Annotated in this window: 50 protein-coding genes; 11 read left to right on the top strand and 39 right to left on the bottom strand. The window is 71.2% G+C overall.

Annotated elements, in window-relative coordinates:
- Positions 1-20: 20 nt before the first annotated feature.
- The 6 genes from ABZU74_RS27985 to ABZU74_RS27960 all read right to left on the bottom strand — a co-directional run bounded on the left by ABZU74_RS27985 (position 21) and on the right by ABZU74_RS27960 (position 5,462).
- Positions 21-344 carry a hypothetical protein gene (locus ABZU74_RS27985; RefSeq protein ID WP_307871640.1) on the bottom strand — a complete coding sequence of 108 codons (324 nt, stop codon included), beginning with the start codon at positions 342-344 and terminating at the stop codon, positions 21-23.
- A gap of 64 nt (positions 345-408) precedes the next feature.
- Positions 409-1,497: a hypothetical protein gene (locus tag ABZU74_RS27980; RefSeq protein WP_355429814.1), complete on the bottom strand. Its 1,089-nt coding sequence runs from the start codon at positions 1,495-1,497 to the stop codon at positions 409-411.
- A complete protein-coding gene (locus ABZU74_RS27975; protein ID WP_355429811.1) occupies positions 1,494-1,988 on the bottom strand; it encodes a SigE family RNA polymerase sigma factor in 495 nt (164 codons plus the stop codon). Before ABZU74_RS27975 ends, ABZU74_RS27980 begins: the two co-directional genes overlap by 4 nt.
- Before the next feature lie 40 nt (positions 1,989-2,028).
- Entirely contained in the window at positions 2,029-3,819 is a 1,791-nt protein-coding gene (locus ABZU74_RS27970) for a 3-hydroxybutyryl-CoA dehydrogenase (protein ID WP_355429808.1), read from the bottom strand.
- Positions 3,820-3,945: 126 nt separating this feature from the next.
- The gene (locus ABZU74_RS27965; protein WP_355429805.1) at positions 3,946-5,016 is read right to left on the bottom strand and encodes an alpha/beta hydrolase; all 1,071 of its coding nucleotides are present in this window, start codon (positions 5,014-5,016) and stop codon (positions 3,946-3,948) included.
- A gap of 80 nt (positions 5,017-5,096) precedes the next feature.
- Positions 5,097-5,462: an FHA domain-containing protein gene (locus ABZU74_RS27960; protein ID WP_355429802.1), complete on the bottom strand. Its 366-nt coding sequence runs from the start codon at positions 5,460-5,462 to the stop codon at positions 5,097-5,099.
- 308 nt (positions 5,463-5,770) lie between these two features.
- On the opposite strand from ABZU74_RS27960, the gene ABZU74_RS27955 reads away from it, so the two are divergent.
- Positions 5,771-7,273 (top strand): aldehyde dehydrogenase family protein, encoded by a 1,503-nt coding sequence (locus ABZU74_RS27955; protein ID WP_355429800.1) that lies wholly within the window; start codon positions 5,771-5,773, stop codon positions 7,271-7,273.
- 8 nt (positions 7,274-7,281) lie between these two features.
- Here ABZU74_RS27955 and nucS read toward each other — a convergent pair whose 3' ends face one another.
- Complete coding sequence (gene nucS, locus ABZU74_RS27950) at positions 7,282-7,941, bottom strand: endonuclease NucS (RefSeq protein WP_124773555.1); 660 nt, start codon at positions 7,939-7,941, stop codon at positions 7,282-7,284.
- 71 nt (positions 7,942-8,012) lie between these two features.
- Here nucS and ABZU74_RS27945 point away from each other — a divergent pair, with 71 nt between their 5' ends.
- Positions 8,013-8,630 carry a DUF4126 domain-containing protein gene (locus ABZU74_RS27945; RefSeq protein WP_355429797.1) on the top strand — a complete coding sequence of 206 codons (618 nt, stop codon included), beginning with the start codon at positions 8,013-8,015 and terminating at the stop codon, positions 8,628-8,630.
- A 170-nt stretch (positions 8,631-8,800) separates the two neighbouring features.
- Complete coding sequence (locus ABZU74_RS27940; protein WP_355429794.1) at positions 8,801-9,097, top strand: DUF1540 domain-containing protein; 297 nt, start codon at positions 8,801-8,803, stop codon at positions 9,095-9,097.
- A 53-nt stretch (positions 9,098-9,150) separates the two neighbouring features.
- Here the strand turns inward: ABZU74_RS27940 and ABZU74_RS27935 are convergent, their stop codons facing one another.
- The gene (locus ABZU74_RS27935; protein ID WP_355429791.1) at positions 9,151-11,157 is read right to left on the bottom strand and encodes a protein meaA; all 2,007 of its coding nucleotides are present in this window, start codon (positions 11,155-11,157) and stop codon (positions 9,151-9,153) included.
- A 151-nt stretch (positions 11,158-11,308) separates the two neighbouring features.
- Here ABZU74_RS27935 and ABZU74_RS27930 point away from each other — a divergent pair, with 151 nt between their 5' ends.
- Complete coding sequence (locus ABZU74_RS27930) at positions 11,309-12,160, top strand: ABC transporter ATP-binding protein (RefSeq protein ID WP_355429788.1); 852 nt, start codon at positions 11,309-11,311, stop codon at positions 12,158-12,160.
- Positions 12,157-13,002 (top strand): ABC transporter permease, encoded by an 846-nt coding sequence (locus ABZU74_RS27925; protein WP_355429785.1) that lies wholly within the window; start codon positions 12,157-12,159, stop codon positions 13,000-13,002. Before ABZU74_RS27930 ends, ABZU74_RS27925 begins: the two co-directional genes overlap by 4 nt.
- A gap of 40 nt (positions 13,003-13,042) precedes the next feature.
- On the opposite strand, the gene ABZU74_RS27920 is transcribed toward ABZU74_RS27925, so the two are convergent.
- Positions 13,043-13,891 (bottom strand): 3-hydroxyacyl-CoA dehydrogenase family protein, encoded by an 849-nt coding sequence (locus tag ABZU74_RS27920; RefSeq protein WP_355429782.1) that lies wholly within the window; start codon positions 13,889-13,891, stop codon positions 13,043-13,045.
- Between the two features lie 128 nt (positions 13,892-14,019).
- Positions 14,020-15,462: a UDP-N-acetylglucosamine 1-carboxyvinyltransferase gene (gene murA, locus ABZU74_RS27915; RefSeq protein WP_355429779.1), complete on the bottom strand. Its 1,443-nt coding sequence runs from the start codon at positions 15,460-15,462 to the stop codon at positions 14,020-14,022.
- Between murA and ABZU74_RS27910 the strand changes: the two genes are divergently transcribed.
- Positions 15,461-16,033 (top strand): cob(I)yrinic acid a,c-diamide adenosyltransferase, encoded by a 573-nt coding sequence (locus tag ABZU74_RS27910; RefSeq protein ID WP_355429777.1) that lies wholly within the window; start codon positions 15,461-15,463, stop codon positions 16,031-16,033. The two genes, murA and ABZU74_RS27910, sit on opposite strands and share 2 nt — an antisense overlap.
- 382 nt (positions 16,034-16,415) lie before the next feature.
- Here the strand turns inward: ABZU74_RS27910 and ABZU74_RS27905 are convergent, their stop codons facing one another.
- From ABZU74_RS27905 to glyA, 13 genes are all read right to left on the bottom strand, one after another.
- Positions 16,416-16,871, bottom strand: a complete 456-nt coding sequence (locus tag ABZU74_RS27905) for a DUF2550 domain-containing protein (protein ID WP_355429774.1) — start codon at positions 16,869-16,871, stop codon at positions 16,416-16,418.
- 12 nt (positions 16,872-16,883) lie between these two features.
- Positions 16,884-17,165, bottom strand: coding sequence for a F0F1 ATP synthase subunit epsilon (locus ABZU74_RS27900; protein ID WP_030333186.1), 282 nt, complete (start codon positions 17,163-17,165; stop codon positions 16,884-16,886).
- Between the two features lie 88 nt (positions 17,166-17,253).
- Positions 17,254-18,396: an LCP family protein gene (locus ABZU74_RS27895; protein WP_355429771.1), complete on the bottom strand. Its 1,143-nt coding sequence runs from the start codon at positions 18,394-18,396 to the stop codon at positions 17,254-17,256.
- A gap of 223 nt (positions 18,397-18,619) precedes the next feature.
- A complete protein-coding gene (atpD, locus tag ABZU74_RS27890) occupies positions 18,620-20,056 on the bottom strand; it encodes a F0F1 ATP synthase subunit beta (RefSeq protein WP_355429768.1) in 1,437 nt (478 codons plus the stop codon).
- Entirely contained in the window at positions 20,056-20,985 is a 930-nt protein-coding gene (locus tag ABZU74_RS27885) for a F0F1 ATP synthase subunit gamma (RefSeq protein WP_355429765.1), read from the bottom strand. Before ABZU74_RS27885 ends, atpD begins: the two co-directional genes overlap by 1 nt.
- A 4-nt stretch (positions 20,986-20,989) precedes the next feature.
- Complete coding sequence (gene atpA / locus ABZU74_RS27880) at positions 20,990-22,642, bottom strand: F0F1 ATP synthase subunit alpha (RefSeq protein ID WP_355429762.1); 1,653 nt, start codon at positions 22,640-22,642, stop codon at positions 20,990-20,992.
- Positions 22,643-22,782: 140 nt separating this feature from the next.
- Positions 22,783-23,604: a F0F1 ATP synthase subunit delta gene (locus tag ABZU74_RS27875; protein ID WP_355429759.1), complete on the bottom strand. Its 822-nt coding sequence runs from the start codon at positions 23,602-23,604 to the stop codon at positions 22,783-22,785.
- A complete protein-coding gene (locus tag ABZU74_RS27870; RefSeq protein WP_139582689.1) occupies positions 23,604-24,143 on the bottom strand; it encodes a F0F1 ATP synthase subunit B in 540 nt (179 codons plus the stop codon). Before ABZU74_RS27870 ends, ABZU74_RS27875 begins: the two co-directional genes overlap by 1 nt.
- Positions 24,144-24,168: 25 nt before the next feature.
- On the bottom strand, positions 24,169-24,411 hold the full coding sequence (locus ABZU74_RS27865; protein ID WP_130404096.1) for a F0F1 ATP synthase subunit C: 243 nt from the start codon (positions 24,409-24,411) through the stop codon (positions 24,169-24,171).
- Between the two features lie 67 nt (positions 24,412-24,478).
- Positions 24,479-25,276 (bottom strand): F0F1 ATP synthase subunit A, encoded by a 798-nt coding sequence (gene atpB / locus ABZU74_RS27860; protein ID WP_355429756.1) that lies wholly within the window; start codon positions 25,274-25,276, stop codon positions 24,479-24,481.
- A gap of 11 nt (positions 25,277-25,287) precedes the next feature.
- Positions 25,288-25,524, bottom strand: coding sequence for an AtpZ/AtpI family protein (locus ABZU74_RS27855; protein WP_355429753.1), 237 nt, complete (start codon positions 25,522-25,524; stop codon positions 25,288-25,290).
- A gap of 181 nt (positions 25,525-25,705) precedes the next feature.
- Positions 25,706-26,131 (bottom strand): hypothetical protein, encoded by a 426-nt coding sequence (locus tag ABZU74_RS27850; protein ID WP_355429750.1) that lies wholly within the window; start codon positions 26,129-26,131, stop codon positions 25,706-25,708.
- Positions 26,124-27,413 (bottom strand): serine hydroxymethyltransferase, encoded by a 1,290-nt coding sequence (gene glyA / locus ABZU74_RS27845; RefSeq protein WP_355429747.1) that lies wholly within the window; start codon positions 27,411-27,413, stop codon positions 26,124-26,126. The genes ABZU74_RS27850 and glyA overlap by 8 nt, the downstream gene beginning before the upstream one ends.
- 35 nt (positions 27,414-27,448) lie before the next feature.
- On the opposite strand from glyA, the gene ABZU74_RS27840 reads away from it, so the two are divergent.
- Positions 27,449-28,912: an SDR family oxidoreductase gene (locus ABZU74_RS27840; RefSeq protein WP_355429745.1), complete on the top strand. Its 1,464-nt coding sequence runs from the start codon at positions 27,449-27,451 to the stop codon at positions 28,910-28,912.
- A gap of 9 nt (positions 28,913-28,921) precedes the next feature.
- Here ABZU74_RS27840 and ABZU74_RS27835 read toward each other — a convergent pair whose 3' ends face one another.
- The 4 genes from ABZU74_RS27835 to prmC form a co-directional block, all read right to left on the bottom strand.
- Positions 28,922-31,033: a transglycosylase domain-containing protein gene (locus ABZU74_RS27835; RefSeq protein WP_355429742.1), complete on the bottom strand. Its 2,112-nt coding sequence runs from the start codon at positions 31,031-31,033 to the stop codon at positions 28,922-28,924.
- 106 nt (positions 31,034-31,139) lie between these two features.
- Entirely contained in the window at positions 31,140-31,751 is a 612-nt protein-coding gene (locus tag ABZU74_RS27830) for a phosphotyrosine protein phosphatase (RefSeq protein ID WP_355429740.1), read from the bottom strand.
- Positions 31,752-32,399: an L-threonylcarbamoyladenylate synthase gene (locus tag ABZU74_RS27825; protein WP_091406475.1), complete on the bottom strand. Its 648-nt coding sequence runs from the start codon at positions 32,397-32,399 to the stop codon at positions 31,752-31,754.
- Positions 32,399-33,346, bottom strand: coding sequence for a peptide chain release factor N(5)-glutamine methyltransferase (gene prmC / locus ABZU74_RS27820; RefSeq protein ID WP_355429737.1), 948 nt, complete (start codon positions 33,344-33,346; stop codon positions 32,399-32,401). The genes ABZU74_RS27825 and prmC overlap by 1 nt, the downstream gene beginning before the upstream one ends.
- Positions 33,347-33,419: 73 nt before the next feature.
- Between prmC and ABZU74_RS27815 the strand changes: the two genes are divergently transcribed.
- Positions 33,420-34,964, top strand: coding sequence for a GGDEF domain-containing protein (locus ABZU74_RS27815; protein ID WP_355429734.1), 1,545 nt, complete (start codon positions 33,420-33,422; stop codon positions 34,962-34,964).
- A 26-nt stretch (positions 34,965-34,990) separates the two neighbouring features.
- On the opposite strand, the gene prfA is transcribed toward ABZU74_RS27815, so the two are convergent.
- Positions 34,991-36,079 carry a peptide chain release factor 1 gene (gene prfA, locus ABZU74_RS27810; protein WP_355429731.1) on the bottom strand — a complete coding sequence of 363 codons (1,089 nt, stop codon included), beginning with the start codon at positions 36,077-36,079 and terminating at the stop codon, positions 34,991-34,993.
- 132 nt (positions 36,080-36,211) lie between these two features.
- The gene (gene rpmE / locus ABZU74_RS27805; protein WP_030333150.1) at positions 36,212-36,436 is read right to left on the bottom strand and encodes a 50S ribosomal protein L31; all 225 of its coding nucleotides are present in this window, start codon (positions 36,434-36,436) and stop codon (positions 36,212-36,214) included.
- A gap of 275 nt (positions 36,437-36,711) precedes the next feature.
- Here rpmE and ABZU74_RS27800 point away from each other — a divergent pair, with 275 nt between their 5' ends.
- On the top strand, positions 36,712-37,608 hold the full coding sequence (locus ABZU74_RS27800; RefSeq protein WP_355429727.1) for an AAA family ATPase: 897 nt from the start codon (positions 36,712-36,714) through the stop codon (positions 37,606-37,608).
- Positions 37,609-37,650: 42 nt separating this feature from the next.
- On the opposite strand, the gene ABZU74_RS27795 is transcribed toward ABZU74_RS27800, so the two are convergent.
- The 10 genes from ABZU74_RS27795 to argS form a co-directional block, all read right to left on the bottom strand.
- A complete protein-coding gene (locus ABZU74_RS27795) occupies positions 37,651-41,124 on the bottom strand; it encodes a phosphodiester glycosidase family protein (protein WP_355429724.1) in 3,474 nt (1,157 codons plus the stop codon).
- Positions 41,125-41,282: 158 nt separating this feature from the next.
- Complete coding sequence (gene rho / locus ABZU74_RS27790; RefSeq protein WP_355429722.1) at positions 41,283-43,448, bottom strand: transcription termination factor Rho; 2,166 nt, start codon at positions 43,446-43,448, stop codon at positions 41,283-41,285.
- A gap of 297 nt (positions 43,449-43,745) precedes the next feature.
- Positions 43,746-44,690: a homoserine kinase gene (gene thrB / locus ABZU74_RS27785; protein ID WP_355429720.1), complete on the bottom strand. Its 945-nt coding sequence runs from the start codon at positions 44,688-44,690 to the stop codon at positions 43,746-43,748.
- 64 nt (positions 44,691-44,754) lie between these two features.
- Positions 44,755-45,999, bottom strand: a complete 1,245-nt coding sequence (locus tag ABZU74_RS27780; RefSeq protein ID WP_355429717.1) for an MFS transporter — start codon at positions 45,997-45,999, stop codon at positions 44,755-44,757.
- An 11-nt stretch (positions 46,000-46,010) separates the two neighbouring features.
- Complete coding sequence (locus tag ABZU74_RS27775) at positions 46,011-46,853, bottom strand: polysaccharide deacetylase family protein (protein WP_355429714.1); 843 nt, start codon at positions 46,851-46,853, stop codon at positions 46,011-46,013.
- 137 nt (positions 46,854-46,990) lie between these two features.
- On the bottom strand, positions 46,991-50,269 hold the full coding sequence (locus ABZU74_RS27770; protein ID WP_355429711.1) for an efflux RND transporter permease subunit: 3,279 nt from the start codon (positions 50,267-50,269) through the stop codon (positions 46,991-46,993).
- 141 nt (positions 50,270-50,410) lie between these two features.
- Entirely contained in the window at positions 50,411-51,460 is a 1,050-nt protein-coding gene (gene thrC / locus ABZU74_RS27765) for a threonine synthase (RefSeq protein ID WP_355429709.1), read from the bottom strand.
- Positions 51,461-51,599: 139 nt separating this feature from the next.
- A complete protein-coding gene (locus ABZU74_RS27760; RefSeq protein WP_355429826.1) occupies positions 51,600-52,910 on the bottom strand; it encodes a homoserine dehydrogenase in 1,311 nt (436 codons plus the stop codon).
- Between the two features lie 8 nt (positions 52,911-52,918).
- Positions 52,919-54,304 (bottom strand): diaminopimelate decarboxylase, encoded by a 1,386-nt coding sequence (gene lysA / locus ABZU74_RS27755; RefSeq protein ID WP_355429707.1) that lies wholly within the window; start codon positions 54,302-54,304, stop codon positions 52,919-52,921.
- Between the two features lies 1 nt (position 54,305).
- Positions 54,306-55,973 carry an arginine--tRNA ligase gene (gene argS / locus ABZU74_RS27750; RefSeq protein WP_355429704.1) on the bottom strand — a complete coding sequence of 556 codons (1,668 nt, stop codon included), beginning with the start codon at positions 55,971-55,973 and terminating at the stop codon, positions 54,306-54,308.
- Between the two features lie 97 nt (positions 55,974-56,070).
- Here argS and ABZU74_RS27745 point away from each other — a divergent pair, with 97 nt between their 5' ends.
- On the top strand, positions 56,071-56,874 hold the full coding sequence (locus ABZU74_RS27745; RefSeq protein ID WP_355429701.1) for a DUF3105 domain-containing protein: 804 nt from the start codon (positions 56,071-56,073) through the stop codon (positions 56,872-56,874).
- Between the two features lie 8 nt (positions 56,875-56,882).
- Positions 56,883-57,551, top strand: coding sequence for a DUF305 domain-containing protein (locus ABZU74_RS27740; protein ID WP_355429698.1), 669 nt, complete (start codon positions 56,883-56,885; stop codon positions 57,549-57,551).
- Positions 57,552-57,671: the final 120 nt, after the last annotated feature.

The raw sequence follows: 57,671 nt of genomic DNA, 5'->3' as shown, positions 1-57,671 counted from the left end.
AACAGGGTGATCCAGGTCGCTCAGTAGCGCGGGGTGCCCCGGCCGCGCTGCACCGCCGGGCCGCGCCGGTCCCGGGCCCGCCAGCAGCCGCTGTGCCAGTGCCGCCGGTCGGTCAGGTCACCCAGGCCGTCCGCCGGCCAGGCCACCAGGTGCGCCACCCCGGGCCGGATCTCCTGGTCACAGCCAGGGCAGCGGTACGTCTTGATCGACGCGCCCGCGCCGATGCCGCGTACCTGCCAGGCGCCGTCGGTCCACTGCTGCACCGAGGCGACACCCTGCCGGACCCGGTCGGCGTCCAGGTTGGCGTTCTCGTCCCGGCGAGGGCGATTGCGACGGGGGCTCACAGTCACCAAGCGTACGTTCCGTCGGACGGGACGACCTCGCGGCCAGCCCGCCCGACGGCTGAGATCACTCCCAGCTCTCCGGCAGCGTCGGGTCTTCGACGACCCGCGCCCCCGCCAGGACGGTCGTCGCGTCCGCCTCGGTGAAGCCGCTCGTCGCGCCCGGCTCGACGCCGACCGATCGCCCGTCCTCCCACTGCCAGCCGAAGTTGGCACTCACCACCGTCTTGGGGATGCCGAGCAGATCCAGGGTCGTCCCGTCCGGAGAGAGATACGCCGGGCGGCCCGCGACAGTCCGATTCCCCGCGGTTTGGGTGAGAGCCCCGCTCGCGTAGCGGTATTTCACGAACATGACCTGGGTCGCCGCCCGCCCAAGGGTGAACTCCGAGGAGACCAGTCTCGGGTAGGAGCCGACCTCCACCGAGCAGGCAGTGATCGGCGCGCCTTCGGGCAGGGCGTCGAGCCGCAACGGCACGGCGCACGAGTGGGCCTCGTTCCAGCGCAGTGCCTTGACCGCCTGCTCCAGCCCGGCACGGTCCCCCCGCAGGATGACGGCACGGGCGTACAGACCTGGCGCGGGGTGCCACAACTTGACCATTGCTTTTACGCCGCCGCTCGCCGGGTGGATCGTGCCGTCGAAGGTCTGGGGCCCTGGTGCGGCCGCCTCAACCTCGACGCCGCCGAATGAGACGCTAATCGACAACTCCGGCGTACTGCTCACCTCGACATGCACCGGTTGGTCGTCCCGGACGCTGAGCCGTACCGATTCGGTGCGGCCCCGGATAACCTCCCAGCCCAGATAGCGGGCCCGGGTCGGGTCGAGGCCGAAGTGCAGCACGTTCGGATCGCTGCCGACCAGCGCCGGGTCGGCGGCGGCCCCGGGCACCCCGTCGACGCGGGGCGGCACCGGCGTGGCCCCGGTCGACGTCGTGGCGGTCCAGGGCAGGCGGCCGGTCAACCCGTCGAGGCCCGTCCCGGTCACTCCCACCACGCCGAGCGCCCCGATCAGGGACAACGCGGTCCCTGCGGCGACCCGGCGGCGGAGTTGGCGGCGGCGGCCCCGAGCGCGGGAAGCCTGCAGCAGCCGGGCGGGGTCCACGGCGCCCTCGGCACGGTCCCGCAGGGTTCGGACGATCCGCTCGTCGAGGTCCGTCACGGTCGGCTCCCGTTCGTGGCCGGGGCGCCACAGCGCTTCCGGAGGTTGGCGAGCGCCCGCATCGCGTGGGAACGGACGGTGACCGGCGAGCAGTCCAGGATCTGCGCGATTGTCGCGTCGTCGAGGTCCTCGTAGTAGCGCAGCACCAGCACCGCCCGCTGGCGGTCGGGCAGGCCGAGGATCAGTCGCCACATCTCGTCCCGCTCGGCCGCCTCACGGCCGAGGTCGCCGCGGTGCGGCCGGTCCACGAACGTGTCGATGGCCAGTTCGCGGTTGGACCGGCGACGCCACCAGGAGTTGTTGGCGTTGACCAACATCCGGCGCACGTACACGTCGGGCCGGTCCGCCCGAGAGATCTTGCGCCAGTGCACGTACGCCCGGGACAGCACGTCCTGGGTGAGGTCCTCGGCCCGGTGCTGGTCACCGGTGAGCAGCCGCGCCAGCCGGATCAGGGCTGGCCCCCGGCTGCTGACGTACTCCTCGAAGGTCACACCATGCAGACGCCGCCGGAGCCCGCCAGCGTTGACCCGGTCAGCGGTGCGAGTGGTCGCGGAAGCCGCGGCGGGTCTTGCGGCCCAGGTAGCCGGCGGTGACCAGGTGCTCCAGCAGCGGCGCGGGCGCGAAGCCCGGCTCGCGCAGTTCCAGGTACAGCTCCCGCTGGATGGCCAGCGAGACGTCCAGCCCGACCACGTCGAGCAGCTCGAACGGGCCCATCGGGTAGCCGCAGCCCAGCTTCATGGCGTGGTCGATGTCGTCGGCCGTCGAGTAACTGGCCTCCAGCATCTTCACCGCGTCGTTCAGGTAGGGGAAGAGCAGCGCGTTGACGATGAAGCCGGACCGGTCGCCGCAGACCACACCGGTCTTGCCGAGCGCGGCGCAGACGGCGCGGGCGGTGGCGGTGGCCTCCGGGGAGGTGCGGATGGTGCGGACGACCTCGACCAGCGGCATGACCGGCGCCGGGTTGAAGAAGTGCAGCCCCACCACGTCGGCCGGGCGCTGGGTGGCCATCGCCACGTCGATCACCGGCAGCGACGAGGTGGTGGTGGCCAGCACCACGCCCGGCTTGCAGATCTCGTCGAGGCTCGCGAAGAGGGCCTTCTTGACGCTCAGCTCCTCGATGACCGCCTCGACCACCAGGTCGACGTCGGCAAGATGGTCGAGCGTGGCGGACCAGCTGATCCGGCCCAGGGCGGCGTCCCGGTCGGCCTCGGCGAGCTTGCCGCGCACCACGCCCTTGTTCAGTGAGGTCTTCACCGCCTCGCAGACCGTCGCGGACTTCTCCGCGCCGCGGGTCACCGAGACGACCTCGTAACCGGCCTTCGCGAAGACCTCGATGATCCCGGTGGCCATCGTCCCGGAGCCGACCACGCCGACCTTCGCGATGGCACGCGCACCGTCGGCGAGCGCCGACTCCGTGGCCAGCGGCGTCGCCTCATCCGGTACGACCACCGGGGAGCCGGGCCGTTCGTAGGTGTAGAAGCCCCGGCCGGACTTCCGGCCGAGCAGCCCCGCCGTCACCATCTGCTTGAGCAGTGGCACCGGGGCGTGCCGGCGGTCCCGCCCGCCGCGCCGGTACATGGTGTCCAGGATCTCGTACGCGGTGTCCAGACCGATCAGGTCCATCAACGCCAGCGGGCCCATCGGCAGACCACAGCCGAGCTTCATCGCGGCGTCGATGTCCTCCCGGGTCGCGTAGTGCGACTCGACCATGCTGACCGCGTGGTTGAGGTAGCCGAAGAGCAGCGCGTTGGCGATGAAGCCGGCCCGGTCGTTGATGGTGACGTCGACCTTGCCGAGCCGGGCGCAGAGCGCCTCGACGTCGGCGACCACCTCGGGTGCGGTGACGACGGTGCGGACCACCTCGACCAGCTTCATCACCGGGGCCGGGTTGAAGAAGTGGATGCCGATCACCTGGTTGGGCCGGGTGGTGGCGACCGAGATCTCGGTGACGCTCAACGACGAGGTGTTGGTGGCGAGGATGGTCTCCGGTCGGCAGACCCGGTCCAGTTCGGCGAAGATCCGCTGCTTGAGGTCGAGGTGCTCGGGCACCGCCTCGATGACCAGGTCGACGGAGTGCAGCGCGTCCAGCCCGACCGCGAAGTGCACCCGCTCGTGCAGGGCGTCGCGGTCCGCCTCGGCGAGCTTGCCCTTGGCGACCGCCCGGTCGGTGGAACCCTTCAGGGTGGCCCGGCCGCGCTCCAGCGCCGGCTCGGAGATCTCCACGGCCACCACGTCGATGCCGTTGCGGGCGAAGACCTCGACGATGCCGGCACCCATGGTGCCCAGCCCCACCACGCCAACGGTGCTGAACTCGCGCGCCACGACCGGCCTCCCCAGAGACTCCGCACGACCACTGAACGGCCGCTAAGGTTATGCGCGCGAGTCTGCCACGTGACGGTGAGTTGTCGAGACGCCGTGGCATATTTCACCCACGGCGCAGCAGCGCCGCTATGCGGCCGCCACGCTGGTCAGGGCCAACAACTCGGCGACGAACTCCGCCGGGCGCTCCAGGTGCGGGCTGTGACCGCAGCCGGGCAGCACCACCTCGTGGTACGCGCCGCCGGCCGCCGCGTACCTGTCGAGCACCGCCCGGGTCTGGCCGACCATCGGCTGCGGTGGGCACACGTCCGCGCCGGGCCAGCCGGGCACGAGATCCAGCGAACCCAGGTACGCCAGGTCGAAGAGCGAGGTGTCCGAGACGATGACGTCGACGTCGCCGCGTACCCAGGTGACAGGTGGCTTCTCGGCGACGGCCACCAGCTCGTCGGCGAGCCGGAACCAGGTCGGCGCGAGCGCGTTGAGCACCCCGCGCTCCCCCGGCGCGGTGCCCGGCCAGTTCTCCGACGGCACCGCCGTGCCCGGGTAGTTGTCGTCCCCGGTGGCGGTGGAGAGCACGGTGTCCAGCAGCAGTTCCTCGTCCTCGCCCAACGAGGCGGGATCGGCCACATAGGTGGCTCGCAGCACGGCCCGCGGGCTGGCCGGCGCGTCAGCGCTCCGGTCGCCGGCCGCGAGGCGGGCGACGAAGTCCGGGTTCGCCGTGCCGGCGCCGGTGCCGGCGAAGTCGGGTGTGGTCGGCGTGCCGGTCAGGTCGCGGGTGCCGCCGAAGCCGTACGGGGAGACCGGCGCGGCGAGCAGCAACGCACCCACCCGGTGCGGATGGTCGACCAGCAGGCGCATCGCCACCCCGCCGCCGAGGGAGTGCCCGACCACCACCGGGCGCGCGCCGGTGGCGAAGAGCGTCGGGTCGTCAAGCAGGGCGGTCACGTCGTCGGCGAAGTCCCGCAGACCCCGGGTGGCGTCCACCGGGGCCGTCGCGGAGTCGCCGTACCCCCGTAGGTCGGGGGCGACCACCCGCAGCGTCGGTGGCAACCGCCGGACCAGCGGCTCCCAGAACAGCGCCGACGAACAGTTGCCGTGGATCAGCAGCACCGGTGTGCCGTCCGACGGGCCGGCCACACGTACCGCCTGGGTGATGCCGTTCGCCGTCACGGTCCGCAGCTCGGTCTCCATCCGCGGCATGCTGCCACGGGTGTCCCCGCCGGTCCAGGTGTTGGATCTCCACCCGAGAGAGCTGCCCGGTGTGGCCGACCGCCAGGCGATCAGCGACGCGTGCCCGGTGGGGTGGCCAGCGGTAGCGGCAGTGTCGGTCGGACGTCGCGCCGGGACGGGCCGAAGCTGAGCCCCACCGGATCGGTGAGCGCCACCCCAGGGTCGAACAGGCGCAGTTCGGTACGGCCCAGCCGGATCACGTCACCGTCGGAGAGTCGTTCCACCTCGGTGACCCGCCGGTCGTTGAGCCAGGTGCCGTTGGTGGAGCCCAGGTCCCGCAGGGACGGGCCCTCCGGCGCCAGCCACACCTCGGCGTGGCGACGACTCAGGTGCGGATCGTTGATGACCACCTGACAGGTCGGCGCTCGGCCGATCATCTGCACTTCGGCTCGCATGCGAAAGCTCGCTCCGCGCATCGGTCCACCCGCGACCGTCAACAGCGGCATCAGTTCCGGATGTTCCTCCATGGACAGCCAGCCCTCCACCCCACACCGTCACCCCGCGCGTCAGCTTGCCATCAGACGGTAGTTGTCAGTACCGACCGGCCGGTCAGCCTCTCGTCACCTCCCGGCCACCTGCCGTTCGACGATTCGGGCGGGCCGCATCCGTCACCAACGCTCTGACTTGCACTGATCAACGATCGGCCGGGTTGGTGCGACGCCGGTGCCCCGGCCCCGAATCGGGGACCCTACCGGCGAGTAATCCTCGGGTCTAGACTTCCGCCATGACGGCAGTGCATATCCCGGGCGTTCCGGTCATCGACGCGGGCCAGTTGGTTTCCACCAGCCCGGCGACCGGCGCTGAGGCCGGTCGCCTCCCGGTCGCCACCGATGCCGACGTGCGGGAAGCCGTCGACCGGGCCCGCGCCGCCGGCGAGTGGTGGGCCGGTCTCGGCTTCACCGGCCGCCGGAAGCGGCTGCTGCGCTGGCGTGCCCTGCTCGCCGAGCGGATCGAGCAGTTGGCCGAGTTGGTGCACGTCGAGGGCGGGAAGTCGGTCGCCGACGCCATCGTCGAGATCGTCACCGCGATCGAGCACATCGACTGGGCCGCCCGCAACGCCGGTCGCGTGCTCGGTCCGCGCCGGGCGCGCTCCCGGCTCATCCTCGCCGAGTTCTCCGCGCACCTCGAATACCAGCCGTACGGGGTGGTCGGCGTGATCGGGCCGTGGAACTATCCGGTCTTCACACCGATCGGCTCCGCCGCGTACGCCCTCGCCGCCGGAAATGCCGTGGTGCTCAAGCCGAGCGAATACACGCCCGCCGTCGGCCAGTGGCTGGTGGACAGCTTCGCCGAGGTGGTGCCCGAGCAGCAGGTGTTCACCGCCGTGCACGGGCTGGGCGACGTGGGCGCGGCGCTGTGCCGCTCCGGTGTCGACAAGCTGGCCTTCACCGGCTCCACCGCCACCGCCCGGAAGGTGATGGCCGCCTGCGCCGAGACGCTGACCCCGGTGCTCATCGAGGGCGGCGGCAAGGACGCCATGATCGTCGACAGCGACGCCGACCTGGACGCCGCCGCCGAGGCGTGCGTCTGGGGCGGCATGACCAACGCGGGCCAGACCTGCATCGGCATCGAGCGGGTGTACGCCGTCGACGCCGTCTTCGACGCCTTCGTCGACAAGGTGGTGGCCCGCGCCGGTCGGCTGACGGTCGGGCCGGAGGGCACCGACATCGGCCCGATCACCATGCCCACGCAGATCGACGTGATCCGCCGGCACATCGACGCCGCGATCACGTCCGGCGGGCGCGCCGTGCTCGGTGGCCCGAGCGCCGTACAGCCGCCGTACGTCCACCCCACCGTGCTGGTGGACGTTCCGGAGGAGTCGGCCGCCGTCCGCGAGGAGACCTTCGGCCCCACGCTGACCATCAGCCGGGTCCGCGACGCCGACGAGGCCGTCAGCCGCGCCAACGCCCTGTCGTACGGCCTCGGGGGTTCGGTCTTCGGCCGGCGGCGCGCGGTGGCCATCGCGCGGCGGCTGCGCTCCGGGATGGCCTCGATCAACTCGACGCTGACCTTCGCCGGCATGTCCACGCTGCCGTTCGGCGGTGTCGGCGACTCCGGCTTCGGTCGGATCCACGGCGAGGACGGCCTGCGTGAGTTCGGCCGGTCCAAGGCGATCACCCGACGTCGCGCCAGGTCGCTGCTGCCGTCGATGACGTTCGACCGCACCCCCACCGACGTGGCCCGGCTCGTCAAGGTGATCAAGACGATGTACGGAAGGAACGGCTAGGGCGCCGGTCAGAAGAGGGTCAGCTCGTCCTTCACGATGCCACGCAGCTTGTCGTAGTCCACGACCACACACCGGATGCCCCGGTCGGTGGCGAGCACCCGCGCCTGCGGCTTGATCTCCTGAGCGGCGAAGACCCCGACGACCGGGCTGAGCAGCGGGTCACGGTTCATCAACTCGAGATAGCGGGTCAACTGCTCCACCCCGTCGATGTCGCCGCGCCGTTTGACCTCGACGGCGACCGAGCCCGAGTTGGCGTCCCGGCACAGCAGGTCGACCGGGCCGATCGCCGTCATGTACTCACGGCGGACCAGCGTGAACCCCTCACCCAGGACACCCGGGTTGGCGGCCAGCAACTCCTGCAGGTGCGCCTCCACCCCGTCCTTGCGCAGGCCCGGGTCCACACCCAACTCGTACGAGGTGTCCTGGAAGATCTCCTCCAGGGTGATCCGCAGCTCCTCGCCAGCCTTGTTGACGACCCGCCACACCCCGGGGGCCTCCTCCAACCGACACGGCGGGCTCATCCAGTTCAACGGCTTGTACGCACGGTCGTCGGCATGGATGGACACCGACCCGTCCGCCTTCACCATCAGCAACCGGGTGGCCAGCGGCAGGTGAGCCGAGAGGCGTCCGACGTAGTCCACCGAGCACTTCGCAATGACCAACCGCACCCGACGAGGGTAGCCGAGCACCCACCTGTCGCCAGCGAGCGGCACTGGCGCGTCGATGCGATGCTGAGACCGTGTTCGAAGTCCTCACCGGCACCGGTCTCGCCGCCTCGGCGGGGCTGAACGCCTACATACCCCTGCTCATCCTCGGCCTACTCGGCCGCTACACCGACCTGATCGACCTGCCCAGCGGCTGGACCTGGCTCGGCAACGGCTGGGTCATCGCCATCATGGCCGTGCTGCTCGCCGTGGAGATGGTGGCGGACAAGGTGCCGGTGGTCGACCACCTCAACGACGTGGTGCAGACAGTGGTCCGGCCCACCGCCGGTGGGCTGGCCTTCGGCGCCGGCTCCTCGTCGGAGACGGTGACGGTCAGCGACCCGGGGAGCTTCTTCTCGTCCCACCAGTGGGTGCCGGTGGTCACCGGCGTGCTGCTGGCGTTGGGTGTGCACCTGCTCAAGTCCGCGGCGCGTCCCATCGTCAACGCGACCACCGCCGGGTTCGGTGCCCCGGTCGCCAGCACCGCCGAGGACGCCACAAGCGTTGTGGTCTCCCTGGTGGCGATCATCCTGCCGGTGCTGGTGCTCGTCTTCCTGGTCGGCCTGGTGTTCTTCACCTTCTGGTTCGTCCGCCGTCGGTCCGAACGACGCCGCGAACGAGAGGCGGCCCGCGCCGCCGGCTTCCGCGTCTGACGCTTGATCGACTCGGATTTTTGGAAACCGGGCCATCGCCCGCAGCGGGACACCCCGCGTTCCTGAAATCCGAGTCGATCATGCTGGGCGGCGGATCGGCGCTCGCGATACCAGGGTTCCGGGGGCCGGCAAAAGCCTAGTATCGGGGCAAGAGCCTAGAGGAGGTCGGCATGACCGCAGCGTTGGAGATGCCCCGAGTCCAGGAATGTGTGGTCGCCGCGTGCGCGTACAACCAATCGGGTGACTGCCACGCCTTCGCGATCACCATCGGCAGCATGGATCACGCCCACTGCCACACCTTCGTCGAGTCGCCCGTCCGGGGCGGCGTGGAGAGCCTCATCGCCCAGGTGGGCGCCTGCCAGCGCGCCGACTGCCGGCACAACGAGCAGCTGGAGTGCCACGCCTCGTCGATCAAGGTCGGCCCGGACAACGACATGGCCGACTGCATGACCTACGCCGGCCGCTGACCAGCCGACGGCCCGCTCACCAGCCGGGCCGTCGCGCGGCGAGGCGTTCCCGATCAGGGCAGGTCGTTGGCGCGACGGATGACCGTCACCAGGTCGTCGATGATGCCGGTGAGGGCGAAGTCCTTCGGGGTGAACACCCGGGCGACCCCGGCCGCCCGGAGGGTGTCCGCGTCGCTGGCCGGGATGATGCCGCCCACCACCACCGGCAGGTCCGCCCGGCCGGCGGCGCGTAACCCGTCCAGAACCGCGGGCACGGCGGCCAGGTGCGACCCGGAGAGCACGGAGAGCCCGACCAGGTCGACGTCCTCCTCCACGGCGGCGGCTACGATCTGCCCCGCGGTCAACCGGATGCCCTGGTAGACGACCTCGAAGCCGGCGTCGCGGGCGCGTACCGCGATCTGCTCCGCGCCGTTGGAGTGCCCGTCCAGGCCGGGTTTGCCGACCAGCAACCGCAGCCGGCCGCTGCCCAACTCCCGCGCCGTGGCGGTGACCCGCTCGCGGACCGCCGCGAGGCCCGGCTCGCCGCCGCCGCCGGTGGCGCCGGCCAGGCCGGTCGGCGCCCGGTACTCGCCGAAGACCTGGCGCAGCGCGCCGGCCCACTCGCCGGTGGTCACCCCGGCACGCACGCACTCCAGAGTGGCCGGCATCAGGTTGGTGCTGGTCGCGGCGTCCGCGCGGAGCCGCGCCAACGCCGCGTCGACGACGGCCGCGTCCCGGTCGGCCCGCCACCGGCGTACGCCGTCCGCCGCGGCCGCCTCGACCGCGGGATCGACCTGCTCGACCGCTCCGGCGCCGGCGGCGGTCAGCGGGGAGGATTCGGTCTCGGTGTACCTGTTGACCCCGACCACCACGTCGGCACCGGACTCCATCCGACGGCGGCGTTCGGCCAGCGAGGCGACGAGCGCGCTCTTGAGGTAGCCGGTCTCCACGGCGGCGACCACGCCGCCCAGCTCCAGCACCTTGTCCAGCTCGACCCGCGCCCCGGTGACGACCTCGTCGACCAGCGCGGTCATCACGTGCGAGCCGGCGAAGAGGTCGGGATATTCGAGCAGATCCGACTCGTACGCCAGGACCTGCTGCATCCGCAACGACCACTGCTGGTCCCACGGGCGGGGCAGGCCGAGCGCCTCGTTCCAGGCGGGCAGTTGGACCGCGCGGGCCCGGGCGTCGCGGGACATCGTCACGCCGAGCATCTCCAGCACGATGCGCTGGATGTTGTTCTCCGGCTGCGCCTCGGTGAGGCCGAGCGAGTTGACCTGCACGCCGTAGCGGAACCGCCGTTGCCTGGCGTCGGTGACCCCGTACCGGTCCCGGGTGATCTCGTCCCAGAGCACGCCGAACGCGCGCATCTTGGCGATCTCCTCGACGAAACGCACCCCGGCGTTGACGAAGAACGAGATCCGCTGGACCACGTCGCCCATCCGCTCGGCCGGCACCTGACCGGAGTCACGGACCGCGTCGAGCACGGCGACCGCGGTGGCCAGCGCGAAGCCGACCTCCTGCACGGGCGTGGCGCCGGCCTCCTGGAGGTGGTACGAGCAGATGTTTACCGGGTTCCACCGGGGCATCTCGCGCAGCGTGTACGCCACCACGTCGGCGGTCAGCCGCAGCGACGCCGCCGGCGGAAAGATGTAGGTGCCCCGGGACAGGTACTCCTTGATGATGTCGTTCTGGGTGGTGCCGGCGCAGCGGGTCAGGTCGGCGCCCTGCTCCAGCCCGACGGTGCCGTAGAGGGCGAGCAGCCACATCGCCGGGGCGTTGATGGTCATCGAGGTGTTCGTGTCGGCGAGCGGGAGACCGTCGAAGAGCGCCCGCATGTCGCCGAGGTGGGCCACCGGCACGCCGACCCGTCCGACCTCACCGGCGGCGAGTTCGTGGTCCGGGTCGTACCCGGTCTGGGTGGGCAGGTCGAAGGCGACCGAGAGACCGGTCTGCCCCTTCGCCAGGTTGCGGCGGAAGAGGGCGTTGGTCGCCGAGGCCGACGAGTGGCCGGCGTAGGTGCGCATCACCCACGGGCGGTCCCGCTCGGGCAACCGGCTCGCAGATGGCGTCTCATCCATGGCCGGAGTCTAAGTTACCGTTCAGTAAAACGGGTTGTGGAAAACCACACAGGTCCATGTCGCGGACGACCGGGTCCGAAGCGCTCGCGGTGGCGCTGACCACCACACCCCGGGCAGCAGGTCGGACGGGTCAGGACGCACACTGGACGTCATGGATGACGAGCTGGCCATCTCCGTCCGAGGGCTGCGCAAGGCGTACGGCGACAACGTGGCGGTGGCGGGCGTGGATCTCGACGTCCGCCGCGGTGAGGTGTTCGCGTTGCTCGGCCCGAACGGCGCCGGTAAGACCACCACTGTCGAGATCCTGGAGGGCTACCGGCACCGCGACGCGGGCGACGTCGCCGTGCTGGGCGCGGATCCCGCCCGTCCCGACGCCGACTGGCGGTCCCGGGTCGGCATCGTGCTTCAGGGCACCGGCGAGTTCGACGAGCTGACCGTCGCCGAGGTGATTCGGCACTTCTCCGGCTTCTACCCCGACGCGGACGACCCGGACAAGGTGATCGAGCGGGTCGGGTTGGCCGGCAAGGCGAAGGCGCGGACGCACACCCTCTCCGGCGGGCAGAAGCGCCGCCTGGACGTGGCGCTGGGCATCATCGGCCGCCCCGAGTTGCTGTTCCTCGACGAGCCGACGACCGGTTTCGACCCGGAGGCCCGCCGCGAGTTCTGGGAGCTGATCCGCGACCTGGCCGCGGCCGGCACCACAATCGTGCTCACCACCCACTACCTGGACGAGGCGGAGGCGCTCGCCGACCGGGTCGGCGTGATCGCCGGCGGCCGGCTGGTCGAGGTGGCCGCACCCAACCGGCTGGGCAACCGCCAGGAGGCCCTGGCGACGGTCTCCTGGCGTACCCCGGAAGGGGCGTTGGAAAGCGCGCAGAGCGCGACGCCGACGGCCCTCGTGGCCGACCTCGCCGCGCGTTACGGCGGCGAGGTCCCCGGGCTCACCGTGACCCGGCCGACCCTGGAGGACGTCTACCTCACCATGATCGGACACGCGCGATGACGACCACGACGAAGCCGGCGACGCCGGTCACCGCGACCCGCGGCCGGCGGCCGGGTGCCGGCGCGCTCGCCCTGCGCCAGGGCCGACTGGAGATCACCCAGTTCCTGCGCAGCCGGGAGTCGGTCGTCTTCACGATGGGCTTCCCCATCATCATGATCCTGATCTTCGCGTCGATCTTCCACGGGACGATCGGCGGCGGGGTCAAGTTCACCCAGTACTTCATCACCGGCATGATCGCGACCGGCCTGATGACTGTGAGCTTCCAGAACCTCGGCATCTGGATCCCGATCGAACGGGATCGGGGTGTGCTCAAGCGTTACCGGGGCACCCCGATGCCGAAGTGGGTCTGGTTCGCCGGCAAAGTGATCATGGTGGTGGCGATCGGCATCGCCGAGACGGCGCTGCTGCTGGCCGTCGCGGTCGCGCTGTTCGACCTCGACCTGCCCGGCACCGCGGCGAAGTGGCTCACCTTCGGCTGGGTCGCGATGCTCGGGGTGACCGCGTGCACCCTCTGCGGCATCGCCATCTCGTCGCTGGCCCGCACCGCCCGCAGCGGGTCGGCCGTGGTCACCCCGGTCTCGCTGGTGCTCCAGTTCATCTCCGGGGTGTTCTTCGTCTTCACCGACCTGCCCACCTGGATGCAGCAGGTGGCGTCGCTGTTCCCGCTCAAGTGGATGTGCCAGGGGCTTCGGTCGGTGTTCCTGCCGGAGAGCTTCGGCGGCCAGGAGCCGGGCGGGTCGTTCGAGCTGGGCCGGGTGGCGCTGGTGCTCGCCCTGTGGTGCGTGATCGGCCTGGTGCTCTGCCTGACCACCTTCCGCTGGACCACCAAGCGGGACGGTTGATCGGTCGACCGGGGCGGGCAGCCGCCCCGGTCGTCACGACTCAGTACGTGTAGAAGCCCTTGCCGGTCTTGCGGCCCAGGTCGCCGGCGGTGACCATCCGCTGGAGCAGCTCCGGCGGGAAGAACTTCTCGTCCGCGGTGTCGGTGTAGATGTTCTTCGAGGCGTGCAGCAGGACGTCCACGCCGGTCAGGTCGGTGGTGGCCAACGGGCCCATCGCGTGCCCGAAGCCCAGCCGGCAGGCGGTGTCCAGGTCCTCCGCGGACACCACCCCGGACTCGACCAGCTTGACCGCCTCCATCACCAGGGCGGAGATCAACCGGGTCGTCACGAAGCCGGCGATGTCCCGGTTGACCACGACGACCGTCTTGCCGATCTCCTCGGCGAAGGCCCGCGCGGTGTCCAGGGTGGCGTCGCTGGTCTTGTAGCCGCGCACCAGCTCGCAGAGCTGCATCATCGGCACCGGGGAGAAGAAGTGGGTGCCGACGACCGCCTCGGGTCGCTCGGTCACCGCGGCGATCTGGGTGACCGGGATGGCCGAGGTGTTGGTGGCGAGCACGGCGTCCGACTTGCAGATCTTGTCCAGGGCGCGGAACACCTCGTGCTTGATCTCCAGCCGCTCGAAGACCGCCTCGACCACGATGTCCGCGTCCGCCGCCGCCTCCAGGTCGGTGGTCGGGGTGATCCGCGCCAGCGTCGCCTCGACCTCGGACGCCTCGATCTTGCCCTTTTCGGCGAACTTCTCCAGTGACTTCCGAATGCCGCCCAGACCCCGGGTGGTGGCCGCGTCGTCCAGGTCGCGCAGCGTCACCTGCCAGCCCGCCTGCGCCGCCACCTGGGCGATGCCGGAACCCATCAACCCGGCCCCGACGACCGCCAGTCGACCCGTCATCTGCTTCTCCCTCGCTGCGATTGAGTGCCTGCCTGCACCCTAGTCGGCGAGCCTGAACGATGGCTAAGTGGCGGTCGGGGTCCGGGCCGGGTCGCTGGGTCGCTGTGGCCGGGTTGCTGGGACCGGCCTCAGATCTCCAGGGCCGGTTCCTCCGGCGTGGTGCCCCGCTCGACCGCCACCCCGAGCGCACGCAGGTCGGCCACGAAGTCCGGGTAGCCCCGGTCGACGTGGTGCACGTGGGAGACCTCGGTGACCCCCTCCGCGCAGAGCCCGGCGATGATCAACCCTGCTCCGGCCCGGATGTCGGTGGCCCGTACCGGGGCACCGGAGAGTCGGTCCCGTCCCCGGACCACCGCGTGATGCCCGTCGGTCTTGATGTCCGCGCCGAGCCGCATCATCTCGTTGGCGAACATGAACCGGCCGTCGAAGATGTTCTCGGTGATCAGAGAGGCGCCGTCGCTGACGGCCGCCAGCCCGATCGCCATCGGCAGCAGGTCGGTGGCGAAGCCGGGGTACGGCAGCGTCACCACGTCCACCGCCCGGGGTCGCTCGTCCATCCCTACCCGGAAGCCGTCCCCCCGGGTCTCCACCAGCCCGCCGGCGGCCACCACCTTGTCCAGGGCGACCTCCAGGAAGGCCGGGTCCAGCCCGGTCACCGTCACGTCGCCCCGGGTCATCGCCGCGCCGAACGCCCAGGTGCCGGCGACGATCCGGTCCCCCACCGTGGCGTGCCGCACCGGACGCAGGCCGGGCACACCGGTGATCCGCAACGTGGAGGTGCCCGCGCCGGCGATGCGGGCGCCCATCTGGTTGAGCATCGTGCAGATGTCGACGATCTCCGGCTCCCGGGCCGCGTTGTCGATCATCGTGGTGCCCTGGGCCAGCACCGCCGCCATCACCAGGTTCTCGGTCGCTCCGACGCTGGGGAAATCCAGCACGATGTCCGCGCCCCGCAGCCCGTGCGGGGCGGAGGCGATCACGAACCCGTGCTCACCGGAGATCTCCGCACCCATCCGGGTCAGCCCGGAGATGTGCATGTCCAACCCCCGCGACCCGATCGCGTCGCCGCCGGGATGGGCGACCCGCACGTACCCCCGACGGGCCAGCAGTGGGCCGAGCACGCAGATCGACGCGCGCAACCGTCGGACCAGGTCGTAGTCGGCCTCCGCGCCCGGCTGCTCGGGTACGTCGATAGTCACCGACCGGGACCGGGCCACACCGCCGCGGGCGACCATCGGGTCGACCGGGTCGTCCGCGTCGAACTGGACGTCGCAGCCCAGCCGGCGCAGCACCTCCCCCATGATCGCGATGTCGGTGATCCGGGGGACGTTGGTGATCACGCTGCGGCCCGGTGCGAGCAACGCGGCGGCCATCAACTTCAACGCCGAGTTCTTGGCACCGACCACGTGCACGGTGCCGGCCAGCCGGGCGTCACCGCGAACCCGGATGACGTCGACATCGTTGACCGCCGAATCGCCGGCGTCGCCGGGGCCCACCACCACCGGCCAGCCGGCGGTGCTGTCCGGCCGCGCCGGGATCGTCAGGTCGGGAATCCGTAGGCTGTGCGTCATGGCCGTCCACCTCACGCGCATCTACACCAAGGCCGGCGACGCCGGCATGACCAGGCTGAGCAACAACGAGCAGGTGCCGAAGACCGATCCACGGATCGCCGCGTACGCGGATGTCGACGAGTGCAACGCGGCGCTCGGCGTCGCGCTCGCGCTGGGAAACCTCGACGAGGAGCTTCGCGGCGTGCTGGCGTCGGTGCAGAACGACCTGTTCGACGTCGGTGCCGACCTGTCCACCCCGGTCGAGCCGGAGCCGAAGTACCCGCCGCTGCGCGTGACCGAGGAGTACGTCGAGCGCCTGGAGGGGTGGTGCGACGAGTACAACGCACGCCTGAGCAAGCTCGACTCCTTCATCCTCCCCGGCGGCACCGCAGGCGCGGCGCTGCTGCACGTGGCGCGGACCGTCGCCCGGCGTGCCGAACGGGCAGCGTGGGCGCTGGTCAGCCACGATCCGGAACGAACCAGCACGCTCCCGGCAAAGTATCTCAACCGGCTCTCCGATCTGCTCTTTATCCTGTCAAGAACGGCAAATCCGGCAGGAGATGTGCTATGGGTGCCGGGCGGCAAGCGCTGAACGTAGCCGCTGTGCAGGCGTGGGTTCCCAGTCTGACCGCGCCCACGCGTCGCCGCAGCTCACTCCTCGGTCGGGGCTGCCCTCCCGGGCGGGGCTGACTCCTCGGGCCCCGGCCTTGATCAACTGCGGTTTCTTGATGTCGGGGTGTCCTGGTGGCTGGAATGCCCCGACATCGAGGAAACCGAGTCGATCAACCCGCCCCCGACCACCCGCGCCAGGCAGGACGCGGCTGCATCGGTAGCGGCAGGCGACGGAAGACCGAGCCGGGACGACGCACGCCGCCGCCGACGGTCTCCGGGGCAGCCCGACCGACACAGGGATCACTCCTGACCGCCCGGAGCCGGGCGGGCCGCCCCGGAAACCCCAGGGGCGACAGACAAACTCAGGCGGCCGGCCAGTCCTGGGAGGCCATACGCGGCGAGACCGCCCCCGGAGGGGCGGCCTCAAGCCAAGACAGGAAACCGGTCACGGTCGATCGCGCCATGGCGATCTCCACCGGTGCGTGGTTACTGGTACAGCGGAGGATCACCCAGTCGGCCGGCATGGAGAACCGTTCCTGACCTTCCGGCAACCGGCGGCGCTCCACGGCCAACCCCTTGCGGGAGAGCACCCGCTTGGGCCGGATCGCGAAGCTGAACATCCGGTACCAGCGCAGCTCGTCACCGGCGAACCGGCCGAAGCCGGGCGACCAGCCGCGGCCGTCGAGCATGGTGGAGACCCGGACGCTGAGCCGGATGATGCCACCGCTGCGGGTGACCAGAGCTCGCCGGCCGAAGAGGATCAGAAGCGCGCCGAGGATGACGACGACGCCGATTCCGAATCCTTCGACGATCTGCATCCCCGGTGTGGCTCAGCGGCTCTGCGCGGAGACCGGGGTTGCGCTCTCGGCCAGCACGGTGACACCGTCGGCGCTCACCGAGAGGAAGCCGCCGGCCACCTCGTAGGCGACCTGCTCGCCGCCGGCGAGCTTGATGCGTACCTGGCCGGGCTCGGCGAGCTGGCCGAGCAGCGGCGCGTGCCCCGGCAGGACACCGAGCTCGCCTTCGGTCGTCCGGGCGACGACCATCTCGGCGTCACCGGACCAGACCTTCTCCTCGACGGCGACGAGCTCGACGTGAAGCTGCTGTGCCACGCTGTCTCCTTGCTGCGGCTACGGATTGCCGAAAGTCTAGCCTGACGACGCGGCCCGCCCAACGCGGGTGGGGACAACGGCGCCCTGACTACTTTGTCTTGTTCACGAATTCCGGGTGCTCGAGCAGGAACGGGTCGAGTTGCTCGTTGTGCAGTGCGGTGAAGAAGTCCGGGACCCCCTCCTGGAACTGCTCACCCAGGTATCTCTTACCGTCGAAGACTCCGCCACCGGGGAGCTTGATCATCTCGATGGTGTTCGGCCGGATGTCCTTCAGGGCGAGCCCGAAGTCGACCACGCTGTTGCCCCGGCCGTTGAAGATCAGTGACTGGCCGGCGGCGCGGAGCACCTTGTCCAGCTTGATCGGGTTGGACACCACGTCGGCACTGAACGCCTGGCCGACCATGGCCTTGACGAACTGCTGCTGGTGGCGCTGCCGGCCGTAGTCCGAATCCGGGACACCGTTCTTCGGGTAGCGCTGCCGGACGTAGTCCAACGCCTGCCACCCACTCAGGTGCCGGTTGCCCTTCTTGTAGAGCGCCTGCGGACCGACGTAGCCCTCGCCACGGGTGTTGCCCGGCCGCGGCTTGCCGTCCGGCTGCTTGTGCTCGGACCTCACGTCGCGCTCGATGTACATGTCGACACCGCCCATGGCGTCGACGATCTTCTGGAAGCCGGTGAAGTTGATGATCGCGCCAGCGTCGAAGCGCTTGATGCCGGTCACCTTCTGCACTGTGGTGGCGAGCAGCTCGAAGCCCCGGGCCGCGTCCGGGTTGGCCCCCGGCACCTTGCTGCCGAAGGACATCGCGGCGTTGATCTTCGTGGTCTCGCCCGGGAACTCGGCCTTCTTGAACGGCGGGATCTGCACGTAGAGATCCCGGGGCAGCGAGAACAGGTAGGCCCGGTCCATCGAGGCCGGCACGTGCAACACCATGATCGAGTCGGCAAGGGGCGCAGCCGTCGGCGTACGCGGGTCGATGCCGACCAGCAGGATGTTGAGCGGACCCTTGATGTCGCTCTTCTTCGCCTGGGCGCCCGCCGCCTGGTCGCCGAAGAGGTCGGCCTTGCCGACGGATCCCTCGTAGCGGGCCATCAGCACCTCGGTGCCGACCAGCACCGCGCCGCTGAGCACGGCCAGCACGGTGCCGAACACCGTGCAGATCCTGGCCCACCGCGGCACACCTCGCCAGATGGACGGCTTGCGGCCACTCTTGCCGGCCTTACCCACGAGCATCTCCGTTCGTTACGCCCACGACGAGGAAGACGGGCGCACGTCGCCGAAAGGTTGCAAAGATCAACGCTCGTTCAGGTGAGCGCGGGACGAACCGTAGCTCGGTAGCCTCCGGAGTGACGACCACGAGTAACGGACCGCGACGATGCTAAGACGCGAAGATGAACAAAAGACTGCCCCGGCATTGCCGGGGCAGTCTTTTTGCTATGGATCAGAAGGGGCTGGGTCAGCCCTTCATCAGCTCCTCAGCCTTGCGCTCCAGGTCCTCGAGACCGCCGCACATGAAGAACGCCTGCTCGGGGAAGTGATCGTACTCACCCTCGCTGATCTTACGGAACGCCTCGATGGTCTCCTTGATCGGGACCGTCGAGCCCGGCACGCCGGTGAACTGCTCCGCCGCGTAGGTGTTCTGCGACAGGAAACGCTCGATCCGCCGCGCGCGCTGCACGGTGATCTTGTCTTCCTCGGAGAGCTCCTCGATACCGAGGATGGCGATGATGTCCTGCAGGTCCTTGTAGCGCTGCAGGATCCGCTTCACCTCGGTGGCGACCTGGAAGTGCTCCTGGCCGACGAACTCCGGGGCCAGGATCCGGGACGAGGACGCCAGCGGGTCCACGGCCGGGTAGATGCCCTTGTCGGAGATCGACCGCTCCAGGTTGGTGGTCGCGTCCAGGTGGGCGAACGTGGTGGCCGGGGCGGGGTCGGTGTAGTCGTCCGCCGGCACGTAGATCGCCTGCATCGAGGTGATGGCCTGGCCCCGGACGGAGGTGATCCGCTCCTGGAGCTCGCCCATCTCGTCGGCCAGGGTCGGCTGGTAACCCACGGCGCTCGGCATACGGCCGAGCAGCGTGGAGACCTCGGAACCGGCCTGCGTGAAGCGGAAGATGTTGTCGATGAAGAGCAGCACCTCCTGCTTCTTCACGTCCCGGAAGTACTCCGCCATGGTCAGCGCGGAGAGCGCCACCCGCAGCCGGGTGCCCGGCGGCTCGTCCATCTGGCCGTAGACCAGCGCGGTCTTGTCGATGACGCCGGACTCGGTCATCTCGGCGATGAGGTCGTTGCCCTCACGGGTGCGCTCACCCACGCCGGCGAACACCGAGGTACCACCGAAGTTGCGGGCGACCCGGGTGATCATCTCCTGGATGAGCACCGTCTTGCCCACACCCGCGCCGCCGAACAGGCCGATCTTGCCGCCCTTGACGTAAGGGGCGAGCAGGTCGATGACCTTGATGCCGGTCTCCAGCATCTCGGTCTTCGGCTCGAGGTCGGCGAAGGCCGGCGCCTTGCGGTGGATGCCCCACCGGTCGTCCGCCTGGAACGTCTCGCCCTCTTTGAGATTGAGCACCTCGCCGATCGCGTTGAACACATGGCCCTTGACCGCGTCGCCCACCGGCACACTGATCGGCTCGCCGCGGTCACGCACCTCCGCGCCGCGAACCAGGCCGTCCGTCGGCTGCATCGAGATGGCACGGACCAGGTTGTCACCCAGGTGCTGGGCGACCTCCAGGGTCAGCGTCTTCTCACCGCCGGACAGGTTCACGTTGACGTTGAGCGCGTTGAACAGGGCCGGCATGGCGTCGCGCGGGAACTCGGCGTCGACGACCGGGCCGATGACCCGGACCACGCGACCCGTGGCCGTCTTGGTCTCTACTGGTGCAGTCATCACACTTCACTTCCCGACGCGGCCAGCGCGTTCGCGCCGCCGACGATCTCGCTGATCTCCTGGGTGATCCCGGCCTGGCGAGCCGAGTTCATCTCGCGCGTGTACTTCTCGATCATGTCTTCGGCGTTGTCGGTGGCGCTCTTCATCGCCCGCCGACGTGCCGCCGACTCACTCGCCGCCGACTCGATCAACGCCGCGTAGATCCGCGTGTTGATGTACCTCGGCAGGAGCGCGTCGAGCAGCGCCTCCGCCTCCGGCTCGAACTCGTACGCCGGCAGCAACCCCTCGGAGCGCGGCCGGTCCTCCACCTGCATCGGACCAATGATCTTGGTGACCGGGTTCTGCGTCATCAGCGAGTGGAACTCGGTGTAGACGATGTGCAACTCGTCGACGCCGAGCACCCCGTCCGCTCCGGCGCTGCCGTCGACGTCGTCCGCACCGGCGGTGAACGCCTTGATCAGCGTCTCACCGACGGTACGGGCGTCCTCGAACGACGGCTGCTCGCTGAACCCGGTCCAGTTCGCCTCGATCGGCCTGCCGCGGAACCGGTAGAACCCGACGCCCTTACGCCCAATGACGTAGAGCACCGGCTCCTTGCCGTCCGCCTTGAGCCGCGCGATCAGCGACTCCGCCATTTTGATCGCGTTGGAGCTGTAGCCGCCGGCCAGGCCACGGTCGCTGGTGACCAACAGGACGCCCACCCGCCGCACCCGCTCGCGCGGGGTGAGCAGCGGGTGGTCGATCCGCGCGTTGGACGCCAGCGCCGTGAGCACACCGGTGATGGCCTGGGCGTACGGCAGGGACGCCTGCACCCGGGCCTGGGCCTTGGCGATCCGGCTCGTCGCCACGAGCTCCATCGCCTTGGTGATCTTCTTCATCGACTTCGCCGAGCGGATCCGTTGACGAAGAACGCGTACCTGGGCCGCCACGGGATCAGCTCTCGGCCGGGCGGTCGGTCGCGCCGTCGCGGAAGCGGGTCACCGTCTCGCGGTTCTCGTCGCCCTCGAGCGGCGTGGCCGGCGCGTCGTTGACCCGACGCTCGTCGGCCTTGCCGAGGAAGACCTGCTTGAACTCGCTGATCGCTGCTTCCAGGGAGCCGACGATGTCGTCGCCCCACTGGTTGTCGGCGATGCCGGCCAGCACACCCTCGTGCTTGTGCCGCAGGTACTGGAGGAACTCCGCCTCGAAGCGCCGGACCTCACCCACCGGGATGTCGTCCAGCTTGCCCTCGACGCCGGCCCAGACCGAGACGACCTCCTGCTCGACCGGGAACGGCGAGTAGTTCGGCTGCTTGAGCAGCTCGACCAGGCGGACGCCGCGGTTGAGCTGGTTCTGCGAGGCCTTGTCCAGGTCGGAGGCGAAGGCGGCGAACGCCTCCAGCTCGCGGTACTGGGCGAGGTTGAGCCGCAGCGAACCGGCGACCTTCCGCATCGGCTTCACCTGGGCGGCGCCACCGACCCGGGAGACCGAGGTGCCGACGTTGATCGCCGGGCGGACGCCCTGGTTGAACAGGTCCGTCTCCAGGAAGATCTGGCCGTCGGTGATCGAGATGACGTTGGTCGGGATGAAGGCCGAGATGTCGTTGGCCTTCGTCTCGATGATCGGCAGGCCGGTCATCGAGCCGCCACCCAGCTCGTCGGAGAGCTTCGCGCAGCGCTCCAGCAGGCGGGAGTGCAGGTAGAAGACGTCACCCGGGTACGCCTCGCGACCCGGCGGGCGACGCAGCAGCAGCGACACAGCCCGGTACGCCTCGGCCTGCTTGCTCAGGTCGTCGAAAACGATCAGGACGTGCTTGCCGCCGTACATCCAGTGCTGCCCGATGGACGAGCCGGTGTACGGGGCCAGGTACTTGAAGCCGGCCGGGTCGGACGCCGGGGAGGCCACGATGGTCGTGTACTCCAGCGCGCCCGCCTCCTCCAACTGCCCCTTGATCGAGGCGATGGTGGAGGCCTTCTGGCCAATGGCGACGTAGATGCAGCGAACCTGCTTCTTCGGGTCGCCGGTGCGCCAGTTGTCGCGCTGGTTGAGGATGGCGTCCAGGGCGACGGTGGTCTTGCCGGTCTTCCGGTCACCGATGATCAGCTGCCGCTGGCCCCGACCGATCGGGGTCATCGCGTCGATCGCCTTGATGCCGGTCTGCAGCGGCTCGAACACCGACTGCCGGGACATCACGTTCGGAGCCTGCAGCTCCAGCTCGCGGTAGCCCTCGTCGGCGATGTCGCCGAGCCCGTCGATCGGCTGGCCGAGCGCGTTGACCACGCGGCCGAGGAAGGCGTCACCCACCGGAACCGAGAGCACCCGGTCGGTGCGCTTGACCCGCTGCCCCTCCTCCAGCTTGGCGGAGTCACCGAGGACGACGACGCCGATCTCCCGCACGTCGAGGTTCAGCGCCACGCCGAGCGTGCCGTCCTCGAACTCCAGGAGCTCGTTGGTCTTGGTCGAGGGCAGGCCCTCGACGTGGGCGATGCCGTCGCCGGTGTCGGCGACGGTGCCGACCTCCTCGCGGGAGACGTCGGACGAGTAGGAGGAGACGTAGCGCTCCAGGGCGCCGCGGATCTCCTCCGTCGAGATGGTCAGCTCGGCCATCCTCTGCTTCCTTAAAATTCAGGGGCCCGGGATACCTAGTACCAACCGGTCCGAATGGCGTCTGTCAATCCAGGCGTTGGCGGCGGAACCACCCCGACACCGAGCGGCGGAGCCGCTCAGCCGCGGGGCGGCGAAGCCGTTCAGCGCTTCGCGAGCGCGTTGCGGGTCTCGTTGAGGCGGCGCAGGATGGTGCCGTCGTACAGGTCGGAGCCGACCCGGACGCTCACGCCACCGAGGACGGCGGGGTCGACCGTCTGCTTGACGGACACCTCTCGACCGTATATCGCGGTGAGGCTCGCACCCAGCCGACGCTCGTCGGAGTCACTCAACGGGGCCGCGACGGTCACGTACGCCACCTGCCGGTCACGCCGGTCGGCGGCCAGTTCGACCAGCCGGGTGAGCGCCCCACTGAAGGAGCGTCCACCGAACCCGCCCAGCGCCACCTCGACGAGGCGGACGGTGACCGGGTTGGCCTTGTCGGCGAGCAGCTCACGGGCCAGGGTGGCCCGCCGCTCGACCGGGGCGGCCGGGTCGGCCAACGCGTTGCTCAGCGCCGACTGACCCGTGACGACCTGACCGAAGCGGAACAGCTCGTCCTCGACCTCGCCCAGCTCGCCGGCCTTGTCGGCGCTGGCGAGCAGCGCCTCAACGCCCAGGCGCTCGGTGCCGTCGAGCAACTCCGAGGGTGCCGACCAGCGGCCGGACACCAGCGTCACGAGCAGGTCGAGCGCGTCCGCGCCGATCCGCCCACCCAGCATGTCGCCGAGCAGAGCGCCGCGGTCCGCGCCGGAACGAGCCGGCTCGGACAGCGCCCGACGCAGCCGCGGCTCACGCCGCAGCAGGGTCGCCACGGAGAGGACGGCGTCGGCGGCGGAGGCCACCGCCGACGGCTCCGCGCCGCGGACGTACGCGTCGAGGCCTTCGGCCGCGATCTTGTACGACTCCCGGCTGGCGGCCTGCATCAGCGGGCCCCCGTGCTCTCGAGACCGCTCAGGAACCGGTCGACGGTGCCCTTGCGCCGTGCCTCGTCGGCCAGCGACTCGCCGACGATCTTGCTGGCCAGGTCCACCGCGATGGTGCCGACCTCCGCGCGCAGCTCGCGCACGATGGTGGCCCGCTCGGCGGCGAGCGCGTCCTTGCCGGCCTGGATGACCCGGTCGGACTCCTCGCGCGCCTTGGCGAGGATGTCCTGCCGGATGCCCTCGGCGTCGGCCCGCGCGTCGTCACGGATCTTGGCGGCGTCGGTCCGGGCCTCAGCGAGCTGGGCACGGTACTGCTCGAGCAGCTGGTTCGCCTCGGCCTGGGCGGCCTCGGCGCGCTTGATGCCGCCCTCGATCGCGTCGACCCGAGCCTGGAACGTCTGCTCCATGCGCGGGAAGACGAACTTCATCAGCACGAAGCAGAGCACGGCGAAGGCGACCGAACCGACCACGATCTCCTGCCAGAGCGGGATGATCGGGTTGTGGGTCGACTCACCACCCTCAGCGGCGAGGAAATACATGGTTACCTCCCGGTCAAAGGGTGGATCAGGCTGCGGAGCCGGCCCAGATGAAGCCGAAGGCGATGCCCAGCAGCGCCAGCGCCTCGATGACGGCGAAGCCGATCCAGACGTACGGCAGGGTCATCCGCGACGACTCCGGCTGACGGGCGGTCGACTGGATGTAGGCAGCGAAGACCAGGCCAACGCCGATGCCCGGGCCGATGGCTGCGAGGCCGTAGCCGATGGCAGCGGTGCTACCGGTGACCTCGGCGAGAACGCTAGCGTCCATTGGTGTGGTTCCTCCTGGTTATCACGCGTGACTCTCACGCGGGACGACAACGGGTGGTGCGGGTGGATCAGTGCTCTTCGGCGAGCGCGCCCTGCACGTAGCTGGCGGTGAGGACGGTGAAGACGTACGCCTGCAGGCAGATCACCAGGAACTCGAGGAAGGTGAGCGCGATGGTCATCACCCAGGAGAGCACCGAGACCGGGGCCAGCCAGGCGTTGGCGCTCAGCATCGCGAAGCCGCCGAGCGTGAAGACCAGCAGGAGCATGTGACCGGCGAACATGTTCGCGAAGAGACGAACCGCGAGCGAGAACGGCCGGACGATGAAGGTGGAGAAGAGCTCGATCGGGATCAGCAGCGGCAGGATGTACCAGGGTGCCGGCGGGATCAGCGAGTTCTTGAAGTATTTGACGAAGCCGTGCTTCTTGATGCCGATGTAGTTGAACAGCACGTAGCTGATGATCGCGAGGATCGCCGGGAAGGCGATGTGCGAGTTCGGCGAGATCTGGAAGAACGGGATGATCGCGAACGCGTTCGTCAGCAGCACGAAGCAGAACAGGGTCGTGAAGTACGGAGCGAACCGCACGCCCTGGTGACCGATCATGTCGACCGCGATGTTGTTGCGCACGAAGCCGTAGATCGACTCGGCGAACCACTGCTTCTTGGTCGGCACCAACTGCGGCTTCCGGTACGTCGCCAGGAAGAAAATGATCAGGACGCCGACCGCGATCCAGACCATTGCCGTGATCTTGGTGAACCAGTACGAGTTCTCCGCGCCCCAGGGCAGGATGGCGGGCAGGTAGAAGTCGTCCACGCTGGGTGGGAATCCCGCCTGGCCTGCTGCCAGAACGTTCGCCTGTCCGAACACCGCGTCCCTTCCTAAGTTGGCGTGCCGAGTCGGCGGACGACCAGGATGATGCCCCCAGCCATACCGAGCACGACGCCGATCCCGGTGGCGACGCCGCCGGTGTCGAGCCACTGGTCAATCAGCCAGCCGATGAAACCCCACACGAGCATGCCTCCGATGAGGTAGCTGAGCGCGGTCCAACCCTGACCGGCACCGGACGGATAATCGTCCGGTTCACCGGCGGGACGGGGGGTTTGGTCACCAGCCATGACGGGGCGAACGATATCAGCCGGGAAGACGAGGCTGTGCCTCACCCCCCGCACAACCGTCGTTGTGTGGGCTTCTCGTGGGCGCCGTCGTCTGTGGGCACGCTACTCCCCTTCCGCCCGTCGGAAAATGACCGGAGGCCGACACATTGCCGCGCGTCCGAAACGTGGGACGACCGCCAGGTCAGCCGTGCGCCCGACGAGCGTGCACCGTGGTCAGCCACCAGATGTGCACCGCCGTCCACACTGCCACCCCGGCGACGATGCCGAGGCAGAGCGGGATCAACCCGGGCCAGCCGGTCGACGCCACCGCCACCAGCACCCCACCCAGCAGGCTGAACTTCAGCACGTACAGACCCACGCCGAGCGGCAGCAGCAACTGCGGGTTGACCTGGTCGGCCCGGGCCAGCACCACTGTGGTGAGGGTGTAGCTGAGCACTGTGACGCCCACGCCGGCCGCCGCGCCGAGCGCGGCCGTCAGGCCGCCGGTGACCCCGCCCACCACTGCGGCGACCGCGGCGAGCGCCGCTGACGCGGCCAGCAGCACGGGCAGGTGCCGCAACCGCCACCGCCGGTCGGTGCCCGGCTCGACCACCCCGGGCTCAGCCACGGGGGTACGCCGGAAACGCCGCGACCAGCTCGGACACCTCGGCACCGAGCCGGCTCAGCTCGTCAGCCCCGCCCGGAGCACCGGGATCGGTGCGCACCGCACGGGCGATCAGTGTCGCCACCTGACGCAGCTCCCCCTCGCGCATCCCCTGGGTGGTGACGCTCGGGGTGCCCACCCGGATGCCCGAGGCCACCATCGGCGGCTGCGGGTCGTACGGGATGGCGTTCTTGTTCAGGGTGATCGACGCGGCGTCGCAGCGGCGCTCGGCCTCGGTGCCGGTCACCCCCAGCTCGCGCAGGTCGATCAGGGCGAGGTGGGTGTCGGTGCCACCGGACACCGGGCGCATGCCCTCGTCGGCCAACCCGGCGGCGAGCGCCTGGGCGTTGCTGACCACCTGCCGGGCGTACGTCTGGAACTCGGGCTGGGCGGCCTCGCGCAGCGCGACCGCCTTGGCCGCGACAGCGTGCATCAGCGGGCCACCCTGGGTGAACGGGAAGACCGCCTTGTCGATCCGCTGGGCCAACGACTCGCGGCACAGGATCATGCCGCCGCGCGGGCCGCGGAGCACCTTGTGGGTGGTGGCGCAGACGACGTCGGCGTACGGCACCGGGGACGGGATCGCCCGGCCGGCCACCAGGCCGATGAAGTGCGCGGCGTCCACCATCAGGTACGCGCCGACCTCGTCGGCGATCTCCCGGAACCGGGCGAAGTCGATCAGGCGCGGGTACGCGGTCGCCCCACAGATGATCAGCTTGGGTCGGTGTGCCCGCGCCAGGTCCCGGACCTCGTCGTAGTCGATCAGCTCGGTGTCCGGCCGGACCGGGTAGCCGACCGGGTGGAACCACTTGCCGGAGAAGTTCACCCGGCTGCCGTGGGTCAGGTGCCCGCCGTGCGGCAGGTCCATCGCCAGCACCGTGTCACCCGGCTGCACCAACGCGGCGTACGCGGCCAGGTTGGCGCTCGCCCCGGAGTGCGGCTGGAGGTTGGCGTGCTCCGCCCCGAAGAGCTCCTTGGCGCGGGCGATGCCGATCTCCTCGGCCCGGTCCACCTCGGCGCAACCGCCGTAGTAGCGCCGGCCCGGGTAGCCCTCGGCGTACTTGTTGGTAAGCGTCGAACCGAGCGCGGCCAGCACCGCCGGCGAGGTCAGGTTCTCGCTGGCGATGAGCTGCAGGCCACCGCGCAACCGGTCCAGCTCGCCGAGGACCACCCCGGCGATCTCCGGGTCGGTGGCCCTGAGCTGCGCGAAATCCGGCCCCCAGAAGGTGCTCGTCTCGGTCTCCACAGCGAACGAGTCTAGGGGGCCGCACACTGAGACTCGTGAGATGCCTCGTCACCGGAGCCACCGGATACATCGGCGGGCGACTGACGCCGCTGCTGCTCGCCAACGGGCACACCGTCCGCTGCCTCGCCCGTAAGGCGGTACGGCTGCGGGACGTGCCCTGGGCCAGCGCGGCGGAGATCGTCGAGGGAGACCTCAGCCGACCGGAGACGCTGGCCGCCGCATTCGCCGACGTGGAGGTCGCGTACTTCCTGGTCCACTCGCTGGGCCGGGCCGACTTCGAGGAGGCCGACCGGACGGCGGCGACCAACTTCGCGGCGGCGGCCCGCGCTGCCGGCGTACACCGGATCGTGTACCTGGGCGGGCCGGAGCCGGCCTCCGACGAGGAGGTCCCCTCCCCGCACCTGCGCTCCCGCGCCGAGGTGGGCCGGATCCTGCTGTCCAGCGGCGTGCCCACGGCGGTGCTCCGCGCCGCGGTGATCATCGGGTCCGGCTCGGCGTCGTTCGAGATGCTGCGTTACCTGACCGAGCGGCTGCCCGCCATGGTCACCCCGCGCTGGGTCAGCAACCGGATCCAACCGATCGCGGTCCGCGACGTGCTGCACTACCTGGCCGGCTGCGCCGAGCTGCCGCCGGAGGTCAACCGGGGCTTCGACGTCGGCGGGCCGGACGTGCTGACCTTCCGCGACATGATGCAGCGCTACGCCCGGGTGGCCGGTCTGCGCCGACGGGTCATCGTGCCGGTCCGCCCGCTCACCCCGTCGCTCTCCTCGCACTGGGTCGGGCTGATCACCCCGGTGCCGAACAAGATCGCCCGCCCGCTGGTGGAGAGCCTGATCCACGAGGCGGTCGCCCACGAACACGACATCGCCCGCTACGTCCCGGACCCGCCCGGCGGGCTGACCGGCTTCGACGAGGCGGTGGCGCTGGCGCTGGCCAAGGTCCGCGACGCCCAGGTGGAGACCCGCTGGTCCACCGCGAGCGGCCCGGACGCGCCGGCCGAGCCGCTGCCCACCGATCCGGACTGGTCCGGTGGCACCGCGTACACCGACTTCCGGGAGCGGACGGTGGACGCGTCACCGGCGGCGCTCTGGCGGGTCATCGAGGGCGTCGGCGGCGAGCACGGCTGGTACTCGTTCCCGCTGGCCTGGTCGATCAGGGGCTGGCTGGACCGGTTGGTCGGCGGCGTCGGCCTGCGGCGGGGCCGACGCGACCCGCACCGCCTCCAGGTCGGTGAGGCGCTGGACTTCTGGCGGGTCGAGGAGATCGTCCCGGGCGAGCTGCTGCGCCTGCGCGCCGAGATGCGGCTGCCCGGCCGCGCCTGGCTGGAGATGCGGGTCCTGGAGGCCGACGGCGGACGCAGCCGCTACCAACAACGCGCCGTCTTCCTGCCGCGCGGCCTGGCCGGGCACGCCTACTGGAAGTCGGTGGCGCCGTTCCACGCGGTGGTCTTCGGCGGAATGGCCCGCAACATAGCCCGCAACGCCGAGCAACCCCGCTGACCGCAGGGGTCAGTTGCCGGCTTGGGGTTGGGCCTGGAAGGCGGTTCGTTCGCTCGGCGGGACGAAGTCGCGGACCGGTTGGTCGCGCAGGGCGAAGGCGAGCACCTCACCGACCGCGTTCACGATCTGGGCCTGCACCGCCTGACCGACAGCGTCCCGGGGATCGTCCGGGTTCGCGGCCATCGAGGCGACAGCGAGCTGCGGCGTGAACGCCACCACCGTCTCCGTCTCGTACCGCTCCGAGCTGCCGGTCTTGCCCGCCACCGGGCGGCCGAGCTTCGCCCGCAACCCGGGAGCGGTGGCGCCGTCACAGCGCCCGTACATCGACTGGTCGCCGACCGGGCAACGGGCCGCGTCGGTGGCCGCCCGCGCCACGTCCGGATCGAGCACCTGTCGGCAATCCGGCTTGGCGGCGTCGACCGGCCGGCCACCCGAGTCGGTGATCGAGACCACCGGCAGCGGTGCGCACCAGGTCCCCTCGGCCGCCACCGCGGCGTACGCGCCGGCCAGGTCCAACGGGGTGGTCGCGGCCACGCCCAGGGTGAACGGACCCCAGTCCTTCGCGCCGTAGCGGGCCAGCTTGGCGTCGGACTCGGCCCGCAGCACGATGCCGAGCCGCTCGGCCATCTCCACCACCCGGTCGGCGCCGACCTTCTCGGTGAGCCAGGCGAAGTACGTGTTCACCGAGCGGCCGAACGCGCTCCACATGGTGCGCGGGCCGTCCATCGACGACGGGCTGGCGTTCGCCGGGCACCACCGTCCGTCGCAACTCGCCGCCCCGGTCACCGGGAAGCGGGTCAGCAACTGGGTCGGCGCCACGAAGTCGGTCGACAGCGGCAGGCCGGCCTCCAGCGCGGCCAGCAGGGTGAAGAGCTTGAACGTCGAACCGCCCTGGTACCCCTCGATCGCGCCGCCGCCGGCGACCAACTGATTGACGGTGTTCGGGCGGTTCTTCTGCCCGACCGGGTTGTCCGCAGCGCTGTAGGTCCGGTTCACCGACATCGCCAGCACCCGCCCGGTGCCCGGTTGCACCACGGCGGTGGGCACCGCCTCGGCTCTGGTCGTCGGATAGATCTTCAGCACCTGCTCGGTGGTGGCCCGCTGCACACCCGGGTCCAGCGACGACACGATGGAGAAGCCACCCCGGCGCAGCGTGCGCTGCCGCTCGTCGGCGGTCGCCCCGAACGCGGACTGGCTGCTCCACCAGCGGGTGAACCAGTCGCAGAAGAAGCCCCAGTCGTTGTGCGCGTCGGGTACGCCCGTGCAGTCGTTCGGGGTCTCGCTGGGCCGCAGCTGCAGTGGCTCGGCACGCGCCGCCGCCGCAGCGTCCGCCGGCACCTGCCCCGTCTCCACCAGCCGCTCCAACACGTACGACCGCCGGGCCACAGCGCTGTCGGCGTCGCCGTTGATCGGATCGTCGCTGTCCGGCGAACGCACCAGACCGGCGAGCAGTGCCGCCTGGGCCAGGGTCAACTCGGCCGGGGAGCGGGAGAAGTACCGCTTACTGGCCGCCGCGATGCCGTACGCCCCGGCGCCGAAGTAGGCGATGTTCAGGTAGCGGGCCAGGATCTCGTCCTTGTCGAGCTCCCGCTCCAACGCGAGCGCGTACCGCATCTCCTGCAGCTTGCGGACGGTGGTGAGCTCGGTGGCGGCGTCCCGCTGCGCCTCAGTCAGCCGGGGGTCGTTGCTGAGCACGTTGCGGACGTACTGCATGGTCAGCGTGGAGGCGCCCTGCCGGGTGTGGCCGTCGCGCTTGTTGACGGTGAACGCGCGCACCACGCCCCGCAGGTCGACCCCGCTGTGCTGATAGAACCGGACGTCCTCGGCCGCCACGATCGCCCGGCGCATCACCGGAGCCACCTCGTGCAGCGGCACGTCCACCCGGTCCTCCTGGTAGAAGGAGGTGATCAGGGTGGTGCCGTCGTTGGCGTAGAGGTTGGAGCGCTGCGCGGTGGGCGGCGTCCGGAGTGTGTTCGGCAGCTCCGAGTACGGCGTCGACAGGGCGCTGAAGCCGATCCCGAAGACCAGGGCCACGGGCAGGGCGGCGGCGGCCAGCACCAGTCCGGCCAGCACGCCGGCGATCACCACGGTCAGCAGTTTGTCGAGTTGGGCCCGGATCATCAGCTCTCCCCGCAGGAGCCGGTCACGCTAGGACCCGTTCAGAATGACCCGGAACGCCCCTTTAGCCCTGGGTTTTCCCCAAACCCGGAGGAAACTCGCACCACGCTCAGGGCAGCAGCGCGCCGGCCAGCGGGTGGACCGTCTCCTCGATCTCGTCGGCGACCCGGCTGAAGCACTGGTCGCCACGACCCCACGGGTCGTCCAGATCATCGGTGGCCAGCGCCGAGGCGCCCAGCCGTGCGTCGTGGGCCGCCGCCACCAGGGCCACCCCCCGGGCGTACACGGCCTCCGGGGTGGCGTCGCCCGGCGGCAGTGCGGCGGCGTCCACCGCGGCCAGCAGCCGGCCGAACTCGCCCAGCACGAACGTGCGGGCCGCCGCGTCCGGACGAAGCGCCACCACGTACTCCTGCTGGTCGGCGGTGGCGGTCAGGACCAGGTCGGCGGCGTCGATGTGGTCCGAGCGCAGCTTGCGCGCGGCGAACCCCGCCACGTCCCCACCACGGCCGGTGACCTGCCGTGCCGCCGGCGGGTTCATCTCCTCACCCGCGTGCCAGCCACCCGTGCCGGCGCTGTGGCTGTGCACCAGTTCCTCGGCCTGAGCCGGGTCCTGCGCACGCCGGGTCAGCCGCTCCCGCACCGCCAGGGCGAGCAGCCGCTCCGCCATCGGCGAGCGGCAGATGTTGCCCATGCAGACGTGCAGAACCGTGAACGGGGGCACTCAGACCGCCCGACCGTCGACGAGATCCGGGACCACGTCACGCAGCTTCTCCAACGGGATCGCCCCGGCCCGCAACAGCTGCGGCACCTCACCGGTCAGATCCACGATCGTGCTGGGCACCGGGTCCGGGCAGGGGCCGGCTTCCAGGTAGGCCCGCACCGAGTAGCTGAGCTGGTCACGCGCCTCGTCGGCGGTGACAGCGGCCGGCTGGCCGGTCTTGTTGGCCGACGAGACCGCCATCGGGCCGGTCTCGCGCAGCACCTCCAACGCCACCGGGTGCAGCGGCATCCGCACCGCCACCGTGCCGGTTTTGTCACCCAGGTCCCACTGCAGGCTCGGCGAGTGCTCGACCACGATCGTCAGGGCACCCGGCCAGAACGCCTCCACGAGATCCCGAGCGGCGGTGGGCAGCGAGAAGACCAACCCGTCCAGGGTGTGCCGCGAGCCGATCAGCACCGGCGGCGGCATCTGCCGACCCCGGCCCTTGGCATCCAACAGCGCTTTCACCGCGTACGGGGTGAACGCGTCCGCGCCGATCCCGTACACGGTGTCGGTCGGGAGAACGACCAGCTCGCCGTTCTTGACCGCCTCGATTGCCGCAGCGATGCCGCGGTCCCGATCGGCGGGCGACCGGCAGTCGTAGAGCATCACGAGGAGTCAGTCTGCCACGCCGCCCCGATCGGGGCGTGCTGGCCGTCCGCCCGTCGGGACGCGGTCGCGTAGCGGGGACGCCCGGTGAGGTCCAGATGCTCGGCGACAGCGGTGAAGCCGCCGTCCTCGGCGAGCAGCCCGGGCACCGCCGCGCCGTGGGTGTCGTCGTGTTCCACGCCGAACACGCCCCCCGGGCGCAACAGCACCGCCGCCCGGGCGACGACCGGTCGGATCACCACCAGCCCGTCCGCGCCGCCGAAGACCGCCTCGGCCGGGTCGTGCCCGGCCACCTCCGGCGGGACCACCACGTCGTCCGGCACGTACGGCGGGTTGCAGAGCAGCACGTCCACCCGGCCCACCAGCTCCGCCAGCAGGTCCGGCGCGGTCACGTCGGCCTCGACCACCTCGATCGGCCGGTCCCCCGCCGCGGCGCGCTCCGCCGCGTTGCGCCGCAGCCAGGCCAGCGCCGCCGGGGACCGCTCCACCGCGATCACCCGCGCTCCCGGCAGCTCCTGAGCCACCGCCAACGCGATCGCGCCCGAGCCGCTGCACAGGTCCACCACCACCGGGTCGGGCCGGCCCCGGGCCTGCTCGACACCCCAGCCGGCCAACAGCTCGGTCTCCGGCCGGGGCACGAAGACACCCGGGCCGACCGACAGCTCCAGGTGCCGGAACCCGGCCCGACCAGTCAGGTGCTGCAACGGCTCACGCGCGGCGCGGCGGCGGATCAGCTCGTCGAGCCGCGCCAGCTGGTCGTCGCCGAGATCGTCGGCGAGAGCCAGCCGACCCCGGGGAACCCCGAGCACGTACGCCGCCAGCACCTCGGCCTCCACCCGGGCGGAGCCGACCCCGGCGGCGGCGAGCGCGCGGGCCGCTCGGGCCACCGCGGCGGACGGCCGGATGGGGCCTGTCCCTTCGGGGGGGTGTTGCGGCAAAGTACTCACGACATAATCATGAAGCGTCGCGGACGACGTGACGAACAGGTGCGCGCAGGCGCGCACGACAGGAGGTTGGCGGGTGGGCTGGCTCGACCGGGTCGATGACCAGGTTGACGCCCTCACGCACGCCCGGGCGTTGCAGGAGGCCAGCCGGTCCGCGGAGTCGTACGTCCTGCTGGAGCGTGTGATTCGCACCACCACCGACCCGGCGGCGCGGGCGGACGCGATGGTGCAGCGCCTCTCCGCGCTGATCAATCTCGGTCGGACGGCGGAGTTCACCCGGGCCATCGAAGAGGCGTCGGCGGCGGTCCGCGACCTCGCGGAGCCCTACCTGCACGGTCACCTCAACGCGCTGGCCGCGCTCGCCGCGCACCACCAGGGAGCACTGGACCGCTGCGTCATGCACCTCGTCCGAGCGGCCCGGGCGCTGGGCGCCGTCGCCGACCCGGACCGGGACACCGCCTGGGGCTGGCACGACCTGGCCATGGCCTACAGCTACCTCAGCTTCCACGGTTACGCCCTGGGCGCCATCGAGCGGGCCCGGCAGCTCGGGCTGACCGCCGGCATCCCGGAGGAGACGTTCGCCGCGCCGGGCATCCGGCTGCGCAACGCCGTGGCCCTGGACCACAACGGCGACAGCGACGGTTGTCTGCGGGTGCTGCGGGACGTGGCCGCCGACCTGACCCGCTTCGTCCGCGCCGGGCGGGCCGGCCAGCTGCGCCCGAGCAGCCTCGCCGCCTACGGCTACGCGGCGGCCCGACAGGCCGCGCTCGGCGACCAGGTGGCTTCCGAAGGCCCCGAGCCGGCCCGGTTGATCAGCCACGGTGGGGACAGCGCCCGCGCCCGCGACCTGCGGCAGCTCGGGCAGGTGTGCCTCGCCGTCGCGGACGGTCGGCCGATCGAGGCGGTCGCCCGACTGGACACCGTCCAGGTGTCCAACGAGACGCTCGGGGCGGCCGAGCCGGCCCGGCTGCGCAGCATCGCGTTGACCCGTGCCGGGGACCACCTTTCCGCGCACCGGGCCGACCGGTTGGCGTTCCGGCTCGCCGCGCAGCGCAACGACAGGCTGCGCGACGTCTACATCGACGGCATCGCCGCCCGAATCGACCACGAGGAGATGCGCCGCGAGGCGGCGCGCTTCGAGGGCGAGGCGTTGACCGACCCGCTCACCGGGCTGCCCAACCGCCGCCGGCTGGAGCGGTACATCACCGCCGTGGTCACCCGTGGCGAACGGGTGGTGATCGGGGTCTGCGACCTGGACGGCTTCAAGGCGGTCAACACCCGGCACGGGCACCACTCCGGCGACCTGGTGCTGCAACGCATCGCCGGTGTGATCAACCGGGTGATGCGCCGGGGCGACTTCGTGGCCCGCTACGGCGGTGACGAATTCGTGGTGGTGCTGCCGGACACCGGCATGGCCGAGGCCGCCGAGGTGGCCCGCCGGATCGAGGCCGCGGTCCGACTGGAGGACTGGGAATCGTTGGTCCCGGGCACCCCGGTCGGCGTGAGTATCGGTTTCGCCGAGGTCTCCGGTGGCAGCGGGCTACGCGACGCGCTCAGCGTCGCGTTCGAGCAGGCCGACCGCGAGATGCTCCGCGCCAAGACCCGCCCCCGAGCGAGCTGATCGCCCCAGTCAGTTCGATGTCGCGGTCAGCGACGGGTCAGCTCGGTATCGCCGGCGAGGCGGGCGGCCCGGTCGGCCTCGGTGAGGGCGTCCAGCACCCCGTCCAGCTCGCCGCCGAGCGCCAGATCCAGGTTGTACGCGGTGTAGCCGATTCGGTGATCGGTGATCCGGTTCTGCGGGAAGTTGTAGGTGCGGATCCGCTCCGAGCGGTCCACGGTACGCACCTGGGCCTTACGCGCGTCCGACGCGGCGGCGTCGGCCTGCTCCTGCGCGGCGGCGAGCAGCCGGGCCCGCAGGATCCGCATCGCCTGCTCCCGGTTCTGCAACTGGGACTTCTCGTTCTGGCAGGAGACGACGATGCCGGTCGGCAGGTGGGTGATCCGCACCGCCGAGTCGGTGGTGTTCACCGACTGGCCGCCGGGGCCGGACGAGCGGAACACGTCGATGCGCAGGTCGTTCTGGTCGATCGTGACGTCGACGTCCTCGGCCTCCGGCAGCACCAGCACCCCTGCGGCGCTGGTGTGGATCCGGCCCTGCGACTCGGTCACCGGGACACGTTGCACCCGGTGCACGCCGCCCTCCCACTTGAGCCGCGACCAGACGCCGTTGCCGCCGTCCGGCACACCCTTGGTCTTGATCGCCAGGGAGACGTCCTTGACCCCTCCGAGGTCGGAATCCTGTGCGTCGATCACCTCGGTGACCCAGCCGTGCCGCTCGGCGTACCTGGTGTACATCCGCAGCAGGTCACCGGCGAACAACGCCGACTCCTCGCCACCCTCACCGGCCTTGATCTCGACGATCACGTCCTTGGCGTCGTGCGGGTCGCGGGGGATGAGCAGCTCGGCGAGGCGCTCCTCCAGCACCGGCAGGGAGCCGGCGATGGCGTCCGCCTCACCGGCGAAGGACGGGTCCTCGGCCGCCAGCTCGCGAGCCGCGGCCAGATCGGCGCGGGCCTGCTCCAACTCGTCGGCGGCCTTGTGCAGCGGCACCAGCTCGGCGTACCGGCGGCCGACCCTGCGCGCGGTGGCCTGGTCGGCGTGGATGGCCGGATCGGCCAACCGCTTCTCCAGCTCCGCGTACTCGTCGAGAAGGCCGGCCAGACGCTCGCTGCTCATGCTGCGGATGCTCCTTCGACGGTGCGCGACGACCGGGCCGGGCCGGGAGGCCAGCGGCCGGGCGGAAAACGGGGAAAACGCGGACGGCGCCCGCGTCCGGCGGGAAACCGGACGCGGGCGCCGAACGAGGAGTTACTTGGCCTTCTTGGCCTGAACCTTGGCGTACTTCTGCTGGAACTTCGCGACCCGGCCGGCGGTGTCGAGAACGCGCTGCTTACCGGTGTAGAACGGGTGGCAGGCGCTGCAGGTCTCGGCGTGGATCGCCCCGCCCTTGGCGGTGCTGCGGGTCGTGAACGTGTTGCCACAGGAGCAGCTGACCTCGGTGGTCACGTACTCCGGGTGGATGTTTGCCTTCATCTCGCCTCGGTCCTCTCGTTGGTGGTCGCCGGGTCGCCGTCATCGCTCGTCGCGCCGTACGCGACGGGCTCGGGCGTGAACCGGAACCGGTGGCCGATTGACCAGTGTGCCATGGGCCTGAGCCGACCCGGTAATCGGGCCGCACACCTCGTCCGGCATCGTCAACACGTGCCTACCCGTCCGCATTCCCGCCGCCCGACGGGGCATTCGCGCACCCGGCGGTCCGCCGTCAGGTACCCCGCCCGGGGTACGCCCGTCGAGCCGGAGGTGTGCCGATGACCCGCCTGATCGCCACCCGGGGACTGCCCGCCTCGGGCAAGACGACGTTCGCCCGGACGCTCCAGCCGTCCGTCTCGCGGGTCAACCGGGACGACCTCCGCCGGATGCTGCACGGCGAACGACTGTTCACCCAGTGGGCCGAGGCGCAGGTGACCGCCGTGCAGCAGGCTCAGGTCGAGGCGCTGCTGCGCGCCCGGGCGGACGTCTGCGTGGACGACACCAACCTGCGGGCGCGGACCCTGCGGGGCTGGGCCGAGCTGGCCGCCCGGCACGGCGCGGATTTCGAGGTGCACGACTTCACCGACGTGCCGCTGGACGAGTGCCTGCGCCGCGACGCCGCTCGCCCTACCGCCGACCAGGTCGGCGCGGACGCGATCCGCCGGCTGCACGAGCGGTACCTGGAGGGGCGAACCCTGCCGTTGCCGGTGCCCGAGGCACGTACCGGACGCCCCGCCGTGCTGCACCCGCCGTCGACCGAGCCACCGGAGATCGTCCTGGTGGACATCGACGGCACCGTCGCGCTGGCCGTCTTCCGCAGCCCGTACGACATGACCCGGGTGGGCCAGGACCAGCCGAACACGGCGGTGATCGCCGCGGTCCGGGCGATGCACGCCGCCGGGTACGGGGTGGTCTTCTGCTCGGGGCGGGACGCCTCCGCCCGCGCGGCCACCGAGGCGTGGCTGGCCCGGCACGTCCGAGTGCCCTACCTGGGCCTGCACCTGCGGGCCGTGGGCGACTCCCGGAAGGACTCGATCGTCAAACGGGAGATCTACGACCGGGAGATCCGGGACCGTTACCGGGTGGCCGGCGTCTTCGACGACCGCGCCCAGGTGGTCCAGATGTGGCGAGCCCTCGGCCTCACCGTGTTCCAGGTGGCCGACGGCGACTTCTGAGCGCGAGCAGGGCCCTTCGTCGGGGAAGGGCCCTGCTCGCTCTCACCTGGTGAGGGCGATGGTGGCTTCGGCGCGGACGGTGTTGACGGTGACGGTGAGGCGTACCGGGGCGCCGAGGCGTAGCGCCGTCAGCGTGCCGGTGGCCGGATCGAAGCGGGCGGTGTGCCACGGGCGCACCCCGGCCGCCGAGCCGATGTACACCTCCGGCGACGCCGACCAGTCGGCGCTGACCGGCGCGGCCACCGGGACCGTACGCCCACCGGGCTGGGTCAGCGTGGCACTCACCGACACCGGTGTGCCCACCGCGACGCTGGCCGGCGCGGTCACCGTGAGCCGGTCGGCGTGCGCGTGGAACTCCGCGTCCACCCAGACCGGGCCTGCCGCGAGCGGGTCACGGCGGGCACTGTCGGCCTCGGCCGGAGTGACCGGGTCCACGCCGAACTCCGTCCAGCCGGTAAAGCCGCCCTGGTCGGCGGGGGTGGATGGCGTCTTGCCCGCGTTGCCGTTGATCACGTAGGGCACCCCGTCCACCCGGTCGGCGTGAAAGGTGCCGACGTGCCCGCCCACGAACAGCGCGCCCTTTCCGGTGCGGTGCTGGAAGTCGGCCATCCACTGCTCCAGCAACGCCGCCTCCTTGCGGTCACCGAGCTGGCTGGCCTGCGCCGGGCTGGGGTCGCGCGCCGGGTGGTGGTGCAGCACGACGACGGAGCCGACCCGCCGGTCGGTGGCCGCCGTGTCCAGCGCCTGGCGCAGCATCCGCACCTGGTCGAAGCCTCCGCCGCGCAGCGTGCCGGTGGACGAGTTCAGCGTGACGAACCGGGTGCCGTTGTGGTCGAACACTCGTGAGGTGGCACCGAAGGCGGCCTCGAAGTTGCTGATCGGCGCCCCCATGATCTCGTGGTTGCCGGGCACGTAGTACCAGGGCAGGGCGTCGCCCAACTCCTCGTCGAGAAGGCGCTTGGCCAGCGCGAAGTCGGCCGGATAGGCGGTGTCCACGAAGTCACCGTTGATCAGCAGGAAGTCCGGCCTGGCGGCCTTCACCTCGCGCAGCGTCCGCCGGGCCTGGGCGACCAGGTCACTGTCCGGGGCTGCGGCGACGAACTGGGCGTCGGAGAGCACCGCGAACCGCCAGGGTGCGCCGTCGACAGTGCCGTCGCGGATCACCACCCGATCGGTACGCGGCGCCACTGCCGGCACGTCGACAGTCGGTGGCACCTTCGCCACCAGATCGTCGATGATCACCTCGCTGGAGTACTGCGCCGCGGCGTTCGTCTCGGCCACGTAGAACCGGCGCACCCGCACCGGGTACTGCACCCCGGCCGGCACCGCGAACTCCACGTACCGCCAGCCCGTCCAGGTGATCAGTGGGCCGCGCAGCACGTGCTGGGTGTCCTGGGCGTCGTGCAGGTGCAGGCTCGGCCACTCTCCGGTGCCGTTGCCGTGGATCCACATGCCGAACGCCTGCGGTTGGCCGGGCACCTCGATCCAGGCGGGCGGGTCGGCGTACGCGGCCCGCGTGCCGGTGGACTGACTGAAGTCGTACGCCATCCGCAGGCCCGTGCCGGTGTGCCCCGGCGCCGGCGCGACCGACCCACTGGCGCGGGCCTGGCTGAACCGCCAGGACCCGGCATCGTCGAAGCCAGCCACCGGCACGTCGGTCAGCCCGACGGTGACCGGCAGGACGGTGCTGGCCCGTCCGACATGAATGGTGACCAGGCCGGAGCCGGTGTCCCGCAGCGCGCTGACCGCGAGGTTGCCGTCCGCGTTCGGGGTGATCCGCAGCAGGTCACGGTCGTAGTCGAGGGTCAGGTCGGCCGGCTCGATCGGCGCGGTGTTGCCGTCGCCGTCGTACCCGACCACGCCCACCAGGGCGTTACCGTCGCGGCCGGTGAGGCCGACCCGCGGCACGGTGGTGCCGACCCGGGCCAGCGGGCCGAGCACGGTGAGGCCCCGCGAGCCGCTGGCCCGGCCACGTGCCGCAGTGACCGTGCCGGCCCCCGGTGCGCCGGCGTGGAACACCCCGTCCCTGTCGACCCGGCCGCGTACCGCCGGGGTCACTCGCCAGGTGGGCGCGCCGGCCGCCGGGCCGTACGTCTCGTCGTAGCCGGCGGCCGTGAGGACGCGGGTCAGACCGGGAAAGACCCGGTCGGGCCGGCCACCACGCACCGGCGAGATGCCCGGGGCGGCGGTGGGGTCGCTGGCCGTCTCGACCCAGTAGCCGGTGAGCCGGCCGCTGCCCTTCGGCGCGTAGATGGCCAGACCGTTGGGCACGGCCCGCTCGCTGCCGTCCGACGGGCCGTTCTCCACCTGCACGGCCGGTGCGCCCGGCTCCCGGGCCAACAGCGTGGACGAGCCGCCACCGTCCAGGTTGAGCGCATGGTGGGCACCGAGCTCGGCCATCATCCGGCCCATCTCGGTCTGCGTCACGCCGCGGCTGTCGACCTGCCGGCCGTCCACCGTCAACATGATCATCTTTCGCCCGTCGGCGCTGAAGCCGACAGCGGTACGCGGAGCCAGCGTCGGGTCGGCAATGCTCTGGACGACGCCGTCGCGGACCAGCACGTTGCCGCCTCCGACGGCCGCGTGCAGGCTGCTGCCGTCGGACGGCTTCGGGCGCCAGGCCACCGTCACCGGGTCACCAGCGCGAAGTCCCGCCAGCGCGTCCGCGCCGGCGTCGCGGCCGAGCAGCACGGTGCTGCCGGCGGCGATCGGGCCGCTGCCGGCCACACCGCTCACCCCGACCACCCGGCCGCCGGAGACGGTGACCTCGAACACCCGGGCCGCGCCCTCCACCGCCCGCTGCCGGGAGTACGTCCCCCAGAGTTCGGTGAACGCGCCGATGCCATCAGCCTGCACCATGTTGTTGAACTGGGTCAGCGGCACCGGCCCGGCGGGCAGCGTGGCGCTGCCGTCGAAGTTCACCTCGATCACCCGGCCGAGCCCGCTGGTGGTGACCGCCACCGCGTTGCGGTGACCGTCGACCCCCGACTGAATCAACTCGCCGTCGCGGATGCCGACGCCCTGAGCGGCACCGGAGTTGTTGATGTCGAAGAAGTCGCCGTTGATCGCGGCGACGGCGCGCGTGGCGTCCGCCGCCTTGCGCAACGGCTCGGCCCGGCTGACCGCACCGGAGTTGACGTAGTCGACGGTGGACCCACCGGCGAGGTCAGTGGTGAGCGCGTCGGCGCGCAGCCAGCCATCGGCGTCGTACCTGTCGAAGGAGGTGAGTTGCACGCCCGGGGCGACCGGCCGGGTGGCCTTCGTGGTCTCCAGTCCGCCGGCCGGCTCCAGACCGTCGGCGCCCGAGGTCGCGGCGGTCGCGGCGGGGTCGGTGACCAGGCCGACCGAGCTGGACGGCCACGACGACGCGGGCGGCGCGTCCTCGGCGACGGTGGACGGGGCGACGACGGTCGGGGTCGGAGGGGCGGCGGTGGCCGGCAGCGGCGCGGCCAGCGAGAGCAGCGGCGTCAGCAGCAGGACGCCGGTGCGGCGGGCGGTTCGTCTGCGGGTACGCATGGACGACAGTCAACCCGGTCATGAATAGAAGTTTCAAGACCCTTGGATTGAAGCGAAGGAAAACTCCACAATGACATCGTCGGGGGCAGCGGGCTGGGGACATGACGAAGGGGCACGGCCACAACGGCCGTGCCCCTTCGTCGGTCAGCGCAGGAGGGTCACTCCCCCGGCGTCGACTTCGCGATCTGCATCAGGAACTCGATGTTCGTGCGGGACTGCTTGAGCCGGTCCAGCAGGAGATCCATCGCGGCCTGCGAGTCCAGCGAGTGCAGCACCTTCCGGAGCTTGTGGATGATGGCCAGCTCTTCCGGTGCGAGCAGGACCTCTTCCTTACGCGTACCCGACGGGTTGATGTCGATGGCCGGGAAGGTCCGCTTGTCGGCGATCTTCCGGTCCAGCTTCAACTCGGCGTTGCCAGTACCCTTGAACTCCTCGAAGATGACCGTGTCCGCCATGGAGCCGGTCTCCACCAGCGCCGTGGCGATGATGGTCAGCGACCCGCCGTTCTCGATGTTGCGGGCCGCGCCGAGGAAGCGCTTCGGCGGGTAGAGCGCGGTGGAGTCGATACCACCCGACATGATCCGGCCGCTGGCCGGCGCCGCCAGGTTGTACGACCGACCGAGCCGGGTCACCGAGTCGAGCAGCACGACGACGTCGTGCCCCAGCTCGACGAGCCGCTTGGCCCGCTCGATGGCCAGCTCCGCCACCGTGGTGTGGTCCTGCGGCGGACGGTCGAACGTGGCCGCGATGACCTCGCCCTTGATCGACCGCTGCATGTCGGTGACCTCTTCGGGCCGCTCGTCCACCAGCACCACCATCAGGTGGCACTCCGGGTTGTTGCGGGTGATCGCGTTCGCGATCGCCTGCAGCACCATCGTCTTACCCGCCTTGGGCGGAGACTGGATAAGTGCCCGCTGGCCCTTGCCGATCGGCATGACCAGGTCGATGACCCGGGTGGTCAGGATGTGCGGCTCGGTCTCCAGCCGCAGGCGCTCCTGCGGGTAGAGCGGAGTGAGCTTGTAGAACTCCGGACGACGCCGCGCCTCCTCCGGCTCCATACCGTTGATCGTGTCCAGCCGCATCAGCGGGTTGTACTTGTCGCGCCGCTGGTCGCCGCTGTTGCCGCCCTCGCGGGCCGCCCGGACCGCGCCGGTGATCGCGTCACCGCGGCGCAGGCCGTACTTCTTGATCTGGGACATCGAGACGTACACGTCGTTCGGGCCGGCCAGGTAGCCGGTCGTCCGCACGAAGGCGTAGTTGTCGAGCACGTCGATGATGCCGGCCACCGGGACGAGCACGTCGTCCTCGCTGACCTGCGGCTCACGCCCGCCGGTTTCGGCACCGGTCTCGGTGCGCTCGCCGCGCCCGCGGCGACGGTCCCGGAAACGGCTGCGCCGGCCGCGCCGGCCGCCACCCTCGCCGTCGTCGTCGTCGCTGTCCCGCTCGGCACGCTGACCACGGTCGTTGCGGTCGTTGCGGTCGTTGCGGTCGTTGCGGTCGTTGCGGTCACCGCGGTCGGGTCGGTCGTTGCGCTCAGCCCGCTCACCGCGGTCGGCACGCTCGCCACGGTCGTTGCGCTCGCCACGCTCGGCACGCTCGCCACGGTCGTTGCGCTCGCCACGCTCGCCTCGCTCGCCTCGCTCGCCACGCTCGCCTCGATCGGTCCGCTCGGTCCGGTCGATCCGCTCGGCACGCTCAGTCCGGTCGGCACGCTCGGCACGGTCGGTCCGCTCGGTCCGGTCGGCCCGCTCGGCCCGCTCCGGACGCTCGGCCCGCTCGCGGCGATTCTCGCCACGGTCGGCCCGCTCGCCGGTTTCCGCCTCATCGGTACGCGTCTCGGCCGCACGCGTCTCGCTTGCACGCGTCTCGGTCGCACGCGCCTCAGCGGGGCGCGCCTCGGTGGCACGGGCCTCTGCCGTCGCGGTCCGGCTCCGCCGGGTGCGGCTACGGCCCTCGGTCTCGGCGGCCGGCTCGGCCGGCGTCTGCTCGGCACCGCGACCTTCGGCGGCCGGCCGGTCGGCGGTCTCCCGCACCTCGGCGCGCACCCCCTCACGGGTCGGGGCGGCCGCGGCCGCGACCTCGGCCCGGGGTCGAGGGGTCCCGGCGGCGTTGCCGCCCTGCCGCTCGGAAATCGCGGCGATCAGCTCGCCCTTGCGCATGCGAGCCGTGCCGGAGATGCCGAGCGACGCGGCCAGGCTCTGCAGCTCTGGCAGCAGCATCGCCGACAGACCGGTGCCGCTACGCCGACGACGGGCGGGAGCGGCGGCGGTGGCATCGCCAGCGACGTTGGAAACATCCGACGTCACGTCGGTGGTGTCGCTCAATGGATTCCTTCCCTCGATAAGGCCGGGACTGCCCGGAGTCGGAGCTCAGGTGGCCGGGCGGCCTCGGTGCACCCGCCTCGCAAGGACGCGTCGCGGGAGTCTGTGACACAGCAGCCGGTCGGTATCCCGACTCACCAACGTCGGTGAGCAGGTCTCGCCGTCTGCGGCGACCTGTGGAAACTGCGGTGCGGCGTGGGCCTTTGGCAGGGGTAGACGGGCTGACCGCCGAGAGCTTCGGGGGTGCGCCGCCCCGCAGGAGATCGCGTGCTTCGCGGCTGTGCTAGGTCTAGAGCGTAATCAACTCTTCCGACCTGCGGCAACAGGGTCCCGCTCGGCGTGTCCAAGTCTACCCCGCGCGACCCGCGCGCCGCTGACGTCTATCGGTAACTGCCAGATCTCCCAGTCTGTTCCCACCGGGAAGCCCGCTGGAGGCTCGCTGAGCGCCAGCACGGTCGGCCCCGCCCCACTGACCACAGCTGCCACACCGGCCGCTCGCAACGCGCTGACCAGGGCAGACGTGCCTGGCATTCCGGCTGCGCGGTAATCCTGGTGGAGTCGATCGACGGTGGCCGGCAGCAGCAGGGTCGGGGACGTCGTGAGCGCGTGCACCAGCAGCGCTGCCCGCCCCGCGGTCAACGCGGCGTCGCCGTGCGGCACGGTGGCCGGCAGAGCCGCCCGCGCGGTCGCGGTCAATCCGCGTTCCGCCGGGACGAAGACGGTGGGCCGCACCGCGTCGGCGACCGGCAGGGAGACGGCCCGGGCGCCGCCCGGCTCGGACCAGGCCACTGTGAAGCCGCCCAGCAGGCACGGCGCCACATTGTCGGGGTGACCCTCGATCTCGGCGGCCAGCCGGAGCGCCGCGGCGTCGTCGAGGCGGTGCTCCCCATCGACGACGAGGGCCCGGGCCAGCAGCACCCCGGCGACGATCGCAGCGGACGAGGAGCCCAGCCCACGCGCCTGGGGGATCCGGTTGACGCACTCCACGCTCAGCCCCGCGGGGTGGGCACCGAGCACGTCGAACGCGGCGCGCATGGCCCGCACCACCAGGTGTCGATCGTCGTCGGGCAACTCACCGGCGCCCTGCCCGGTCACCGTCACCCGGACACCGCCCGACGCGACCTCGGCGGCCACGTCGTCGTAGAGCCCGAGAGCGAGACCAAGCGCGTCGAAGCCCGGGCCCAGGTTGGCGCTGGTCGCGGGAGTCCGGACCCGAACCGGCCCGGCGGTGAAGTTCGTCGGCACGCGCTCATGCTAGGGCCCGGCACCGACGAACCGGCGTCACGCCCGCTGCCTGGGACCGCCGAACTCAGCTTGCCGGGTCCGGGACGGGCTCGGCGGCCGAATCGGTGAGCGAGAGCCGGCGGGTGGCGATCCGCCAGCCGACCGCGTACACGAGGGTGATCAGACCGCAGCCGGCGAGCACCACCCGTTCGTCGACCGCGTCCACCACCAGGGCCACCGCCAGTTGGCTCACCGAGATCGCCAGCGTCGCCAACATCATGTCGGTGGCGAAGACGCGCCCCCGCAGCCGGTCCGGGACTTCACCCTGAAGGGCGAAGTTCGACATCACCCAGTTGCTGCCACCCGCGAAGTGCGCCAGGAAGACCAGCAGCAGCACCAGCGGAAACCACCGCACGACCGAGGTGCCCAGGTAGGACAGCCCGTACAGCGACATGGACAACGCGAGCCCGGGCAGCAGCCAGGCCCGGTTGGTCAGCACCCGGCGCATCAGGATCGGCCCCACCAACGCTCCCGCGCCGCGCACCGCGAAGAGCAGGCCGGCGCCGAGCGGACCGACACCGTACACACCGGCCAGCAGCGGGAACACGGTCAGCACGCCGTTGCCCAGGCCCACCGCCGACTTGACCGTGACCAGCGCGAGCACCCGGGGGCGGTGACCGATGTAGCCGAGCGCCTCGCGGACCGCCGTCCAGGTCCGCTGGGCCGGTTGGTCGGCGTCCCGGGGTGCCTGCAACGGCCGGCGGATCCGGGTGGCGAGGCCCGCGGCCATCGCCAGGCCCGCCGCCGCCACCCAGAAGCAGACGTACGGGCCGGCAGCGGTGCTGAGCACGCCGCCGAGCGACGCACCGACCACGGTCATGGTGCCCCAGGCCGAGCCGGCGACGGCGTTGCCAGCGGCGAGTTCGTGCGGCTCCAGCACGTTGGGCAGCGCGGCCTGGGCGGCCGGCGAGTAGAACGCCTTGGCGACCGCCACCGCGCCGATCGCGACCAGCGCCAGCCACGCCGTTCCGGCGTTCCGCACGCCGAGCAGCAGCAGCACGCCAGCCAGCGCTGCCACGTTCGCGGCAATCATGATCTTCCGGCGGTCGAAGCGGTCGGCGATGGTGCCGGTGTACGGCAGCAGCAACGCCACGATGCCGGTGTCCACCGCCAACACCAGCGCGCCCCAGACGCCGCTGCCGGTCAGGTGCGGCAGCAGCACCAGCAGCGGCACCATGACGAACCAGTCGGCGCCGAAGACCACCAACTCAGCGAGGAACAGGTTGCGGAAGCTCCGATTGCCGGTAAGAACCGAGAGGGTGGACGCCACGGAGCGCGACCCTACCTGCTCGGTGTCGAAGCCACACCCGCTCCCAGCAGCGCCGAGACCGTGACGAATCTGTAACCGCGCGACCGTAGCCCGTCGATCATGTCGGTCAGACCTCGCAGGGCAACCAGCCGCCGGCGCGCCCCCACATCGTGACCGAGCACGATCGTTCCCGGTCGGACCCCGGCCACGATCCGCTGGGCGTGGCCGGCCGGGTCGTCGGGGAACTCGCGCTCCACCATCTGCAACGACCAGAGCACCAGCCGATAGTCCAGCCGGGCCGCCGCTTGCAGCACCGCTCCGCCCAGGTGGCCGTACGGCGGACGGAGGAGCGTCGGCGGCGTCCCGGTCAGGTCGGCGATCGCGTCGTGGCTGCGGCGCAGGTCGTCGTACGTCTCGGCGGTGTCCAGTTCGGCCAGGTCCCGGTGCTCCCAGCTGTGGTTGCCCACCTCGTGCCCGGCAAGGCGGTCGCGGACGACGTCGGCGTGCCGGCGGACCTGCGCTCCGACCATGAAGAAGGTGGCCGGCACCCGGTGCTGGGCCAGGGTGTCGAGCACCATCGGGGTCCACTGTGGTGCGGGGCCGTCGTCGAAGGTGAGGGCCACCAGGCGCTGGTCGGTCCTTCCCGACCAGGCGACCTCCACCGCGCCGGAGCCGACGTCCTGCTGGCCGTTGCCGAGGGTGGCGCTGGCGGGGCCGTCGGCGATCGGCATCCGGCGATGGGCCATCCACCACGCCTCGGACGTCCCGGCGCCGATGGTCACACCGCCGAGCACCAGCAGGCCACGGCGCAGCAGGTCGCGTCGCCCCCACCCGCGCGCGCCCTCGACCATCCGCCCGCCCCGCTTCACCCACACACCCCCCACCTATCTACGAGGAGTATGCAAGAAGTGACACAAAGTATGTGTCGGTCGAGTCGGAGTGTTTCGGTCGGATGAATCTGGAACGCCCCCGGCGAAAAGACCGCCGAGGGCGTTCCGAATCGCGCTTCGACCTACTCGGTCGGCTCCGCCGGAGGCAGCGGCGAGGTACGGCTACGGGGCAGCCGCAGCACCTCGAACTGGTCCGTGCCCTCCACCAAAGCGGCTGACGGCGCGGGTCGTCCGGCCGGCTGGGTCCCCTCGGCCGCTGCCGGCGCGGGCGCGCCGCTCGGCACCGCGACCTGGTTCGGGGCTGACACCTCGTCGGTCTCCGTCGTGGTCACCGCTGACCCCCCGGAGCGCCGCCGTGCGCGCCGACTCCGCAGCGACCCCTTGGTGTGCTCCACCATCGTGTAGAGCGTCGGCACCAGGATCAGCGTGAGCAGCGTCGAGCTGAGCAGACCACCGATCACCACGACCGCCAGCGGCTGAGAGATGAAGCCGCCCTCACCGGTCAACCCGAACGCCATCGGCAGTAGCGCGAAGATGGTCGCCACCGCCGTCATCAGGATCGGGCGCAGTCGGCGACGGCCACCTTCGACCACCGCCTCCCGGACCCCCATGCCCTGCGCCCGGTACTGGTTGATCAGGTCGAGCAACACGATCGCGTTGGTCACCACGATGCCGACCAGCATCAGCACACCGATCAGCGCCGGCACACCGAGCGGCGTCCCCGTGACCAACAGCAGACCGATCGCGCCGGTCGCCGCGAACGGGATGGAGATCAGCAGGATCAGCGCCTGGGTGAGGCTGCGGAACGTGGCCACCATGATCAGGAAGACGATGGCGATCGCGGCCAGCACCGCCAGGCCCAGGTCCGCGAAGGCGTCCGCCTGATCCGCGCTGACACCACCGATGGTGAAGCTCGCGCCCGGCACGTTGATGCCGTCCAGCCGCTTCTGCAACTCCTTGCTGGTCGCGCCCAGGTTCGAGCCGGTCGCCGCGCCGGTCACCGAAACGCTGCGCTCACCATCGATCCGGGTGACCTGCTGCGGGCCCTCGCCCTGGGTGACCTGCGCGATGTCACCCAGCTTGACCGGGCCAACCGGCAGTGCCCGCAGCTCCGCCACGGTCATCGGCGGCTGCGTGCCCAACCGCAGCACCACGTTCTGCTGCTGGCCGTCGAGCGCGACCTGCCCCAGCGGCGCTCCTCGGAACGCCTGCGACACGATCTGCCCCACGGCGGCCTCGGTGAGCCCGACCCGACCGGCGGCGACCCGGTCGACAGTCACGTCGACCCGCGGCACCCGCGCGGCCAGGCTGGTGGAGACGTCCTCCACGTCCGGGACGCCGGCCATCGCGGCCCGCGCCTCCTCGGCGGCCCGGGTCAGCACCTCCGGGTCGCTGGCCTGGACGATCACCTCCAGCTGGCTGGTGGACGCCTCCTGCCCGCCACCGAAGCTGATCTCACCCACACCGGCGCCGAGCTTGTCGAACTCCTTGCGCAGCACCTCACGCATCTGCTTGGCGTCGGTGTCACCGCCGAGCGCCAGCGACCAGCTGGCGACGTTGTTGCCGCCGCCGCCCGCCCACGGGTTGTCCCCACCGCCCGCGGTCACCTGGTACGTCTCGACGCCCTCGGTGCGGGACAGCACCGACTCGACCTGCTTGGCCGCCGCGTCGGTGGCCGCCAGGCCACTGCCGGCCGGCAGCTCCTGACTGATGTTGAGGGTGTCCTGGCCGGAGTCGTCCAGGAAGTTGGTCTCCAACTTCTGCGCCAGGCCGAAGGTGCCGAAGAGCACCAGCAGGCCGAGCCCGACCGTGACCCAACGGGTCGACCGCTTGCGGGTGGCGAACCCGATCACCGGCAGGTACGCCCGCTGCAACGGGCTGCGCAGCTCCTTCTCCTCCGCGGCGTGTCGTACCGCCTCGTCGTCCGCGGTGCCGCCGCGCGGCTTGAGGAACCAGTACGCGAGGACCGGGATGACTGTCAGCGACACCAGCAGCGAGGCGAGCAGGGCCACCGTCACGGTGATCGCGAACGGCGCGAAGAGCTGGCCCACGAACCCGCCGACCAGCGCAATCGGCGCGAACACCGCCACCGTGGTGAGGGTCGAGGCGGTCACCGCACCGGCCACCTCCCGGACGCCGGTGATGATGGCGTGCCGCTTCTCCTCGCCGTACTCCAGATGTCGTTTGATGTTCTCCAACACCACGATCGAGTCGTCCACGACCCGACCCACAGCGATGGTCAACGCGCCGAGGGTGAGCAGGTTGAGCGAGTAGTCACCGATCCACAGGGCGATCAGCGCCACCAGCACGGAGAGCGGGATGGAGACCGCGGTGACCACCGTCGAGCGCACCGACAGCAGGAAGACCAGGATGACGATGACCGCCATCACCAGGCCCAGCAGGCCCTCGGTGGTCAGCGACTCGATCGACTTCTCGACGAACGGCGCCTGGTCGAAGACCACCGTCAGCTCCGCGCCGGAGGCGTCCTTCAGGTCGTCGAGCCGGTCGCGGATCTCGTGCGAGATCTGCACGGCGTTGCCGTCCGGCGCCGCGGTGACCGCTATACCGAGGCTGTCCTTGCCGTTGGTCCGCGTGATGGCCGTGGCCGGAGCCAGCTGCTGCTCGACCGTCGCCACGTCACCGAGGCGGACAGGTGCCGCGGCCGGGGCGACCACGATGCCGCGCAGCTCCTCCAGGGTGGCGATCGGCGTGCCGACCTGCACCGGGAGGGCGAGTGCGCCGTCGGTCACCGCGCCGGCCGGAACCGCCACGCCGTTGGTCTTCAGCGCCGCGCCGATCGCCGTCGGCTGGATCTTCGCGGCGGCCAGCTTCGCCCGGTCCGGGGTGACCACCACGACGTTGTCGCGGGTGCCGGTCACCTCGACCGTGCGTACCCCCTCGATGCCCTCCAGCTCCGGCACCACGGTGGCGCGCAGCTTCTCGGCGAGCGCTCGCTCGTCCGCCGTGCCCGCCGCGGCCAGCACCACCGCCGGGAGGTCGTCGGTGCTACCCGCGATGACCTGCGGGTCGACGCTCTCCGGCAGCTGGGCGTCGATCCGGCTCAGCGCGGTCTGCATCTTGTTGACCACGTCGTCGAGGTCGGTGCCGAACTCGTAGGTCACCTGGACGGTGGCCGCGCCCTCGCGGGACGTGGAGGTCACCTTGTCCAGCCCCGGGATGCCCTGGAGGGCGTTCTCGATCGGCTCGGTCACCTGCGACTCGACGATCTCGGGGCCGGCGCCGGGGTAGGGGGCCACGATGAACGCGGCCGGGAACTCGAGCGACGGCAGCAGTTGCTGCTTCAGCGACGGAACGGCGAACGCTCCGAACACCGTGGTCACCACCGCGATGAGGGCGATAAGCCCTCGGTTGGCGAGGCTGAATCTGGCGAGCAGCGACATCGGCCTGGCTCACTCCTGAACGAGAATGCGGGCGGGGATACCCGAAAGTGTGCCGGACTCGCATACCTCGACCCCCGCCACCCCCGCGCCGTCCCGCCGTCGGCCTACCCGCCGTCGATCACCGCCGGGACGGTGGCGCGTTCAGGCCAGATCGAGGGCGCGGGCCGCGGCCAGCGGGTCGTTCGCGATGGTCACCGGCGCCGGGGCGGTGGAAATCGCCCATTCCGGGTCCTTCAGCCCGTGGCCGGTCACCGTGCAGACCACCGTGGAACCGGGCGGCACAGTGCCCGCCGCGGCCTGCTGCAACAGGCCGGCCACACTGGCCGCACTGCCCAACTCGACGAAGACCCCCACCTCGCGGGCGAGCAGACGGTACGCGGAGAGGATCTCCCGGTCCGTCACCGACGCGATCAGGCCACCGGAGGCGTCCCGGGCATCCAATGCCTTGGTCCAGCTCGCCGGGTTGCCGATCCGGATCGCGGTGGCGATGGTCGACGGCTCCGGCACCACCTGGCCGGTCACGATCGGGGCCGCCCCGGCGGCCTGGAAGCCGTACATCTTCGGCGCCCGGGTGGTGGTGCCAGCGGCCAGCTCCTCCGCGTATCCCATCCAGTACGCGGAGATGTTGCCGGCGTTGCCGACCGGCAGGCAGTGGATGTCGGGCGCGTCACCCAGCGCCTCGACGATCTCGAAGGCGGCCGTCTTCTGGCCGTGCAGCCGGTCGATGTTCACCGAGTTGACCAACGCGACCGGGTAGTCCTGGGCGAGCTTGGCGGCAGTCGCGAGACAGTCGTCGAAGTTGCCGTTCACCTGGAGCAGCTTCGCGCCGTGCACAAGCGCCTGGGCCAGCTTGCCCAACGCGATCTTGCCCTGCGGCACCAGCACGGCACAGGTCAACCCGGCCCGGGCCGCGTACGCCGCGGCGGAGGCGCTGGTGTTGCCGGTGGAGGCGCAGATGATGGCCTTGTTGCCGGCCTCGACCGCCTTGGACACCGCGAGGGTCATCCCCCGGTCCTTGAAGGAGCCGGTCGGGTTGGCGCCCTCCACCTTGAGGTGCACGTCGCAACCGAGCCGGGCGGACAGCACCGGCGCCGGCAACAGCGGGGTGTTCCCCTCGTGCAGGGTGACGACCGGCGTGGCCGCGGTGACCGGCAGCCGATCCCGGTACGCCTCGATCAGACCCCGCCACATGTCGTTCTCCTCGCCTCTACCGCCGAGCCCACCCGAACATCAGGGCCACCTTGGACCAGCCTGCCGGAGCGGTCGATGGCACACCCCGGCATACCCACCTGGCGGGACGCGCGAGCCGCCCCGTCGATGATGCAACGACTCAGGCGTCGCCTTCGACCCGCAGCACACTGGTCACCGACCGGACGATGTCCAGACCGCGCAGCTCGCCGACGGTCGCGGCGAGCGCGGCGTCCGGTGCCACGTGCGTGACGATGACCAGCTCGGCGTCGCCGTCGCGGCCCGCCGGCCCGCCCGCCGAGCCCTGCCGCACTGTCGCGATCGACACGTCGTGCCGGGCGAACACGCCCGCCACCGAAGCCAGCACACCCGGGCGGTCGGCCACGTCGAGGCTCACGTGGTAGCGGGTCAACGCCTCACCCATCGGCCGGACCGCCAGGTCCGCGTACGCGCTCTCGCTGGCCGCGCGCACCCCGGCGAGCCGGTTGCGGGACACCGCGACCACATCACCGAGCACTGCGCTGGCGGTGGGCGCGCCGCCGGCGCCCCGACCGTAGAACATCAACTGCCCGGCCGCGTCCGCCTCCACGAACACCGCGTTGAACGCGTCCCCGACGCTGGCCAGCGGGTGGCTGCGCGGGATCATCGCCGGGTGCACCCGGACGCTCACCGTCTCCCGGCCGGTGGAGTCGACACCCCGGGCCGCGATGCAGAGCAGTTTGATCGTGCAGCCCATCGCCTGGGCGCTCGCCATGTCCGCGGCGGTCACCTCGGTGATGCCCTCGCGGTGCACGTCGGCGGCGCCGACCCGGGTGTGGAACGCCAGCGAGGCGAGGATCGCCGCCTTCGCCGCCGCGTCGAAGCCCTCCACGTCGGCGGTCGGGTCGGCCTCCGCGTACCCAAGGGAGGTGGCCTCTTCGAGCGCCTCGGCGAAGCCGGCCCCGGTCGCGTCCATCGCGGAGAGGATGAAGTTGGTGGTGCCGTTGACGATGCCGGTGACCCGGTTGATCCGGTCGCCGTGCAGCGACTCCCGCAGCGGGCGCAGCAGCGGGATCGCCCCGGCCACTGACGCCTCGTAGTAGAGGTCGCCGCCGCCCTCGGCCGCCGCCTCGTGCAGGGCCACCCCGTCCTCGGCGAGCAGCGCCTTGTTGGCGGTGACCACGCTCTTGCCGGCGCGCAGCGCCTCGACCAGCCAGCTCCGGGCCGGTTCGATGCCACCGACCACCTCGATCACCACGTCCACGTCGTCGCGCTTGATCAGGCCGAGGGCGTCGGTGGTGAACAGATCCTCGTCGACCGGCAGGTCACCCCGGTCGCGGCCGAGCCGACGCACGGCGATGCCGGCGATCTCCAGCGGAGCGCCGATCCGCGCGGCCAGGTCGGCCGACTGTTCGTGCAGCAGCCGGACCACCTCCTGGCCGACAGTGCCACAGCCGAGCAGCGCCAAGCGCACAGGTGACGTCATCCAACATCCAATGCGAGCAGGTCCTCTTCGGTTTCCCGCCGGACGATCAGGCGCGCCTGGCCGTCGCGCACCGCGACCACCGGTGGCCGGGGCACATGGTTGTAGTTGCTGGCCATGCTTCGGCAGTACGCACCGGTGCCGGGCACTGCGACAAGATCTCCGGGCTGCACGTCGGCGGGCAGGAATTCATCCTTCACCACGATGTCCCCGGACTCACAGTGCTTTCCCACCACGCGGGCGAGCAACGGCTGCGCGCCGGAGGCCCGCGAGGCCAGCGTGGCCGAGTAGGAAGCGTCGTAGAGGGCGGTACGGATGTTGTCGCTCATCCCGCCGTCGACGCTGACGTACGTCCGGAGGCCGTCGAGGTCCTTGACCGTGCCGACCTCGTAGAGGGTGAACACGGCCGGCCCGACGATGGCCCGGCCCGGCTCGATCGACAGGTGCGGCACGGCCAGGTTCTCCGCCGCGCACTCCGAGTCGACGATCTTGCGAAGCCGCTTGGCGAGATCCTGCGGGGTCGCCGGGTCGTCCTGGGTGGTGTACGCGATGCCGAACCCGCCGCCGAGGTCCAACTCGGGCAGCTCCACCCCGCGTGCGTCGCGGATCTGCGCCTGTAGTGCGAGCACCCGACGGGCCGAGACCTCGAAGCCGCTGGCGTCGAAGATCTGCGAGCCGATGTGCGAGTGCAGCCCGCGCAGCTCCAGCACGCCCTCGTCGAGGATCTTGAACGCGGCGTTCGCGGCGGCACCGCCGGCCAGCGAGAAGCCGAACTTCTGGTCCTCGTGGGCGGTGGCGATGAACTCGTGGGTGTGCGCCTCGACGCCCACCGTGACCCGGACCAGCACCCGGGGCCGGACCCCGCGCTCGCGGGCCAGCGCGGTGAGCCGGTCGATCTCGGTGAACGAGTCGACGATGATCCGGCCCACCCCGGCGTCCAACGCCCGGCCCAGCTCGGCGACCGACTTGTTGTTGCCGTGGAAGCCGATCCGCTCCGGCGGCATCCCGGCCGACAGCGCGGTAACCAGCTCACCACCGGTGCAGACGTCCAGGTGCAGCCCCTCCTCGGCGATCATCCGGACCACCGCGCGGCAGAGGAACGCCTTGCCCGCGTAGAAGACGTCCTCGGTCGGGAAGGCCGCCCGGAAGTCGCGGCAGCGCGACCGCAGGTCGGCCTCGTCGAGGACGTACACCGGGGTGCCGAACTCGGCCGCGATGTCGCGGACGCTCAGGCCCGCGACGGCGACCGCGCCGTCCGCGCCGCGCGTCACGCTGCGCGGCCACAGCGCCGGCACGAGGGCGTTGACGTCGGCCGGGGTACGCAGCCAGGCCGGCCCCTGGTTGCTGATGTCCGCGTGCAGCGCACCAGCCTCATGAGCCCTCATGTCACATCCTCTCGGGTGCGGAGACGCCGAGCAGGTAGAGGCCGTTGGCGATCACCGTGCGGGTGGCGTTGTTGAGCCAGAGCCGGGCGCGGTGCAGGTCGGTGATCTCCTCGTCGCCCAGCGGCAGCACCCGGCAGTTGTCGTAGAACCGGTGGTAGGAGGCGGCAACGCTCTCCTCCAGGTAGCGGGCCACCCGGTGCGGTTCCCGCAGCTCGGCGGCCGTGGCCACCACCGCGGGGAACTGGGCGAGCGCCTTGAGCAGCTCGTTCTCCTTCTCGTGGTCGAGCAGCTCGGGGCGGAACGCGTCGGCGTCCCCGGGGACCAGCCCCACCTCGGCGGCGTTGCGGGCCACGCCCGCCGTGCGGGCGGCGACGTACTGCACGTAGTAGACGGGGTTGTCGCGGGTCGCCCGGGTCCAGAGCTCGATGTCGATGTCGATCGGGGAGTCGCTGGAGTAGCGGGCCAACGCGTACCGGGCGGCGTCCACGCCGATCGCGTCGACCAGGTCCTCCAGGGTGATCACGGTGCCGGCCCGCTTGCTCATCCGCATCGGGGCGCCGTCGCGCAGCAGGTTGACCAGCTGCCCGATGAGGATCTCCAGGTTGCGCTCCGGGTCGTCACCGAAGCAGGCGGACATCGCCTTCATCCGGCCGATGTAGCCGTGGTGGTCGGCGCCCAGCATGATCACGACCCGCTCGAAGCCGCGCTCCCGCTTGTCCAGGTAGTAGGCGCAGTCCGCGGCGAAGTACGTCCATTCGCCGTTGGACTTGCGCAGCACCCGGTCCTTGTCGTCGCCGAAGTCGGTGGTGCGCAGCCAGGTGGCGCCCTCGGACTCGTAGAGGTGCCCCTGCTGGCGCAGCCGGGCCAGGGCGAGGTCCAACTCGCCCCGGTCGTGCAGGTCCTTCTCGTTGAAGTAGGTGTCGAACTCCACCCCGAAGTCGCGCAGCGAGGTGCGGATCTCGTCGAACATCAGCGCGACGCCCTCGACCCGGAAGATCTCCTGGGCGGCGTCGTCGTCGAGCGAGCGCACCTCCGGCCGGCGGGCCTGCACCTCGGTGGCGATCTCGGCGATGTACGCCCCGCCGTAGCCGTCCTCCGGCGCCGGCTCACCCTTGGCGGCGGCGAGCAGCGACCGGGCGAACCTGTCGATCTGCGAACCGGCGTCGTTGAAGTAGTATTCCGTGCCGACGTCGGCGCCGGTGGCGCGCAGCAGCCGGCTCAGCGCGTCACCGACGGCCGCCCAGCGAACCCCGCCGATGTGCACCGGCCCGGTCGGGTTGGCCGAGACGAACTCCAGGTTGATCTTCTCGCCGGCGAGCCGGTCGCTGCGGCCGTACTCCGCGCCGGTCTCGACGATCACCCGCGCGAGCTGACCGGCCGCGGCGGCGTCGAGCCTGATGTTCAGGAAGCCCGGCCCGGCGATTTCCACCGATTTGACACCCGGTGCCCGACCCAGCTCGTCGGCCAGTGCCGTAGCCAGCTCCCGGGGCGGAACGCCCACCTTCTTGCTCAACTGCAGCGCGAGCGTCGAGGCGTAGTCGCCGTGCTCGGGGTTGCGCGGTCGCTCCACCACCGTGCTCGCCGGCAGCGCGGCGCGGTCCAGCTCACGCTGCTCGAAGACGGCGTGGGCGGCGGCAAGGACGACCGAGGCTAGTTCTGCAGGAGTCACCCAACCATGTTATCGGGGGTAGACTCGGGCACTCGGCGGCTCCCCTGCGCGTCATCCGGCCCGCCACTCCCCTGACCGACCGACTTGACGAGGCACGATGAGCATCAGCACCCCGGGTGGCCCTGAGCGTCGCCCGACCGTGGTCAGCACCGGCAAGAAGCCGGCCGCGGGCCGGCCGGCGTCCGGCGCCAAGGCCGGTTCCGGCAAGCCGACGGGCTCCCCCCGCGCCGGTGGCAAGGGCCCGCGCAAGCCGGTCACCCCGGTCAAGGTGAGCCAGGGCCGCGCGTGGGGGCCGATCGCGCTCTTCGTCGCGGTGGGCGTGCTCGCGGCCGGCATCATCGGGTACGGCGCCTGGGCGTCGTTCCAGGGCTCCAAGCCGTGGGACAAGCGGGCCAACGCCATCGAGGGCATCGTCAACATCCGCAAGACCGACAAGACGAGCCTGGAATACGAGTCGCACAAGTCGGGCCCGCTGACCTACAAGTACTCGCCGCCGGTGGGTGGGGTGCACAACGCCGCCTGGCAGAACTGCATGGGCGACGTCTACGACGCCCCGATCGCCAGCGAGCACGCGGTGCACAGCCTGGAGCACGGCGCGGTGTGGATCACCTACCGCCCGGACCTGCCCAAGGACCAGGTCGACAAGCTCGCCAGCAAGGTGCGCGGCGTCGAGAAGATGCTTATGAGCCCGTACGAGGGCCTGGACAAGCCGATCTCGCTGCAGGCCTGGGGCTACCAGCTCAAGCTCGACAACGCCGACGACTCGCGGATCGACGAGTTCATCAAGGACCTGCGGGTGAACGCCTCCGTCGAGGGCCCGACGGCGCTCTGCAACACCGGCATCACCGCCACCGGCACCACGCCGCGTGAGCTCCAGCAGCAGCAGCAGCCCACCCAGTAAGGACGGCAATGACCGCTCCGGCGACCACCGACAGCGAGTACGACGAGATCCCGGCCGCCCCGGACGAGGGCGGCCGGGCCCCGGCGTCGCGCTACGGCGTGCTGGCACTCGCCATCATGCTGGTGGTGGGGCTCCTCCTCGGCTACGCGGGCGGTCTGCTCACCCCCCGGCTCACCCGACCCGGTGACGCCTCGGTCGAGGCGGGCTTCGCCCGGGACATGACCACCCACCACGCCCAGGCGGTGGAGATGAGCCTGATCGCGTACCGGTCGGCGACCCTCCCCGAGGTGCGGCAGATCGCCGTGGACATCGCCACCGGGCAGCAGGGCGAGATCGGCGCCATGCAGACCTGGCTGCGCGAATGGGAGCTCAGCCCGACCGGGTCGAAGCCGCCGATGTCGTGGATGTCCGACGGGGCCACCGTCAAGGACGGTCTGATGCCGGGCATGGCCACGCCGCAACAGATGACCGCCCTGCGCGACGCCCAGGGCATCGAGGTCGACCGGCAGTTCCTGGCCCTGATGTACGCCCACCACCTGGGTGGCATCCACATGATCGACGCGGCGCTCGGCGCGACCGACAACGCCGAGGTGGTCCGGGTGGCGAAGACCATGAAGGCCACCCAGCAGACCGAGCTGAACAACCTCCGGCAGCTCCAGGAGCAGGCCAAAGGCTGATCGACCGGACAGGCGCACCCGGCCCGGGGGGGCGCGCCCCCCCGCGGGGGGCGGCGGGGCCCCCGCGGGGGGCGCGCGGGCGCCGCCGGGGGCGCGCGCGCGCCGCCCGCCGGGGGGGCC

Origin of the sequence: Micromonospora sp. NPDC005171 (assembly GCF_040608575.1) — a bacterium.
GTDB lineage: Bacteria > Actinomycetota > Actinomycetes > Mycobacteriales > Micromonosporaceae > Micromonospora.
The sequence above is the reverse complement of the archived record's forward strand: the minus strand, read 5'-3'. Positions and strand labels throughout refer to the sequence as shown.

Coding starts and splice junctions, on each gene's coding strand:
- ABZU74_RS27740 (WP_355429698.1), top strand. CDS start 56,883: ATGACCGCTCCGGCGACCACCGACAGCGAGTACGACGAGATCCCGGCC.
- rpmE (WP_030333150.1), bottom strand. CDS start 36,436: ATGAAGGCAAACATCCACCCGGAGTACGTGACCACCGAGGTCAGCTGC.
- ABZU74_RS27920 (WP_355429782.1), bottom strand. CDS start 13,891: ATGACGGGTCGACTGGCGGTCGTCGGGGCCGGGTTGATGGGTTCCGGC.
- ABZU74_RS27960 (WP_355429802.1), bottom strand. CDS start 5,462: ATGCGCGGAGCGAGCTTTCGCATGCGAGCCGAAGTGCAGATGATCGGC.
- ABZU74_RS27825 (WP_091406475.1), bottom strand. CDS start 32,399: ATGCTCTACGACTGCCGGTCGCCCGCCGATCGGGACCGCGGCATCGCT.
- ABZU74_RS27770 (WP_355429711.1), bottom strand. CDS start 50,269: ATGTCGCTGCTCGCCAGATTCAGCCTCGCCAACCGAGGGCTTATCGCC.
- ABZU74_RS27800 (WP_355429727.1), top strand. CDS start 36,712: ATGACCCGCCTGATCGCCACCCGGGGACTGCCCGCCTCGGGCAAGACG.
- ABZU74_RS27895 (WP_355429771.1), bottom strand. CDS start 18,396: ATGCTCGTGGGTAAGGCCGGCAAGAGTGGCCGCAAGCCGTCCATCTGG.
- atpD (WP_355429768.1), bottom strand. CDS start 20,056: ATGACTGCACCAGTAGAGACCAAGACGGCCACGGGTCGCGTGGTCCGG.
- ABZU74_RS27910 (WP_355429777.1), top strand. CDS start 15,461: ATGGCCGTCCACCTCACGCGCATCTACACCAAGGCCGGCGACGCCGGC.
- thrC (WP_355429709.1), bottom strand. CDS start 51,460: ATGTGGCGGGGTCTGATCGAGGCGTACCGGGATCGGCTGCCGGTCACC.
- ABZU74_RS27905 (WP_355429774.1), bottom strand. CDS start 16,871: ATGCAGATCGTCGAAGGATTCGGAATCGGCGTCGTCGTCATCCTCGGC.
- ABZU74_RS27795 (WP_355429724.1), bottom strand. CDS start 41,124: ATGCGTACCCGCAGACGAACCGCCCGCCGCACCGGCGTCCTGCTGCTG.
- ABZU74_RS27955 (WP_355429800.1), top strand. CDS start 5,771: ATGACGGCAGTGCATATCCCGGGCGTTCCGGTCATCGACGCGGGCCAG.
- ABZU74_RS27930 (WP_355429788.1), top strand. CDS start 11,309: ATGGATGACGAGCTGGCCATCTCCGTCCGAGGGCTGCGCAAGGCGTAC.
- ABZU74_RS27835 (WP_355429742.1), bottom strand. CDS start 31,033: ATGATCCGGGCCCAACTCGACAAACTGCTGACCGTGGTGATCGCCGGC.
- ABZU74_RS27935 (WP_355429791.1), bottom strand. CDS start 11,157: ATGGATGAGACGCCATCTGCGAGCCGGTTGCCCGAGCGGGACCGCCCG.
- ABZU74_RS27965 (WP_355429805.1), bottom strand. CDS start 5,016: ATGCCGCGGATGGAGACCGAGCTGCGGACCGTGACGGCGAACGGCATC.
- prfA (WP_355429731.1), bottom strand. CDS start 36,079: ATGAGCAGCGAGCGTCTGGCCGGCCTTCTCGACGAGTACGCGGAGCTG.
- ABZU74_RS27940 (WP_355429794.1), top strand. CDS start 8,801: ATGACCGCAGCGTTGGAGATGCCCCGAGTCCAGGAATGTGTGGTCGCC.
- ABZU74_RS27925 (WP_355429785.1), top strand. CDS start 12,157: ATGACGACCACGACGAAGCCGGCGACGCCGGTCACCGCGACCCGCGGC.
- lysA (WP_355429707.1), bottom strand. CDS start 54,304: ATGAGGGCTCATGAGGCTGGTGCGCTGCACGCGGACATCAGCAACCAG.
- murA (WP_355429779.1), bottom strand. CDS start 15,462: ATGACGCACAGCCTACGGATTCCCGACCTGACGATCCCGGCGCGGCCG.
- ABZU74_RS27870 (WP_139582689.1), bottom strand. CDS start 24,143: ATGTATTTCCTCGCCGCTGAGGGTGGTGAGTCGACCCACAACCCGATC.
- atpA (WP_355429762.1), bottom strand. CDS start 22,642: ATGGCCGAGCTGACCATCTCGACGGAGGAGATCCGCGGCGCCCTGGAG.
- ABZU74_RS27855 (WP_355429753.1), bottom strand. CDS start 25,524: ATGGCTGGTGACCAAACCCCCCGTCCCGCCGGTGAACCGGACGATTAT.
- ABZU74_RS27875 (WP_355429759.1), bottom strand. CDS start 23,604: ATGCAGGCCGCCAGCCGGGAGTCGTACAAGATCGCGGCCGAAGGCCTC.
- ABZU74_RS27745 (WP_355429701.1), top strand. CDS start 56,071: ATGAGCATCAGCACCCCGGGTGGCCCTGAGCGTCGCCCGACCGTGGTC.
- ABZU74_RS27865 (WP_130404096.1), bottom strand. CDS start 24,411: ATGGACGCTAGCGTTCTCGCCGAGGTCACCGGTAGCACCGCTGCCATC.